This is a genomic window from Arthrobacter sp. NPDC056493 (assembly GCF_042795115.1).
Taxonomy (GTDB): domain Bacteria; phylum Actinomycetota; class Actinomycetes; order Actinomycetales; family Micrococcaceae; genus Arthrobacter.
The window spans coordinates 1-43,565 of record NZ_JBHTSL010000048.1 but is presented as its reverse complement, the minus strand read 5'-3'; the positions used below and the strand labels follow the sequence as shown (position 1 = coordinate 43,565).

The 43,565-nt window shown below is 67.4% G+C and carries 40 protein-coding genes, 1 tRNA gene, 1 pseudogene and 1 riboswitch; of the genes and pseudogenes, 29 read left to right on the top strand and 13 right to left on the bottom strand.

Features of this window, described 5'->3' with window-relative positions:
• The 3 genes and pseudogenes from ACFQ50_RS17750 to ACFQ50_RS17740 all read right to left on the bottom strand — a co-directional run.
• A pseudogene (locus ACFQ50_RS17750) lies at positions 1 to 172 on the bottom strand (hypothetical protein); the annotation flags it as partial.
• A 128-nt stretch (positions 173 to 300) separates the two neighbouring features.
• Complete coding sequence (locus ACFQ50_RS17745) at positions 301 to 1,212, bottom strand: SDR family oxidoreductase (protein WP_377996962.1); 912 nt, start codon at positions 1,210 to 1,212, stop codon at positions 301 to 303.
• A 36-nt stretch (positions 1,213 to 1,248) separates the two neighbouring features.
• Complete coding sequence (locus tag ACFQ50_RS17740) at positions 1,249 to 1,893, bottom strand: VOC family protein (RefSeq protein WP_377996961.1); 645 nt, start codon at positions 1,891 to 1,893, stop codon at positions 1,249 to 1,251.
• Positions 1,894 to 2,027: 134 nt separating this feature from the next.
• Here ACFQ50_RS17740 and ACFQ50_RS17735 point away from each other — a divergent pair, with 134 nt between their 5' ends.
• The 10 genes from ACFQ50_RS17735 (at position 2,028) to ACFQ50_RS17690 (ending at position 12,742) form a co-directional block, all read left to right on the top strand.
• Positions 2,028 to 3,254, top strand: a complete 1,227-nt coding sequence (locus ACFQ50_RS17735; protein WP_377996960.1) for a DUF5074 domain-containing protein — start codon at positions 2,028 to 2,030, stop codon at positions 3,252 to 3,254.
• A gap of 41 nt (positions 3,255 to 3,295) precedes the next feature.
• A complete protein-coding gene (locus ACFQ50_RS17730; protein WP_377996959.1) occupies positions 3,296 to 4,297 on the top strand; it encodes a LacI family DNA-binding transcriptional regulator in 1,002 nt (333 codons plus the stop codon).
• A 182-nt stretch (positions 4,298 to 4,479) separates the two neighbouring features.
• Entirely contained in the window at positions 4,480 to 5,844 is a 1,365-nt protein-coding gene (locus tag ACFQ50_RS17725; RefSeq protein WP_377996958.1) for an extracellular solute-binding protein, read from the top strand.
• 40 nt (positions 5,845 to 5,884) lie between these two features.
• Positions 5,885 to 6,871 (top strand): carbohydrate ABC transporter permease, encoded by a 987-nt coding sequence (locus tag ACFQ50_RS17720; protein ID WP_377996957.1) that lies wholly within the window; start codon positions 5,885 to 5,887, stop codon positions 6,869 to 6,871.
• Positions 6,872 to 6,873: 2 nt separating this feature from the next.
• A complete protein-coding gene (locus tag ACFQ50_RS17715) occupies positions 6,874 to 7,770 on the top strand; it encodes a carbohydrate ABC transporter permease (protein WP_377996956.1) in 897 nt (298 codons plus the stop codon).
• A gap of 64 nt (positions 7,771 to 7,834) precedes the next feature.
• Positions 7,835 to 9,373, top strand: coding sequence for an alpha-N-arabinofuranosidase (locus ACFQ50_RS17710; RefSeq protein WP_377996955.1), 1,539 nt, complete (start codon positions 7,835 to 7,837; stop codon positions 9,371 to 9,373).
• A gap of 83 nt (positions 9,374 to 9,456) precedes the next feature.
• Positions 9,457 to 10,038, top strand: a complete 582-nt coding sequence (locus tag ACFQ50_RS17705) for a sugar O-acetyltransferase (RefSeq protein ID WP_377996964.1) — start codon at positions 9,457 to 9,459, stop codon at positions 10,036 to 10,038.
• Between the two features lie 2 nt (positions 10,039 to 10,040).
• Entirely contained in the window at positions 10,041 to 10,580 is a 540-nt protein-coding gene (locus ACFQ50_RS17700) for a TetR/AcrR family transcriptional regulator (protein ID WP_377996954.1), read from the top strand.
• Complete coding sequence (locus ACFQ50_RS17695) at positions 10,577 to 11,860, top strand: MFS transporter (protein ID WP_377996953.1); 1,284 nt, start codon at positions 10,577 to 10,579, stop codon at positions 11,858 to 11,860. The genes ACFQ50_RS17700 and ACFQ50_RS17695 overlap by 4 nt, the downstream gene beginning before the upstream one ends.
• Positions 11,861 to 11,911: 51 nt before the next feature.
• Positions 11,912 to 12,742 carry a nucleoside hydrolase gene (locus ACFQ50_RS17690; RefSeq protein ID WP_377996963.1) on the top strand — a complete coding sequence of 277 codons (831 nt, stop codon included), beginning with the start codon at positions 11,912 to 11,914 and terminating at the stop codon, positions 12,740 to 12,742.
• Between the two features lie 34 nt (positions 12,743 to 12,776).
• Here ACFQ50_RS17690 and ACFQ50_RS17685 read toward each other — a convergent pair.
• Together ACFQ50_RS17685 and ACFQ50_RS17680 are read right to left on the bottom strand one after the other, a co-directional pair.
• Positions 12,777 to 12,847 (bottom strand) — tRNA-Cys (locus tag ACFQ50_RS17685).
• A gap of 93 nt (positions 12,848 to 12,940) precedes the next feature.
• Positions 12,941 to 13,483, bottom strand: coding sequence for a GNAT family N-acetyltransferase (locus ACFQ50_RS17680; RefSeq protein ID WP_377996952.1), 543 nt, complete (start codon positions 13,481 to 13,483; stop codon positions 12,941 to 12,943).
• Between the two features lie 255 nt (positions 13,484 to 13,738).
• Here ACFQ50_RS17680 and ACFQ50_RS17675 point away from each other — a divergent pair, with 255 nt between their 5' ends.
• Genes ACFQ50_RS17675 through ACFQ50_RS17665 form a run of 3 tightly spaced genes read left to right on the top strand, consistent with a single transcriptional unit; the run spans position 13,739 to position 14,732 of the window.
• Positions 13,739 to 14,254: a flavin reductase family protein gene (locus tag ACFQ50_RS17675; RefSeq protein ID WP_377996951.1), complete on the top strand. Its 516-nt coding sequence runs from the start codon at positions 13,739 to 13,741 to the stop codon at positions 14,252 to 14,254.
• A complete protein-coding gene (locus ACFQ50_RS17670; RefSeq protein WP_377996950.1) occupies positions 14,251 to 14,547 on the top strand; it encodes a hypothetical protein in 297 nt (98 codons plus the stop codon). The genes ACFQ50_RS17675 and ACFQ50_RS17670 overlap by 4 nt, the downstream gene beginning before the upstream one ends.
• Positions 14,544 to 14,732, top strand: a complete 189-nt coding sequence (locus ACFQ50_RS17665; protein WP_377996949.1) for a hypothetical protein — start codon at positions 14,544 to 14,546, stop codon at positions 14,730 to 14,732. The genes ACFQ50_RS17670 and ACFQ50_RS17665 overlap by 4 nt, the downstream gene beginning before the upstream one ends.
• A 33-nt stretch (positions 14,733 to 14,765) precedes the next feature.
• Here ACFQ50_RS17665 and ACFQ50_RS17660 read toward each other — a convergent pair whose 3' ends face one another.
• Complete coding sequence (locus tag ACFQ50_RS17660) at positions 14,766 to 16,190, bottom strand: PLP-dependent cysteine synthase family protein (protein ID WP_377996948.1); 1,425 nt, start codon at positions 16,188 to 16,190, stop codon at positions 14,766 to 14,768.
• Positions 16,191 to 16,401: 211 nt separating this feature from the next.
• On the opposite strand from ACFQ50_RS17660, the gene ACFQ50_RS17655 reads away from it, so the two are divergent.
• The gene (locus ACFQ50_RS17655) at positions 16,402 to 17,943 is read left to right on the top strand and encodes an MFS transporter (RefSeq protein WP_377996947.1); all 1,542 of its coding nucleotides are present in this window, start codon (positions 16,402 to 16,404) and stop codon (positions 17,941 to 17,943) included.
• Here ACFQ50_RS17655 and ACFQ50_RS17650 read toward each other — a convergent pair.
• Positions 17,940 to 18,344: a rhodanese-like domain-containing protein gene (locus ACFQ50_RS17650; protein ID WP_377996946.1), complete on the bottom strand. Its 405-nt coding sequence runs from the start codon at positions 18,342 to 18,344 to the stop codon at positions 17,940 to 17,942. The genes ACFQ50_RS17655 and ACFQ50_RS17650 overlap by 4 nt on opposite strands.
• 40 nt (positions 18,345 to 18,384) lie before the next feature.
• On the bottom strand, positions 18,385 to 19,545 hold the full coding sequence (locus ACFQ50_RS17645; RefSeq protein ID WP_377996945.1) for an LLM class flavin-dependent oxidoreductase: 1,161 nt from the start codon (positions 19,543 to 19,545) through the stop codon (positions 18,385 to 18,387).
• Positions 19,546 to 19,758: 213 nt separating this feature from the next.
• A riboswitch (SAM riboswitch) is annotated at positions 19,759 to 19,867 on the top strand.
• A gap of 36 nt (positions 19,868 to 19,903) precedes the next feature.
• Between ACFQ50_RS17645 and ACFQ50_RS17640 the strand changes: the two genes are divergently transcribed.
• The 6 genes from ACFQ50_RS17640 to ACFQ50_RS17615 are packed head-to-tail and all read left to right on the top strand — an operon-like array spanning position 19,904 to position 27,757.
• Positions 19,904 to 21,010: an LLM class flavin-dependent oxidoreductase gene (locus ACFQ50_RS17640; protein ID WP_377996944.1), complete on the top strand. Its 1,107-nt coding sequence runs from the start codon at positions 19,904 to 19,906 to the stop codon at positions 21,008 to 21,010.
• A gap of 13 nt (positions 21,011 to 21,023) precedes the next feature.
• Positions 21,024 to 22,442: an NtaA/DmoA family FMN-dependent monooxygenase gene (locus ACFQ50_RS17635; RefSeq protein ID WP_377996943.1), complete on the top strand. Its 1,419-nt coding sequence runs from the start codon at positions 21,024 to 21,026 to the stop codon at positions 22,440 to 22,442.
• Positions 22,439 to 24,103 (top strand): ABC transporter substrate-binding protein, encoded by a 1,665-nt coding sequence (locus ACFQ50_RS17630; protein WP_377996942.1) that lies wholly within the window; start codon positions 22,439 to 22,441, stop codon positions 24,101 to 24,103. Before ACFQ50_RS17635 ends, ACFQ50_RS17630 begins: the two co-directional genes overlap by 4 nt.
• Complete coding sequence (locus ACFQ50_RS17625) at positions 24,103 to 25,050, top strand: ABC transporter permease (protein WP_377996941.1); 948 nt, start codon at positions 24,103 to 24,105, stop codon at positions 25,048 to 25,050. The genes ACFQ50_RS17630 and ACFQ50_RS17625 overlap by 1 nt, the downstream gene beginning before the upstream one ends.
• 8 nt (positions 25,051 to 25,058) lie before the next feature.
• Positions 25,059 to 26,048 carry an ABC transporter permease gene (locus ACFQ50_RS17620; RefSeq protein ID WP_377996940.1) on the top strand — a complete coding sequence of 330 codons (990 nt, stop codon included), beginning with the start codon at positions 25,059 to 25,061 and terminating at the stop codon, positions 26,046 to 26,048.
• Positions 26,045 to 27,757 (top strand): dipeptide ABC transporter ATP-binding protein, encoded by a 1,713-nt coding sequence (locus ACFQ50_RS17615; RefSeq protein ID WP_377996939.1) that lies wholly within the window; start codon positions 26,045 to 26,047, stop codon positions 27,755 to 27,757. Before ACFQ50_RS17620 ends, ACFQ50_RS17615 begins: the two co-directional genes overlap by 4 nt.
• A gap of 29 nt (positions 27,758 to 27,786) precedes the next feature.
• Here the strand turns inward: ACFQ50_RS17615 and ACFQ50_RS17610 are convergent, their stop codons facing one another.
• Positions 27,787 to 29,964 carry a glycogen debranching N-terminal domain-containing protein gene (locus ACFQ50_RS17610; protein WP_377996938.1) on the bottom strand — a complete coding sequence of 726 codons (2,178 nt, stop codon included), beginning with the start codon at positions 29,962 to 29,964 and terminating at the stop codon, positions 27,787 to 27,789.
• A gap of 138 nt (positions 29,965 to 30,102) precedes the next feature.
• Positions 30,103 to 30,636 (bottom strand): hypothetical protein, encoded by a 534-nt coding sequence (locus ACFQ50_RS17605; protein ID WP_377996937.1) that lies wholly within the window; start codon positions 30,634 to 30,636, stop codon positions 30,103 to 30,105.
• A 297-nt stretch (positions 30,637 to 30,933) separates the two neighbouring features.
• Between ACFQ50_RS17605 and ACFQ50_RS17600 the strand changes: the two genes are divergently transcribed.
• Complete coding sequence (locus ACFQ50_RS17600; RefSeq protein WP_377996936.1) at positions 30,934 to 32,142, top strand: aspartate transaminase; 1,209 nt, start codon at positions 30,934 to 30,936, stop codon at positions 32,140 to 32,142.
• Between the two features lie 52 nt (positions 32,143 to 32,194).
• The gene (locus ACFQ50_RS17595) at positions 32,195 to 32,872 is read left to right on the top strand and encodes a 4-carboxy-4-hydroxy-2-oxoadipate aldolase/oxaloacetate decarboxylase (protein ID WP_377996935.1); all 678 of its coding nucleotides are present in this window, start codon (positions 32,195 to 32,197) and stop codon (positions 32,870 to 32,872) included.
• Positions 32,873 to 33,042: 170 nt separating this feature from the next.
• Here ACFQ50_RS17595 and ACFQ50_RS17590 read toward each other — a convergent pair whose 3' ends face one another.
• The 3 genes from ACFQ50_RS17590 to nac form a co-directional block, all read right to left on the bottom strand.
• A complete protein-coding gene (locus ACFQ50_RS17590) occupies positions 33,043 to 34,710 on the bottom strand; it encodes an HNH endonuclease (protein WP_377996934.1) in 1,668 nt (555 codons plus the stop codon).
• 330 nt (positions 34,711 to 35,040) lie between these two features.
• Entirely contained in the window at positions 35,041 to 35,274 is a 234-nt protein-coding gene (locus ACFQ50_RS17585) for a hypothetical protein (protein ID WP_377996933.1), read from the bottom strand.
• 135 nt (positions 35,275 to 35,409) lie between these two features.
• Positions 35,410 to 36,330, bottom strand: a complete 921-nt coding sequence (gene nac / locus ACFQ50_RS17580) for a nitrogen assimilation transcriptional regulator NAC (RefSeq protein WP_377996932.1) — start codon at positions 36,328 to 36,330, stop codon at positions 35,410 to 35,412.
• Between the two features lie 546 nt (positions 36,331 to 36,876).
• On the opposite strand from nac, the gene ACFQ50_RS17575 reads away from it, so the two are divergent.
• The 7 genes from ACFQ50_RS17575 (at position 36,877) to ACFQ50_RS17545 (ending at position 43,553) form a co-directional block, all read left to right on the top strand.
• Positions 36,877 to 37,665 carry a LamB/YcsF family protein gene (locus ACFQ50_RS17575; RefSeq protein ID WP_377996931.1) on the top strand — a complete coding sequence of 263 codons (789 nt, stop codon included), beginning with the start codon at positions 36,877 to 36,879 and terminating at the stop codon, positions 37,663 to 37,665.
• Between the two features lies 1 nt (position 37,666).
• Positions 37,667 to 38,392, top strand: a complete 726-nt coding sequence (locus ACFQ50_RS17570; protein ID WP_377996930.1) for an allophanate hydrolase subunit 1 — start codon at positions 37,667 to 37,669, stop codon at positions 38,390 to 38,392.
• Positions 38,389 to 39,402 carry a biotin-dependent carboxyltransferase family protein gene (locus ACFQ50_RS17565; protein WP_377996929.1) on the top strand — a complete coding sequence of 338 codons (1,014 nt, stop codon included), beginning with the start codon at positions 38,389 to 38,391 and terminating at the stop codon, positions 39,400 to 39,402. The genes ACFQ50_RS17570 and ACFQ50_RS17565 overlap by 4 nt, the downstream gene beginning before the upstream one ends.
• Before the next feature lie 48 nt (positions 39,403 to 39,450).
• Positions 39,451 to 40,791: an MFS transporter gene (locus tag ACFQ50_RS17560; RefSeq protein ID WP_377996928.1), complete on the top strand. Its 1,341-nt coding sequence runs from the start codon at positions 39,451 to 39,453 to the stop codon at positions 40,789 to 40,791.
• A 31-nt stretch (positions 40,792 to 40,822) separates the two neighbouring features.
• Complete coding sequence (locus ACFQ50_RS17555) at positions 40,823 to 41,578, top strand: SDR family oxidoreductase (protein ID WP_377996927.1); 756 nt, start codon at positions 40,823 to 40,825, stop codon at positions 41,576 to 41,578.
• A 64-nt stretch (positions 41,579 to 41,642) separates the two neighbouring features.
• Positions 41,643 to 42,584, top strand: coding sequence for a 2-hydroxyacid dehydrogenase (locus ACFQ50_RS17550; RefSeq protein ID WP_377996926.1), 942 nt, complete (start codon positions 41,643 to 41,645; stop codon positions 42,582 to 42,584).
• A 198-nt stretch (positions 42,585 to 42,782) separates the two neighbouring features.
• Positions 42,783 to 43,553 (top strand): SDR family oxidoreductase, encoded by a 771-nt coding sequence (locus ACFQ50_RS17545; RefSeq protein WP_377996925.1) that lies wholly within the window; start codon positions 42,783 to 42,785, stop codon positions 43,551 to 43,553.
• Positions 43,554 to 43,565: the final 12 nt, after the last annotated feature.

Sequence of the window (43,565 nt, the reverse complement as noted above, 5' to 3'; positions counted from 1 at the left end):
CGGGGCCTCCCGCCGTCGTCCGTCCCGTTGTCAGGGCAGCTGCCAGAATGCGCCTGTCAGGCCGCGCCCGTCGAGCAGCGACTGGCTGTGCTCGCGGCTGTGCGGTCTGCGTCCACTGTTCGGCGTGGTTCTGATTGCAGAACATGCGGATCATCGTGCAGGTGCGAACCACGTCATCCCACCATTCCCGGGCCGGCCTGGGAAACCGGACTGCGAGGTCCGACGGGGGCGGACCAGGCGCACCTCACCAGGCACTTCCGGCGCATCCTGGGAACCACACCAGGCGTCTTCGCCGCATAGCTACGGCCGGACTGTGTGTCCGAGCTGTTGCAGGAACCGGGCGACGGCGTCCTCCGCAGTGGGCGGCGGTCCGAAGACCTCACGCTGGCGGGCGGTGTCCGCGACGTACTTTCCGGTCTGGAACCAGTCGATCATGGCACTCATGTCACGGGCCAGCGGAACGGCCCGGCCGAGGATCTTCCCGGCACCGCGCAGGAGACCGGCCGGAATGGAACGGACGCTGATCCGTTCCCCGAGAAGCCGCCCGCTGATATCTGCAATTTGGTGCATGGACACCGGGCGGTCCCAGCCGATGTCGATGCGCGACCCGGGGGCCACGTCCGCGTCGACGGCAGCCGCCAGGTACCCGGCGAGATCGGATGTCAGCACGAACGTCATGGGGACCTGGTCCGAGCCGAACCAGGTCAGCCGGCGCTTCGCGAACGGGTCGCCGCCGAACCGGGCCACCTGGTCCAGGAAGGCACCCGGACGGAGCGCCACGAACGGAACCTGCAGTTCCTCAAGCCGGTCCTCGGCCAGCCTCTTGTGCCAGAAATGCGGCACGCCGGGCGTCTGGTCGCAGGTGAGGATGCTGGTGAGCACGAACCTGCGAACACCGGCACGGGCGGCGGCGTCGGCGAGGTTGGCATTGCCGGTGATGTCAATGTCGGCAGTGTCGCCCTTGCTGTGCCGCGTGTATCCGGCCGCCGAGGTGATGACGGCATCGGCCCCCTCCATGGCGCGGAGCACGGAATCGGGGTCCATCATGTCCCCGCGGACAACCTCCACACCGCCGTCCTGGAGCCCGGTGGCGTCCGAACCGGCCCGCACCAGGGCGCGCACCGGCTTGCCCTTGGCCTGCAGCGCGGCCACTACCTTGCCGCCCAGCATGCCGGTTCCGCCCACCACAAGTACAGGACCGCTGCTGCTCATAGTTCTCTCCTTGCTTTCCGTGCGGGTGCAGGGCCGTCAGTCACGTCCCTGCCACGTGCAAATGTCCACCACATTCCCCTCGGGGTCGATGAGGGAAACCCACGCAGGCGCGAAGCGGTCACCGAGGACGCGGCCACCGGCGGCCACGATGGCGTCGACGCGGGCCTGCGCCTGGTCATGCGGGAGCGAAACGTCCACGTGGATCCGGTTGCGCGGCGTGACAAACTCCTTGTCCTGGAACCAGGCGGGCGGACCGATCAGGTTGGGTTCGATGAGGTCCTCGTCCCCGACGGCGACGTAACCCAGCGCCGCACGCCAGAACTCCATGACGGCGGGGCGGTCGGCGGCGTCGAACGCGAGCTGGACGTGCTGCACGGCCGATGGGTCCGCCTTCAGCCCAAGCAGCGCCGCGGCACCGGAAATCCTGCGGGCAAGCTCGAGGTCGCGGTCGCTCAGCCCCACGCCTGGCGTAATCACCTGGACGGTCACGGTGTCCGGACGCAGGTCCACCAGCGGGGCGTGGCCGAGCGCTTCGGCGGCCTCCGCGATCGCGGCAACAAACTTGGCACCCGTGGCAAAGTCGCCTGTCTCGTAAAGGGTTTTCGCGCCCCAGAAGAGCACCCGCCATTCCGCGACGCCGTCGGCGGATGAGAACTCTGCATCGGAAATCGCTGTTGCCATGCCCTCCACTATTCGGACTCCGTGGGCAGGGGTCAATGGGCGCTGTCAACCCGGCCGTCCTGTCAGCTAGTAGGCTTCTTTCGGTTGGCTTCACGCCGAAGCATTATTTGGGGAATCTCTTGGGGGAAAATTTCATGAAGTACCGCTGGGCCACGTTCGCTGCCGTGGTTGGAACAATCCTGAGCCTGGCGGCAGCGCCGGCCGTGGCAGCGCCCGACCAGGCAATCTCCATCTACGGCACGCCGGTGCGGGTGGCCATTGCGGCCGACGGGACGGCCTATCTCGCCAATTACGGCCAGGGCGGAGGCGTCTTCGTGGTTCCCTCCGGTGCCACCATGTCTTCGCGGACCATCAGCACCGGCGGTCACATCACCACCGGGCTCGCGCTCGGCCCGGACGGCATGCTGTATGTGGCGACGGCGGACGACGCGGGAGATGGCGTCGTCGGGGTTATCCCGCCCGGGGCGGCCAGTGTGGCACGGACCGTTCCGGTGTCCGCCGGGCTGCATCCGCTCGCCGTGGGACCGGACGGAACGGTGTACGTCGCCAATTCCGCGGGCAACACCGTGTCCGTCATTGCGCCCAACGGCACAGCGGTGGACCGGACCGTCAAGGTAGGGGCGGGCCCGGCGGGAATAGCGGTGGGCAAGGACGGAACGGCGTTCGTGACCAATCAGACCGCCGGCACAGTCTCTGTGATCCCGGCCGGGACGGACGCGGTCTCGAAGACCATCGAGCTGGTCTCAGACACCGGAACGTCGGAGCAGCCGCACGGGATCGCTGCCGGACCTGACGGAACCGTCTACGTAGCCAACATCAAGTCCAATGACATCGCCGTCATCAAACCGGGCACCGGCACCGTGGCCGACCGGATCTATGTGGAGGGCGGCCCGCAGGACGTCGCCCTCGCCCCGGACGGCTCGCTTTATGTGACGAGCCTGCTGACCCAGAAGCTGTCCGTGATCCCACCCCACGCCAAGGCGGTGGCAGGCTCCATCCCCACCGACGGCGGCCCCGGTCACCTGGCGGTAGCCCCGGACGGTTCAGTCATCGTGGTCAGCCCCCCGGCTTCACTGCCGGGCGACGGCGCGGTAGGCAGGTACTCCGCGGCGGCCTTGGCCGCGGCGTCGCAAGGTTCGACGGCGGCAACGCCGGCTGCGTCCGGGGCGCCGAAGGCGGCCGCGCCGGCCGCAACCCAGGCCACGGAAGCAGCAGCGCAACCAGCCGCAGGCTCCTCAAACACCCTGCCCGCAGTGGCCGGCGGGGTGGGAGCGCTCGTGGTCGGCGTGGCGGTTTGGCTTCTGGTGAACGGCCGACGCCGGAAGGCCGGCCCGGCTGCCGGCGCCAGCCAGGCCGGGTAGCGGCTGTAACATCGTTCACATCCGTCGGTGAAAGGGGAGCAGTGCGCGCAACGGTCAAGGACGTCGCGCGGCATGCCGGGGTTTCACCCAAGACTGTCTCGAACGTGATGAACGGCGTGGTGCCGGTCAGCGGAGCCACCAGGCTCAAAGTGGAACAGGCCATCCTCGAACTCGACTATGTGCCCAACCTCTCCGCCCGCGGCCTGCGCAACGGCAGATCGGGAGTCATTGCCCTGGCACTGCCGGACCTGGCCACGCCGTACTCCGCTGAAATCGCGCACAACGTGGTGGAGGTGGCCCACGAACAGGGCTGGAGCGTCCAGATCGAGGAAACCGGATCCGATCCCCGGCGCGAATACGAACTGATGTCGCGCGCGCGGTCCAACCTCATCGACGGGCTGATCCTGAACCCCGTGGTGCTGGACGAGACCGCCGTCCAAGTGGGCGTCTCCCTCCCCCCGGTGGTCCTGCTGGGGGAGGTGTCCCAACAGCTGGCGGACCGGGTGTGGGTGGACAGCGTGGCGGCCGCGCGCGATATGACCCTCGCGCTGGCCCGGACGGGCCGCCGCCGTATCGCGGTGCTCGGAACAGCAGAAGGACGGCACTCGGCAGCTGCAGTTCTGCGCACCCGCGGCTACCAGGCGGCGCTCAAGGAACTCGGCATTGACCGGGATGACTCATTGCTCATCCCCTGCGAGAAGTGGACACCCGACACGGCGGCGGGCGCCATGGCCTCGTATCTGGACTCGCACCCGCTTCCGGACGCGCTGTTCTGCTTCACCGACTCCATGGCCATCGGCGCGCTCAGCGTGCTGTGGAAACGGGGAATCAGGGTCCCGGACGACGTTGCTGTGGCCGGCTTCGACGACATCGCCGACGGGCAATTTGCCGTGCCGTCGCTCACCACCGTGTCCTTCGACAAGCGCCGGGTGGCCAGCGAGGCCCTGCGCCTCCTCACCGAGCGGATGGCCGACCGTACCGGCGGGCAGCGCGTGGTCACGGTCGACTACACCATCGTGGAGCGGGACAGCACCCGCAGCTAAACGAGACCGCCACATCATCTTGTTGGCGCTAACAATTTTTCCTTGTGCCGCGTTTTACAACGATGTAATGTGAGGTCTGCGTCACACGCCAGACTGCACCGGACCCGGGATGCAGCGAACCGGAACACCTGGCGCGGTGCCATCAGGATTACTTTCAGCGGACCCATCCAAAGGAGTGACGGGTGAAGCAGTTTGAATTTTTCGGCGGGAAACAGTTGTCCCGCAAGCAGTTGCCCGACAGGCAGGTGTCACGGCGGCAGCTGCTGGCAGGAACCGCAGCCATGGGTAGCCTGTTCGCCGCGGCCGGCCTCACGGGCTGCGGCGGAACCGCCTCGGCGGCGGCCGTGCGGGACATTGCGTTCTGGCACCTGCTGTCCGGCGGCGACGGCATCAAGATGCAGGCCATGATCAGCGCGGCGAACGGGGCCAACCCCGGCTTCAAAGTGCATCCGACCGTCCTTGCCTGGGGTCCGCCCTACTACACAAAGCTGGCAATGGCGTCGGCCGGCGGCCGGCCGCCCGAACTGGCCATCATGCACGCGAGCCGGGTGCCCGGCTACGCGCCCGGCGGACTCATTGACCCCTGGGACATGTCGCTGCTGGCGGAACACGGCGTTACGGCCGGGAGCTTCGCCCCAAGGATCTGGGACAAGAGCCAGCACAACGGCCAGGTGTTCTCCATCGCCCTGGACTCCCACCCATTCGTCATGTTCTACAACACCGATATTGCCGGCAAGGCGGGACTGCTCGCCGCGAACGGCCAGCTGCAGGAGGTGACGTCACCGCAGGACTTCCTCGCCATGGCCCGCGAGATGCAGAAAGTGACGCAGGCGCACGGACTGTCCTTCGGCTACCTCGGCAGCGGATCGCAGATGTGGCGCCTGTTCTACACGCTCTACAAGCAGCACGGCGCTGACATGGAGCTCACCCCGGGCCAGCCGATGAAGGCGGACCGGGATGCCGCCGTCGAGTCCCTGGAATTCATGGCCTCTCTGTTTGATGACACCGTCGCCGCCAAGAGCGGGGACATCGGCACGGGCATCGCCGAATTCGCCCGCGGCGGTTCGGGGATGCTGTTCAGCGGCGTCTGGGAACTACCCACCTTCAAGAAGGCGGAGCTGCCCGTCGACGCCGCCACCATCCCCACGCTCTACGGGACCCCGGCGTCGTACGCGGACTCGCACTCCTTCGTCCTCCCGCGCCAATTGAACGTCGACGACCAGAAGCGGCGCGACGTGTACAAGTTCGTCAGCGACATCCTCAAGGGGTCACTGTCCTGGGCCGAGGCCGGCCACATTCCGGCCTACCAGCCCATTGTCCAGTCGCAGGCCTACCGGGAACTCACACCCCAGATCCACTACGCCAACGCCGCCGACATCATCGCCTACGACCCCGAGGCCTGGTTCAGCGGCTCGGGCTCGGACTGGCAGACCTACTTTGCGGAAAACGTGCAGAACGTACTCCTCGGCCGCGACAAGGCAGCCGACGGCTGGGACGCCTTTGTGCGGCGCACCAACACCCTTCTTTCCCGGCCCAACCCGGTCTGAGGCCACTGAGCTTAAGCACTAAGCGACAAAGGAGTCCCCGATGAGTTCCTTAGCAACATCCCAAGACGCCGGGCAGAAGGCGCCGGCACTGACCGGCCGGCCCCGTCGAAACCAGCCCCGTGGAAACCCTTCCAAAACCGACCCGCCCCAGTCGAGTCCGCGCCGGACCCGGGACAACCTCAACGGCTGGGGCTTCGCCGCCCCGTTCCTGGCGTTCTTTTTGGTGTTCCTCGTCTGGCCGCTGCTTTACGGCCTGTACATGAGCCTCACCGGCAAGTCACTGACGGGAGCCAATGACAGCCTGATCGGCCTGGCCAACTACGCCGAAGCCCTGGCGGACGCCGACATGTGGCATTCCCTGGGCAACACCCTCTACTTCACGGTGATCAGTACCGTTCCGCTGGTGCTCGTGGCCCTCGTCATGGCAGCGCTGGTCAACGTGGGGCTGCCGGCGCAGTGGCTGTGGCGGCTGTCCTACTTTGCGCCGTACCTGCTGGCCTCCACCGTGGTGTCCCTCTTCTTCTCCTGGATGTACAACCCCCAGCTGGGCCTGATTAACGACTCCCTCGCGAAAATCGGACTGCCGAAGGTGGCCTGGCTGAACGACCCGAACGTGGCCATGTGGGCCATCGTCATCGCCACCCTCTGGTGGACGGTGGGCTTCAACTTCCTGCTGTACCTGGCCGCCATGCAGAACATCCCCGCCCAGCACTACGAGGCCGCCTCACTGGACGGGGCCGGAGCCTGGCGGCAGTTCTTCTCCATTACGCTGCCGCAGCTGACCCCGACCACCGTGATGATCGTGCTCCTGCAGATGCTGGCCTCGCTGAAGATCTTCGATCAGGTGTACCAGATGACGGCCGGCGGCCCGGCGGGATCAACCCGGCCGGTGGTGCAGTACATCTTCGAAACCGGGTTCACCGGCTACCGGCTGGGCTACTCCGCAGCCATCTCCTACATCTTCTTCGGGCTGATCGTGGCCGTCTCGGTCATGCAGTTCTTCATCACTCGCCGCAGGAGTGCATAACCATGGCAACCCAGACACTCACCCGACCCGCCCCCCGCAGTACATCAGCCTCAACGCTCCGCCGGCCCCGCAGGAAAATGACGGCCGGCAGGGCCGCCGTCCTGGCGGTCGCCGCGATCCTGGCCGTCCTTTGGCTTATTCCCTTCGCCTGGGCAACGGCCACCGCTTTCAAGAGTGAAACGGATGCCGCGGCGCCGAAAGTAAGCTGGATCCCGCCGTCGGGCTTTACCGCCGACGCCTTCATCAAGGTGTTCCAGGACGGCAACATCCCGCTGTGGACGTGGAACTCCCTCTACACCTCCGCGGCCATCACCGTGATCACGCTGGCCATCTCCGCGCTGGTGGCCTACGCCCTGTCCCGCATCGACTTCCGGGGCAAGAAGGTGCTGATGACGGTGATCATCGCCTCCATCATCATTCCGCCGCCGGTGCTGATCATCCCGCTGTTCTACCAAATGCTGGCGCTGCACATGATCGACACGTCGTGGGCCATCATCCTGCCGCAGGTCATCCACCCCGCCATGGTGTTCGTGCTCAAGAAGTTCTTCGATCAGATCCCGCGTGAACTGGAGGAAGCAGCGGTGATGGACGGCGCAAGCCGGATGCGGATCTTCACCCAGATCATCCTGCCGCTCTCACGGCCCATCCTGGCCGCCGTCGCGATCTTCGTGTTCATCGGCGCGTGGAACAACTTCCTCTGGCCCTTCATCTCCACCAACGACGGCTCCATCCTGACCCTGCCGGTGGGGCTGCAGACCATCAAGAGCGCCTACGGCATCCAGTACGCACAGAACATGGCCTCCGCGCTGCTCGCGGCGCTGCCGCTCATCCTCGTTTTCCTGTTCTTCCAGCGCCAGATCATCAAGGGCGTTGCGACGACGGGACTCGCCGGGACCTGATCCGGCACCTTCGCTTTCAACTGATTTTCAACAGATTAGAACCACGACCAAGGAGATACCCCACATGTCCCGCGCAAGGATCACCCTCGACCGCGACTTCACCATCGGGGAAGTGCCCCGCCGCCTCTTCGGCTCCTTCGTGGAGCACATGGGCCGCTGCGTCTACACCGGCATCTACGAACCCGGTCACCCTGAGGCCGACGACAACGGCTTCCGGCAGGACGTGCTCAAGCTCGTCAAGGAGCTCGGGGCCACCGTCATCCGCTACCCCGGCGGCAACTTCGTCTCCGGCTACAACTGGGAGGACGGCATCGGCCCCCGGGAAAACCGGCCCCGCCGGCTCGACGGCGCCTGGCACACCCTGGAGACCAACGCCTTCGGCCTGCACGAGTTCGTCGACTGGTCCCGGCAGGCCGGCACCGAAATCATGGAAGCCATCAACCTGGGCACCAGGGGAGTGGACGCGGCCCGCGAGATCGTGGAGTACGCCAACCACCCGGGCGGCACCTACCTGTCCGACCTGCGGGCCAGGAACGGGCACAAGGACCCGTTCAACATCAAGCTTTGGTGCCTCGGCAATGAAATGGACGGGCCCTGGCAGATCGGCCACAAAACCGCCGAGGAGTACGGCCGGCTGGCCCAGGAAGCCGCCAAGGCCATGCGGTTCGTGGACCCGGACATCGAACTGGTGGCCTGCGGCAGCTCCAACTCCGGCATGCCCACCTTCGGCGCCTGGGAGCAGACAGTGCTGACCCACGCCTACGAGGAAGTGGACTACGTCTCGCTCCACGCCTACTACCAGGAGCACGACGGCGACGTCGGCAGCTTCCTCGCCAGCGCGGTCGACACCGACTACTTCATCGAATCGGTGATCGCCACCGCCGACGCCGTCCGGGCGAAGGGCAAGCACAAGAAGCACATCAACCTGTCCTTCGACGAGTGGAACGTCTGGTACCAGCGCGGCCTGGACACCGAGGACCAGCCGCACAACGTCTCCAAGGCGGGCTGGCGCGAGCACCCCAGGGTCATCGAGGACAAGTACAACGTGACGGACGCCGTCGTCGTCGGAACGCTGCTCAACTCGCTGCTCCGCCACGGCGACCGGGTCAAGATCGCCAACCAGGCGCAGCTGGTCAACGTGATCGCCCCGATCTTCAGCGAGGAGAACGGCCCGGCCTGGCGCCAGAGCATCTTCCACCCCTTCGCCCGGATGGCCGAACTGGCGAAGGGGCAGATCCTGCGCCTGTCCGTCGACTCGGACAAGTACGGGAACGCCCGGTTTGGCGACACCGACCTTGTGGACGTCAGTGCGACGTGGAACGAGGAAACCGGCCGGGTGGCGCTGTTCTTCGCGAACCGCGGCCTGGAGGAGGCGGCCGACGTCGAGGTGGCACTCCGCGGCTTCGACGCCCGGCAGGTGCTGCGTGCCGAGGTCCTGGAAATCCCTGAAGGCGGGGACCGCTTCACCATCAACACCCAGGGCAGCCCGGACCGCGTGGGCCTCAAGCCCCTCGACGGGGCGAAGGCCACCGGCTCCGAGCTCCGGCTGACCCTCCCGGCCCTGTCCTGGGCCGTCGTTGAGCTGGACGTGGTCAAGAACTGATCCTCCCCGGGCCTGTGGAGGGCGTTATGTACATTCGTACGCAACAAGTGTACGTTTGTACATAACGCCTTCCGGAAGGATCTATTGTGGAGCAGTACTTTGCCGGTGACAGCCGGACGATGCAGGAGCGGATGCTCGCCGGGGACCTGTACATCGCCGACGACCCCAACCTCGCCGCCGACAACGCGCGCGGCATGGAGCTCGCCGACCGCTACGGCCGGACGTGGGCCACGGACCGGGATGGGGCCAAGCGGATCCTGGCCGACCTCCTTGGTGCGATCGGCGAGGACACGGACATCCGGCCGCCGCTGTTCGTGGACTACGGCAAGTACATCCGGATCGGTTCCCGGACCTTCATCAACTTCAACTTCACGGCCCTGGACGTTGCGGCCATCACCATCGGCGACGACGTGCAGATTGGCCCGAACGTCCAGCTGCTCACGCCCACCCACCCGGTGGAGCCCGGACCGCGCCGGGACAAGCTCGAAGCCGCGAAGCCCATCACCATCGGCGACAACGTCTGGATCGGCGGCGGCGCAATCATCCTGCCCGGCGTGACCGTGGGGGAGAACTCCGTGATCGGCGCCGGTGCCGTGGTGACCAGGGACGTGCCGGCGAACGTCGTGGCCGTCGGCAACCCCGCCCGCGTCGTCCGCAGCCTGTGAGCGTGCGGCGCCACGACCCCAACCGCCGGCAGCGGCTCATCGAGGTGGCGCTGGATGTCATCGCCGAACATGGCGTTGCCGCCACCACCCACCGGAAAGTTGCCCAGGCCGCGGACGTGCCCCTCGGCTCGCTGACCTACCACTTCAAGGGCCTGGACGACCTGTTTGCGGCCGCCTTCACGAAGCTTGCCGACGAGACCGCGGACGGATTCGAAGCCGTCCTGTCCGGCGCCGACGGCCCGGACGCTGCGCGGGAAGCGGTGGTGGGGCTCATCACCGGGGAGTTGCTGGGGGAACGCCGGAACATCCTGCTGACCTACGAGCTCTATGCCCTGGCCGCGCGCCGGCCGGACCTGCGCCGGGTAACCGACACGTGGATGGCCAGGAGCCGTGCCGCCCTAGCACGGCACTTCGATCCCGCCACAACGGTGATGCTTGACGCCCTGATCGAGGGCCTCTCCATCCACCGGGCGCTGGCCCTGAACCCCATGTCCGCCGAGACCGTTCGCGACGCCGTGAACAGAATAGTGACCCCGCAGTGAACAACTCTTCGACAAGAGCGCAGACCGCCGCCGTCGTCCTCTCCGCCCCGCCCGGCAGGAACGGCAAGGCCCGCGCCGCGGTGGCCATCCTCTTCCTCACCAACGGCGCGCTCTTCGCCAACCTGCTGCCCCGGTACCCGGCCATCATGGCGGACCTGGGCCTGAGCAACGCGCAATTCGGCCTTGCCGTGGCGGCATTCCCGCTCGGCGCTCTTCTCGCAGGACTCGCCGCCGGAGTGCTGATCCGCCGCTTCCGGTCCTCGCGGGTGGCGGTGGCGGGCACCATCCTGACCAGTGCGGGCATCCTGTGCGCGGGCATGGCGCCGTCCTGGGCGGCGCTCGCCGCGGCGCTCTTCTTCGCCGGAGCCATGGACGCCGTGACGGACGTGGCGCAGAACGCCCACGGGCTGCGCGTCCAGCGGCTGTACCAGCGCTCCATCATCAACTCCCTGCACGCGGTGTGGAGCATTGGCGCGGTGCTGGGCGGCCTGATGGGCGCCGCGGCGGCGGGCCTGAATCTTGCGCCCGGAATCCACCTCTCGATTTCTGCCGCGCTGTTCGCGGCGCTGACGCTATGCTGCTACCGCTTCCTCCTCCCGGGACCGGAAACTGACGACGGCGGTGCTGCCGCCGCTGATGCGGCGAACGGAACAACGGCGAACGGAACAGCGGCACCGGCTTTGGGCCCGGCGTCGGCCGCCCGGGGAGCAGTCGCCAAGTACGGCGTCCTGGCTGCCCTGGTGCTCATCGCCACGGCAGGCGCCCTCGTGGAGGACGCCGGCAGTTCGTGGTCAGCCATCTACCTCAGCGACACCCTCGGGGCGGCCACCACCATCGCCGGCCTGGGCTTTGTGGCGCTGACCGGCGCCCAGTTCATTGGCCGCCTGCTGGGCGACCGGCTCGTTGACCGGTTTGGCCAGCGCACGGTGGCGCGGGCCGGCGGTGTGATCGCCGCCGTCGGGATGGGCACTGCCCTGGCTGTCCCCAGCATCCCCGGGACCATTCTCGGCTTCGCGGCGGCCGGCCTCGGCGTGGCAACCCTCGTGCCCGCGGCCATGCACGCAGCGGACGAGCTCCCCGGGCTGCGGCCCGGGACAGGGCTCACGATGGTGAGCTGGCTGATGCGCGTTGGCTTCCTGGTCTCGCCGCCGCTCGTGGGCGCCATCGCCGATGCCGCCAGCCTGCGCGTCGGCCTCATCGTAGTGCCGCTGGCAGGCATTCTGGTCCTGGCGCTATCTGCGGTGCTGGCCAAACGTAGGCAGTTGGTTTCCAGTCATTGAAATCGCCGGAGGCAAGGCAGGGCCGATCGAGCCACGCTTACTCAGGTGAACATGATCAACGTGGAACCGCGCTGCCGAATCATCCTGGACAACGACTGGGCAGGTGATCCGGACGGACTGATCGGGTTGGCCCATCACGCGTTGTCTCCCGCGAACCGGATCATCGCGATCACGAGCTCGCTGACCAACCCGATGTTCGGGCCGCCTGAAGGCATGGCACAGGCAGGGGCGGGCCTGGCTGAGGACCTGCTTCGGGTCCTGAAGCTCCCGGAGCTGGCAACCGTACACGCGGGCCCGGACACTTCTTTTACCGGGCAACGCCGGGACAATGCGGCAGCACGGGCCATCATTGGCGCCGTCAAGGCCGGCACCTCTGACGACATTCCTCTGATCCTCGTGTGTGCCGGTCCGCTGACGAATGTCGCCGACGCACTCCTCGTGGAACCGGAAATCGCCGCCTTGTTCAGGCTTGCCTGGGTCGGCGGGTCCGCTGCGAACGAGGATGAATACAACTACTACACGGATCCTGCCGCCGCCCGGTTTGTGCTGGACAATCAGCAGCTCGGCGTGTGGCAGTTTCCTTTGGAAACCTACCGCCAGCTTGTCATTTCTGTTGCCGAACTCGACTATTCGCTTAAAACGGCGGGCCCGGGCGGTGCCTGGCTGTGGGAGCGGTTCAACACCGTGCAGGTCCCTGACTTCGTCAAATTCGGTCCGCTGTGGTGTCTGGGGGACAGCGCGCCACTTGTCGTCACCGGGCTCGACGACGTCACGTGCACCTTCGAGGAAACAGACAGCCTGCCCTCCAGGAGGACCTACACGGGCGTGGACTCCAGACTGATCATCGGAGACTTTTTTGCGCGGCTGCGGCTGCACAACTAAACGCACGCCCGGCGCCGTCGTCCTCCCGAACCTGACGTGATGGCGGGATTCGAACCCGCGTCAACGGTTTTGCAGACCGCTCCCTGGCCTCTCGGGCACACCACGTACCGGTAGCCTAGGCAAAGCCCGGGCAAGGTGTCCTCTGTGTGTAGAACTCGGTCGTTACGTTGCGGCTGACTACGCCGGAGCTGGACGGAACTACGCGGCCTGGTAGCCCGCCAGATCCAGCGTGTAGACCACCAGCTGGACTTTCGGGGCGGGCCGCGGCCGTTCCCGTTCCGGCCGCCGGACAAAGCCGAAGCGCCGGTAGAGCTGCTGCGACCGCTCGTTCTCCGCCCCGGTGTCGAGCACCAGGCCGCCGGCGCCGGTGGCCTGCGCGAGGTTTGCCGACTCGGCGAGCAGCCTCCAGCCGATGCCCGAGCGGCGGGCCTGCGGCAGCACCGCCAGCAGCCGCAGCTCCATCTCGCCGTCGAGTGCCTGGCGTGCCAGGGGTGAACCAAAAGGCAACAGGCTCGCGGTACCCGCCAGGCCGCCGTCGGCCGCGTCCTCGGCGACCAGAAGCACACCCTCCCTGGCACGGGCCGCGGCGTCGAGCAGCAGTTCGAGGCGCTCGGAATCAGGCGCCGTGGCGCCCGGGAGGTGGTGCCCGAAGCCCTCGTAGGTCACGCGGCCCACGGCGTCGAGCTCTGATTCCGCAGCCTCGCGGATCCGGTACTGTGTTGCCGTTCCTGACAGTGTCACGCGTGCACTCCTTTGAGGTTGAGGGGCTGGCCGCAGGCCTGCATCACAGGCTAAACGCGCCCCGCGAGCGGCTCCCACACCAGCGACATACCCCGACGTTCTTCGTCACCCAGGGCACGCATTTCGGGCTGTTTTGTTACGCCCCGCTTCGGGCCGTGAAGCTGCGTTTCCATGCGCGTCAGTTCGTTGCGGCCCGGGTTGGGAAGCGGGCCGCAAGGTGCTTGATTGGGTCTACACGCTTCGAAAGGACTCGCCATGACGGAACTCTCAGACCTCAGCCCGCGCCGGATCCGCAACGTGCTGGGCCACTTCGCAACGGGCCTGACCGTGATCACCGCGGCCACCGAGAACGGCCCTGCCGGGTTCACCTGCCAGTCCTTCGCGTCCCTCTCGCTGGAACCGGCGCTGGTGACCTTCAGCCCCGCACGGACCTCCAGCACCTGGCCGCTGCTGCGCGCGGCGGGCCGCTTCACCATCAACATCCTTCCCGCAGACCACCAGCACCTGGCGGCCCAGTTCGCGCGGTCCGGTGCGGACAAGTTCGCGGGCGTCGACCACTCGCCGTCGCCCCTCGGCAACCCCGTCCTCGACGGCGCCCTGGCCTGGGTGGACTGCGAATTGCACCAGGAGTACGACGGCGGTGACCACACCATTGTGGTGGCCGCGGTTCATGCGCTGAGCGCCCGTTCCGAGGTCGATCCCCTCCTCTTCTTCAAGGGCGACTACGTCTCCGTGCAGGCGCGGGCCAAGATCCTGGAGGGCGTCGCATGACACGGGGCGGCGTGGCGAGGGTGAAGGCCACGTCCCGGCGGCGTGGCCGCCGGTCCGCGCAGCCGGAAACCAGCGACGACGTCTGGCAGCCCGCGGAGGACTGGGAAGCCATCACGGTGGGGGCCACGGTTGAAGTCACCCTTCCCGCCGGGCACTCCTACACTGGCCGGGTCGACTCAAAGACGCCGGACTCCGACCTGGTGTGGGTCATCGATTCCGGCGGCCAGGGGCGCCAGATGTACGGCAACCGCGACGGCGTGCGCCTCCGCCCGGCACCGGGGAGGCGGGCATGAGCGTCCTTCTGCTGTCCGCGGCCTTCGTTGCCCTCCTCGCGGCGGGCGGCGTGTGGGCGGCGTTGCCGCTGCTGACCGGTGCGGCTGACGCTTTCCACGGGGCTGAAGCGGACCGGGCCGCAAACCTGGATCCCCCTTCCGCAGACGCCGCCTTCAACGTTTACCCCTACGGCTGGAAGCCGTAGGGGTTTTCGCTTTCAAACTGCCGGCCACGCTAGCTAGCCTGTCACCGCTCCGGCGATCCGGCCGTCAACCAGCACCGCCAGCAGACCACCATCCAGCAGGCCACCATCCAGCAGACCACCGTCCGGCCGGACGCCGCCGGGCCGGACGCCGCCGGGCAGTACATCTGCCAGCAGCTCGCCGGTTCCAAGGGTGGTGAACGCAACCCCGTGCCGTGCCGCGGGTTCCCGTGCCTGCGACGGTCCTGCCGCCAAGGCGGCCTGCAGCGAACCCAGCGTCACCGCCGCCGCGACCTCCCTCGGGTGGACGCTCCCGTACGAGGTCCCGCGGTCCAGGGCCACGAAGGCAGGTTCACCGTCCTCCAGGCCGCGCCGCTGCAGCTCGGTGTGCGCCTCGGCCACGGTGCACGAGACGGGCAGAATGTGCACGCCCGCGGCAGGAGAGGGCAGCAGGCTCCCTGCGGTGCCCTCCTCGGCCGCGGGCTTGAGGAAGCCCGCGGATGTCAGCCAGCCGTCGTCGAAATACGTGGAGAGGTAGTTGCGCCCGGAATCGGGAATGATCACCACGATCGTGTGGGTCTCGTCCAGTTCTTCAGCCAGCCGCAGGGCTGCGGCCAGCGCAGTGCCGGCCGTGCCGCTGATGAGCAGGCCCTCTTCCCGGGCGGCCTTCCGGGCGGTCAGGATGGACTCCCTGTCGCTGACCCGCACGTAGCGGTCCACCAGGGAGGTATCGAAAGCCTGGGGCCAGACGTCCTCGACTGAATCGGGATGGACGGCGTGGCCGGCCCCTTCGACGTATTTGGCGGCCCCGTCGCCGCCGCCGTACGCGGAGTGGTCGGGGTCGGCGGCCACCACCTGGACCGATCCGCCGCTTGCCTGTTTGAGGAACCGGCCCGTCCCGGTGATGGTCCCGCCGGTGCCCACGCTGGCCACCAAATGGGTGACCGCGCCATTGGTGTCGCGCCAGATCTCCGGGCCCGTCGATTCCACGTGGGCGCCGGGGTTGGCCGGGTTGTCGTACTGCTGCGCCAGCCACGCGCCCGGGGTGGCCTCGGCGAACCGGGCCGCGCGGTTGGCCAGGTGGTCCGGGTGGCTGCGCGGAACGAAGTCCGCCACGAGATGCACCTCTGCGCCGTAGGCTCGCAGGAGCCGGATCTTCTCGGCAGCGGTGGCCGCAGGGGCGAACACCACCGCGCGGTAGCCGAGGTGGGCTGCCACGAGGCTCAGGCCGATCCCCGTATTGCCGCTGGTGCCTTCAACCACGGTGCCGCCCGGCGCGAGCAGGCCGTCCCGCTCCGCCGCACGGATCATGGACAGCGCGGCGCGGTCCTTGACACTGCCGCCGATGTTCTGGAACTCCAGCTTGGCGTAGATGCGCGGGCGCAGCCCGTCACTCAGCCGGGTGAGCCTGACCAACGGGGTGTTGCCGATGGCGTCCAGCACCGACTCGTAGATTGTCATGGCTGGAACGGTAGGCCGCCGGGCATCCGGCCGCAAAAGGCCTTAAGCCGTGTTGCCAAGCGTGTCTCTCCATGAGCTTTGATGTCGGTTTTCCGGGTGTTTGGGTCAAATTACGACGGCGGCCGGGCGGGTTCCGTCACCGGCGTTCACGGGGGTTCACCCTCGGACCCGCGATGCAGGGGCGGCCGCCGGCCAGCCGTAGAGTCCGGACATGGGGCGGGGAGCAACAGACACGGATACATCAGCACGCGCCGGCCTGTGGTTGTGCCTCGGCGCCGGCTTCATCACCCTCCTTGACCAGTCGGTTTTTGTCCTCGCCGTTCCGGCGATGACCGCCGGGCTGGATGCGGACGCTGCGCAGGTGCAGTGGATTCTGGCCAGCTATTCGCTGGCGTTCGGAGTGGCGCTGGTTCCGGCGGGACGGCTCGGGGACGTCCTGGGCAGGAGGGCGCTCTTCATCGCGGGCATAACGGTGTTTGGCGCCTTCAGCCTGGTGGGCGGACTGGCCTCCGACCCGGCTCTGGTGGTCGCTGCCCGGCTGCTCCAGGGGCTCGGCGCCGGCACCCTGAATCCGCAGGTCCTGGGTCTCCTCCAGGACCTGTTTTCCGGAACCCGACGGGCCAAGGCACTGGGCTACTACGCCGCCGCCGGGGGCTTCGCCGCCGTGTGCGGCCCCCTTGCCGGCGGCCTGGTCCTGTCCGCGGCCGGGGACTCTGCCGGGTGGCGGGTGCTCTTCCTCATCAACGTCCCGCTGGTGGTGCTGCTGGTGCCGCTGGCGTTCCGGTTTCTGCCGGCACGCCCCGGCCGGGACCGCCACCCCGGCTCCGCGTCCATCGACGGGGTAGGCGCCCTGCTGCTGGGTGCCGTGGTGGTGGCCTTCCTCGTCCCCACGGTCTACGGCACGCCGGAGTCGTCCCCGGCCTGGCTGGCCGCAGGAGCAACGGTGCTCCTGGGTTTTGCGGGCTGGGAGCTGCTGTATCACCGGCGCGGGCGGACGCCATTGCTCAGCGCAGGGCTGGTCCGTTCCGGGGGCTACGTGCTGGGCACGGTGGTGGCGCTGTGCCAGTTCGGCGTGGGCGCTGCGATGTCCGCGGTCACGGCTTTCTACTTTCTGTCCGGAAGCGGCCTCGCCCCGCTCGCCGCGGCAGGCATCCTGGCACCCCAGTCCGCCGGCATGCTGCTGGCCTCCGGGTCCAGCTGGCGGTTCGTCGCCAGGTTCGGCCGGGCCGGCATCGTCGTCGCACTGGCCGCCAGCTTCGCCACCCTCGTCGCCAAGGATGCTGCGGTGCAGCACCTGGACCACTCGGCCGCGGCGCTGGCTGTTGCCGGGGTGGGCCTGGTCCAGGGAGCGGCGACGGGCCTCGTGGTGGCGCCCAACCAGGCCCTGACGCTGGGGCACGCGCCGGCCGGGACCGCCGGGGTGGCTGCCGGCTTCTACCAGCTGAGCCAACGGTTCTCGGCGGCGCTGTGTTCGGCCGCCGTGGCCGGGCTGTTCCTGCACGCAGGATCCGGTTTAGGCAGTGCTGCCGGGTCCGTGGCCGCGGGCAACGGCTACCGCGGCGCCTTCCATGACGGCATCATCCTGTGTTCGGCCCTGACCGCCGTTGCCATCGCCGCCGGCAGCCTCGACTGGATCCGGACCGCGGTGGTGCGCCGCCGGAACGGCAACGCCACCCGCCCCGCTGTAGCGGAACGGACGGCATCGGCGGAAGGGACGGCGTCGGCGGACCAGGCTTTGGCGGACTCCCGCTAGACGGCCGCCGGCTGGGCCGGCTCGTCGATTTCCACCGTCGGCCCGCTGGCGGGAACCCCGGCGTCGCGCAGTGCCGGGAACCCGCCGTCGACATGCACGGCACGGGCGTAGCCGAGCAGCCGGAGTTTTTCGGCCACGGGACGCGAGCCGTTGACCGAGCCGCAGAAGACGACGATCTGCTGGTCCGTTCCGGTCACGCCGGTGAGACGGGCGGGGGAATCCGGCCCAAAGTCCTGTGCCACGTTCTCGCGGTCCACCACGACAGCCGCCGGAACGCTGCCTGTGCTGGCCCTGCCCTTGTCGCTGCGGACGTCGATCAGGAGGGCCCCCGCGCCGATAAGCCGTGCGGCTTCATCGGCGCTGATCAGCTGCGGATCGTTGGTGGTTTGTTCGGTGCTCATTTGGTGCTCCTTCGAATGTTTGTTAATGATGGGAAGGGTGTCAGGACAGTCCCCAGGCCTGCGCGAGCAGCTCCTGGGACCGGATCCGGTCGGACTGGTGGTGGGTGATGGTGGTGACCAGCAGTTCATTGGCTCCGGTGGCGCGCTGCAGGGTGCGCAGCCCCTCCGCCACCTGCACGGGGTCGCCCACGAAGCGGGTGTCCAGCCTGTCCTGGATGAGGTCCGCTTCGGCCGGCTCCAGCTCCGGCCGGCGTTCGGCATCCTCGGGCGCGGGGTAGGGAATGGCGCCGCGGCCGGTCCTGATGCTGTGGACCCAGTCCGCGTACCCGGCTGCGATGGTCCTGGCCCGGGATTCGGTCTCAGCCACCACGACGTCGGCGGAAACGGCTACGTACGGCTCAGCCAGGGTGGCGGACGGTTTGAAATGCGACCGGTATTCGCCGACGGACTCCAGGACCGCGGCCGGGGCCACATGATAGTTCGCCCCGAAGGGCAGGCCGAGCTTTCCGGCGAGCCGGGCACTGGGGCCGGCGCTGGACCCGTGGATCCAGAACCCGGGAGCGTGGCCCTGCGCCGGGTGGACGGTGACTTCCGTGCCCTGCGCTGCGCGGTATTCGCCGGCGAAGAACGCGATGATGTCCTGGACGTCGTTTTCGAAGTTGTCCGCATCACCGGCCACCCGCCCCAGCAGATCGGCCTGGACCTGGAAGCGCTCGGGAAACTTCCTGCCGAACAGCGGCCGCGGGGCCGGGATCACCAGGCCGTCCACCACGCGGTTCCCCGAAGGGCCGGAGGAGGCCGGCGAAGGGGCCAGCGGAGCGGGAGCCCCGGCCTCTTCGGCCGGCACCTTGGGCACCCCGGACCTGCCAAAGCCGAGGTCCACGCGCCCCGGGTACAGGGCGGACAGTGTCCCGATGTTTTCGGCGATCTGCACCGGCCGGTAGTTACCCAGGATGGTGGCCGCCGTTCCCACCCGGATGCTGCTCGTCGCCGCGGCAATGAGGGCGGACAGGACGTGCGGGGCGGAGCCGGCAACGCCCGGACTCAAGTGGTGTTCGGCCAGCCAATAGCGGCTGTACCCCAGCGCCTCTGCCGAGACGGCCAGCGCAATGCTGTTCCGCAGGGCGTCTGCGGCAGTCTGGCCGGCGGAGACGGGGCTGAGATCAAGGACCGAGAGGGGAACCGCGGAAGGCTTGGGCATGGCAGAACACTACGGAGCGTCCGGCGCCGGCCAAACTCCTCCGTCACCGTCCTCAACGTCCGGAAACCGGGGGTAACCGGAGCCCAAAATCCGTCACAAATGAAGGCTGCGCATGACGGAATGCACCGCTGCTTGACGCGGTATTTCCCGAATTGACACCACGAGACCGGCGGTTTGGAAAAGTCCGGCCAGCCCTCCTAGATTCAACGTCTAGGTCCAGAGTCAGCACGCCAAGGACCGGCTCGTGCTGCGGCAACCCTCAGGCATTTGATGGCGGGGTGCTCCGGAAACAGACCTGGCCGCATTGCGGCAAGTGAATGTCGAGACGGCCGTCCGCGGCCCCTAAAAAGAGGGAACCATGCCTTCATTACCCACACCCAAAAACCGTTCCGCCGTGCTCGGCATCGAGCTCGACGGGGACGGCGCACACCCGGCCGCCTGGCGATTCGCCGCGCACGAGCCCGGCGCGTTGCTCACCGGCAGCCGCATCCGGGAAACCGTCCAGGCAGCGGACATCGCCGGCTTTCACCTGGCCACGTTCAGAGACTCACGGACCACGGACACCGGGGCCGCCGGAGTCGCGGGACGGATAGATGCCGTGCAGCGTGCGGCCTTCGCCTCGACGGTAACAAGGTCGATCGGCCTGGTGCCCGAAGCGGGCGTGGTCTACACGGAGCCCTTCCACGTGGCCACCCAGCTGGCGAGCCTGGACTATTCCTCCCGCGGCCGGGCAGGGTGGCTGGTCAGCGCAGAGAACACGCCGCAGGAAGCACGTTCCGTGGGCCGCGACCAACTTCCCGCCGGGGAGGCCGGCGCGGAGGCGGCGGACGTCGTCGAAAGCGCCCGGCGGCTGTGGGATTCGTGGGAAGACGACGCCGTGATCCGGGACGAGGCCACCGGCCGGTTCCTCGACGCGGGCAAGCTGCACTATGCGGATTTCGAGGGAAACCGGTTTTCCGTGAAGGGCCCGTCGATCATTCCGCGCCCCTTCCAGGGGCAACTGCCGGTAATTGCCCCGGCGGCGCTGCTGCCCGCCGTCGAAGCCGACGTGGCGCTGGTAACCGCGGCCAAGCCGGAGGAGCTGGCGCCAGCTGCGGAGGCTGCAAGGAACGCCGGCGCCCCGCGCACACTCCTGGAACTGGACGTGGTCCTCGACGCCCGTGGCCAGCGGGCAGCCGACCGGCTGGCCGAACTGGAAGCGCACGAGCCATGGCAGGGCGGCGCCCGCTACGTGGGAGACGCGGCCGGGCTGGTGGAGCTCCTCGCCGAGCTGTTCCAGCAGGGCGACGGGGTCTGGATCAGCCCCGCGGTGCTGGACACCGACCTTCCGGAGCTGGCCGCCCTGGTGCTCCCGGAACTTCGGCGCAGCGGCCTGCTGTCCAGCCCCCTCCCGGGCAGCACCCTGCGTGAATCCTTCGGCCTGCCCCGTCCCGCCAACCGCTATGCCGCCGCCGCGGCCCTCTAGAGAGGCCAGACCCATGAGCACCCCCTCGCGCACTGCCGGTAACGGCCAGATCCAGTTCGGCGTCTTCTTCCAGGGCGTCAACCACACCACAGTCTGGCGTGATCCAGAGAGCGGATCCCAGACCGACTTCGAATCTTTCCGCCGGGTGGCACAGACCGCAGAACGCGGCCTCTTCACGGCCTTCTTCCTGGGCGAAGGGCTGCGGCTCCGCGAACACCTGGGCCGGATCCACGAGCTCGACGTCGCGGGCCGGCCGGACGCGCAGACGGCCCTCGCGGCCCTGGCTGCAGTGACCACCAACATCGGACTCGTGGCCACGCAGAACACCACCTACAACGATCCCGCCGACCTGGCCCACCGGCTGTCCAGCCTGGACCTTCTCTCGGGCGGCCGGGCGGCGTGGAACATCGTGACCACGGACAACGCCTGGACCGGTGCCAACTTCCGGCGCGGCGGGTTCCTGGCTCACGAGGACCGCTACATCCGGGCCGAAGCATTCGTCCAGACCGCCAAAGCGATCTGGGATTCCTGGGCTGACGGCGCAATCGCCGGGTCCCGGGGCTCCCGCAGATGGCTGGCCGAGGACGGCATCACCTCCGTCCGCCGCAAGGACGCGAGTTTCGACGTCGAAGTCACCGGCCGCCTCCCGCGCTCCGGCCAGCAGCACCCGGTCCTGTTCCAGGCCGGCGACTCCCCGGACGGGCGCGACTTCGCGGTCCGCAACGCCGACGTCATCTTCTCCCGGCACGCCGGGCTGGAGGAGGCCAAGAAGTTCCGGGAGGACATTGTGGCCCGGACGCTAAAGGCAGGCCGGCCGGCGGATGACGTCAAGATCTTCCCGGGACAGGAGTTCATCCTGGCACCCACCGCCAAGGAAGCGGAGGAAAAGCACCAGTGGGTCCGCGAACGGCAGGTGGGTCCGCAGACCGCCATTGCGTTCCTGGAGCAGTTCTGGGGCCGCACCCTCAGCGAATACGACCCCGACGGCCCGCTTCCCGACGTCGACCCCGTCGTAGACGTCACCGACCCCACCCGGGGCAACGCGTTCCATGGAAAGAACGCCCGGGAGCTTGCCGCGGAGTGGCGGGCCGAGGCGAAGGAGAAGGGGCAGTCCATCAGGCAGTTCGTCTCCGGCCGCGCCCAGCTCAACGGCCGGGGCCTGGTCGGTTCCTACGACGACGTCGCCGACCTGCTGGCCGAATACGCCCATTCCGGTGCCGTGGACGGTTTCAACATCACGCCCTGGATCGTCCCCTCCGGACTCGACGACATCGTCAACGAGCTTGTCCCCAGGCTGCAGGACCGAGGGGTCTACCGGACCGGATACGAGGGCACCACGCTCCGCGAAAACCTGGGGCTCCGCGCCCCGCTGTCACACCGCAGCGGCTCCCTGGCATCGGTGGGCACCAACGAAAACGAGGAAGTCGCATGACCACCCGAAACATCCACGCTGCTTCCACCCGTCCTGAACCGGCCAGGGCACGGCGGATCGGCAGGACAGCGGCCGCCGGTGCGCTGCTGGGAACCGTTACGCTGCTGCTCGCCGCGTGCGGCGGAACGTCCGACGCCGGATCCCAGCCGGGTGCCAGCGGCACCCCTGTCCGGGGCGGCAACCTCAATTTCGCGGTTTCCGTGGACCGCGGGTGCATCGATCCGCAGCAGGTGGGCAACAACGACGCGATCGCCGTCGCCCGCCAGACGGTGGCGTCGCTGACCTCCCAGGACCCGGACACCGGCGAGATCGTGCCGTGGCTGGCCGAGAAGTTTGAGGCGAACAAGGACGCCACGAGCTTCACGTTCACGCTCCGGAGCGGGGCCACCTTCGCCGACGGGACACCCATTGACGCCCAGTCGGTCAAGACCAACTTCGAGGCGATCAAGGCCCTCGGCGCCAAAGCCACGCTGGGTTCCACGTACCTGAGCGACGTCAGCGGCATCACGGTCAAGGATCCGAAGACGGTGGTGGTGGATTTCGCGAAGCCGAACGCCCAGTTCCTGCAGGCCACCTCCACCTTCACCCTCGGGCTGCTCTCCCCGGCGTCGGCGAAACTCAGAGCGGCCGACCGGTGCGCCGGCAAATTCGACGGATCGGGCCCGTTCACCGTGAAGAGCTACACGGTGGACAAGGAAGCAGTCCTGCAGCGCCGGGCAGGATATGCGTGGCCGGCCTCCACGAACAGCAACAAGGGTGAGGCCTACCTGGACACCGTCACCTTCAAGATCATCCCGGAAGCAGGCAACCGGACCGGCAGCCTGCAGTCCGGGCAGATCGATGCCACAGCGGCCATCTCCGCTGCGGACATCAAGCTCTTTGACGGCAACGGCTTCTGGAAGGAGACCAGGGCGAACCCGGGCGTGGTCTACAACCTGTACTCCAACGAGTCCACACCGAAGCTCAAGGAGACGGCGGTGCGCCAGGCGATTTCCAAGGCCATCAACCGCGAGGAAATCACCAAGACGCTGCTGACCGAGGCAGACCAGCCCGCCAAGGGAGTGCTGTCCCACACCACCCCGTTCTTCCAGGACTTCAGCGATCTGCTGAAGTTCGATCCCGACGGCGCCAAGAAGCTCCTGGACGACGCCGGATGGAAGCCCGGAGCGGACGGCATCCGCGCCAAGAACGGCCAGAAGCTCTCCTTCTCGGTCACCTACTGGCAGTCGCCGAAGGAAGTGCTGGAACTCGTGCAGCAGCAGCTCAAGGCGGTGGGCATCGACCTTCAGCTGAAGTTCACCACCATCGCTGACGTCACGGCAGCCCAGGCGAACAAGGACTACGACTTCTCCTACGGCAACCTGACCCGCAGCGATCCGGATGTCCTGCGGACCGTCTTCGGCGCCAACACGGCCCGCGGCGGCAGCAACCTCCGCTCTGCTTTGCCGGTGGACACCACCCTTGGCGAGCAGGCAGCCGCACTGGACAAGGGCGCACGGCAGAAGCTCGTGGACCAGGCCCAGGAGACACTCATCAAGGACGCGCACTCCATCCCGCTGTACGAGCTCTCCACCACGATCTCCGCCAGCGAGAAGGTGCACGACCTGAAGTTCGAGGCCTCCAGCCGCCTGGACTTCTACGACGCCTGGCTGGCCAAGTAGTGTTCCGCTACATCGGGCAACGTCTCTTGCAGGGTGCCTTTGTTCTCTGGGCGGCCTACACCGTCTCCTTCTTCATCCTTTACCTGCTCCCGGGCGACGCCGTCAGCATCATGGCCAGCGGGGACGAACAGAATTCCGTGGACCCTGCGCTCGTGGCGAAGCTCCGCAGCGAATACGGGCTGGACCGGCCGCTACACGAGCAGTACCTCATCGCCCTGGGCAGGGCCCTGCAGCTCGACTTCGGCATCTCCATCAAGAACGGCGTGGCTGCCACGCAGTCCGTGGCCGAGGTCCTGCCGGAAACCATCAAACTGGCCGCCGCGGGATTCGCCCTGGCCGTACTGCTCGGCAGCGCCCTGGCCACCGCGGCCACCTTCAGCCGGAACCCCTGGGTGCGGCAGGCCCTCGGCTCGCTGCCCCCGCTCGGGATCGCCGTGCCGACGTTCTGGATCGGGCTGCTGCTCCTGCAGCTGTTCTCCTTCCGGCTACGGATGTTTCCGGCGATCGGCAACGACGGCGCCGCCAGCATCGTCCTGCCGGCACTTACCCTGGCGATCCCGACGGCGGCCGTCATCGCCCAGCTGCTGTCCCGCAGCCTGCGGCAGACCCTCGGCGAGCCGTACATCGAGCAGGTCCGGGCCAAGGGTGCCAGCGAAGCACTCATCAACTTCGGGCACGCCCTCCGCAACGCGGCCATCCCCACCCTGACGATGCTTGGAATCCTGGTGGGGAACCTGCTGGCCGGTGCCGTGGTCAGTGAAACCGTATTTTCGCGCGCCGGCATCGGCCGGCTCACGGTCACGGCCGTCAACAGCCGGGACATTCCCGTGGTGCAGACGCTCGTTGTCCTCGCGGCCGCCATCTTCGTGGTCACCAGCCTCGTGGTGGACCTGATCTACCCTCTCGTGGATCCCCGCATCAACGTCGGCAAGACGGCCAAGGCCTAGGAGGCACCATGTCACAGCAGCTCTTGTCGGAGACCGACACGGATTCCGACACAGCCCGGGCAGGAGACGCAGCCGCCCGTCCGCCGCGCGCAGCGGGTGGAATTGACGCCGCCGCGGCCGCTGAACCGGCCCGTCAGCCGGGCAGGAGAGCGACGGGGCAGGGCCCGGGTCTCCGTTTCCTGAACCGGGCGGCCCGGGGCATCGTCAGCAGCCCGGGCCTGTTCCTCGCCGTCCTGGTGCTGGCTACCACACTGCTCTGGGCCGCCGTCCCGGGCGCCTTCACCCCGTGGCCGCCGGACACCGGGGTCCCTGCGGACCGGCTGCTGCCGCCGTCGCCCACGCACTGGTTCGGCACGGACAGCCTGGGCCGTGACCTGTTCTCCCGTGTGGTGCACGGCTCGGCGACGTCGCTGGCCGCCACTGCCGTCGCCGTGGCCGTTGGCCTCGTGGCCGGTTCGGCCCTTGGGCTGCTGGCCGGGTTTGTGCGCGGCTGGGTTGATGACGCCATCATGCGCCTCATGGATGTCCTGCTCGCCATTCCGAGCCTCCTGCTGTCCCTGGCCCTGATCACGGTGCTGGGCTTCGGCACGGTCAATATCGCCATCGCGGTAGGCGTGGCCAGCGTGGCCAACTTCGCCCGCATCATGAGGTCCGAATCGCTGCGCGTGGGAACGGCGGTGTACGTCGAGGCGGCACGGTCCTCCGGCGTGCGCTGGCACACCATCCTGCTCCGCCATGTGCTGCCCAACGCGGCCGGGCCGGTGCTCGCACTGTCCGCGCTGGAGTTCGGCGCGGCCGTGCTGTCCATCTCGTCGCTCAGCTTCCTGGGCTTCGGCGCCCCGCCGCCCGCCTCGGAATGGGGTTCCCTCGTGGCCGGAGGCCGCGACTACCTCGTGGCCGCGTGGTGGCTGGTGACCCTGCCAGGCGTGGTGATTGCCGCCGTCGTGCTTTCCACCAACCGCATCTCCCACGCTTTCCAGACAAGGACCAGCCGATGACCGCCAATACAGCAGCCCCTGCCGGGCCGCCACTGCTGACCGTGGAGGAACTGAACGTCTCCTACCTGGTGGACGGCGAATCGCAGCCCGCCGTGCGCGGGGTCAGCTTCCAGGTCAATGCGGGCGAGGTGGTGGCCATTGTGGGTGAATCCGGATCGGGCAAGACCACCACCGCGCACTCCATCATTAACCTTCTGCCGGGCAACGCCCACCGCGATTCCGGGACGGTACTGTTCGACGGCGCCGACCTCACCCGATTGACGCGCAAGGAATGGCAGAACGTGCGGGGCAAGGAGATCGGCCTGATTCCGCAGGACCCCACGGCGTCGCTGGACCCGCTGCAGCGCGTGGGGGAGCAGGTGGCCGAGTCGCAGACCATCCACCGGATCCAGCCCAGGAAGGCTGCCCGCGAAGCCGCCGTCCGGCTGCTCGAGGAGAGCGGGATCAGCGACGCCGCGGCGCGCGCCCGGCAGTACCCGCACCAGTTCTCCGGCGGAATGCGGCAGCGGGTCCTCATCGCCGCCGCGCTCGCCGCCAGGCCACGGCTGGTCATAGCCGACGAGCCCACCAGCGCCCTCGACGTGACGGTCCAGCGGCAGATCCTGGACAACATCGCCGCCCTGACCGCGGAGCGTGGAACTGCCGTGCTGCTCATTACGCACGACCTCGGCGTGGCAGCGGACCGGGCGGACCGGATCATCGTAATGCGGCACGGGGTCATCGTGGAGCAAGGCCCCACGGCGTCCGTGCTGGCCAACCCGCAGGACGAGTACACCCGCGCTCTGATCGCGGCAGCACCTGGATTGAGCCCGCGGCGGCTGAGACCGGCTGGTGCTTCGACTGCCGGCGGCGCCCCTTCAGCTTGGGGCGCCCCTCCTGCCGGCGGCCCAGCTCCTGCGGGCGGTGCCCCGGAGTCCCGGCCCCTGGTGGAGGCCGCCGGACTGCGGAAGGTGTTCGGCTTGCCGCGTGCTGCGGGCAGCGCCCGGACTGTCACCGCCGTCGACGATGTTTCCTTTGACATCCGTAAAGGCGAGACTCTGGCACTGGTTGGTGAGTCGGGGTCCGGCAAGAGCACGGTAGCCAGGCTGCTGCTGCGCCTCGAGAAGCCCAGCGCCGGCTCCGTGCTCTTCGACGGGACGGACCTGGCCAGTGCGAGGGGCGAGAACCTCAGGCTGTTGCGCCGCCGGTTCCAGGTGGTGTTTCAGAGCCCCTTCGCTTCGCTGGACCCGCGCTTCAGCGTGGCGGACAGCATCGGTGAGCCGCTCCGCGCCTACGGCGACGGAAGCCCGGGCGAGCAGCGCGGGCGGATCGCGGAGCTCCTCGAGGCCGTGCAGCTGCCTGCGGCCTTCGCGCAGCGGCGCCCTGCGGAGCTGTCGGGCGGGCAGCGCCAGCGCGTTGCCATCGCGCGTGCCCTGGCCCTGCGGCCGGACCTTGTGGTTCTGGACGAGGCGGTGTCGGCCCTGGACGTTTCGGTGCAGGCACAGATCCTGGATCTCCTCGCCGGGCTGCAGGAACGGGACGGACTGAGCTACCTCTTCATTTCCCATGACCTCGCCGTGGTCCAGCAGATCTCGGACCGGGTGGCCGTGATGCGGGCAGGCAAGCTCGTGGAGCTCGGGGCCACCGCGGAGATCCTGGGCAATCCCGCGCACGAGTACACACGGCAGCTGATCAGTGCCATTCCGGGCAGGCAGGCGCTGGCCGTCTGACGGCAGGACTTCCGGGCCCGAGTTGTGGCCTACCGGCCCCAGTTTTCGAGCCGCTCCCTTCTGCGGTGACCGGCCTGCTCAACGAGTTCTATCATCCAGGGCCGGTGCCCCTGGTGGAACGTCATCCCTTCAGGCAGTCCCCGGACGGAAGGGACGGAATCGGCGATGTCGATGGTGATGCGGCCGCCGCCCAGGGGAGCGTTGGTGATATGCAGGTCCCCGAACGACGGAGGAAGAACCGGGTCCATCCAGACGCCGCCCGCTGAAACAACAGGGTCATACCGCATCAGGCTCGTCACCAGCTGGATCGGCGCGGTGGCCGCCCAGGCCTGCGGCGAGCACGCCGTCGGGTACGGGACAGGGGCGGCGAGCTGCTCCCGGCTGAAACCGCAGAACAGCTCCGGGAGCCGTCCCTCGGAGTACTCGGCCGCATCCATCATGCCGGTGGCGATCCGCTGCGCCTCATCGACGAATCCATAGCGGAGGAGCCCGGCCGCGACGATGGCGTTGTCATGCGGCCAGACCGATCCGTTGTGGTAGCTGGCAGGGTTGTAGGCGCCCATGTCGCTGGCCAGGGTACGCACGCCCCAGCCGCTGAACATCTCCGGCGACATCAGGTGTTCGGCCACCTGAGGTGCCTTGTCCTGGTCGATGAGCCCCTGGAGCAGGCAGTGCCCCATGTTCGAAGCGCACGCGTCCACCTGCCGCTTCTTGCCGTCCAGGGCGATGGCGTAGTACCCGCGTTCAGGGATCCAGAACTGCTCGTTGAACTGTTTCTTCAGCCGGGCCGCACGGTCGGTGAGTTCGTTCCCGTAAGCCGTGTCCCCGGCGTCGTACGCCAGCCATGCGCGCGAAAGGTATGCGACGTACACATAGGCCTGGACCTCGCAGAGCGCGATCGGCGGCTCGGCCAATTTGCCGTTGGCAAAGTTGATTCCATCCCAGGAGTCCTTCCAGCCCTGGTTGAGCAGACCCTGGTCGTTGAGGCGCTCGTACTCGACGAAGCCGTCGCCGTCCTTGTCCCCGTATTTCGTGATCCATTCGAGTGCGCGGTCCGCATGGGGCAGCAAAGCGGCTATCGTGTCCGCGGCGAAGCCCCAGCGGCTGACCGCCCCGAGCACCATCAGGAACAGCGGCGTCGCATCGACGCTGCCGTAGTAGTTCGACTTTCCGCCCAGTGACAGCCCGCTGGAAACATCGAGCCGGACCTCATGGAGGATCTTGCCCGGCTCCTCCTCGGTCATGGGATCCACCACGGATCCCTGGCGGTCCGCCAGTGTCTGCAGCGTGCCCAAAGCCAGGGACGGGTCCACCGGCATCGCCATCACCGAAGCCCACAGCGAGTCCCTGCCGAACAGGGTCATGAACCAGGGCGCCCCCGCGGCCACCACGACGCGCTCAGGATGGTCCGGGTCCTCGATCCGAAGGGCGCCCAAGTCGTCGTAGCTGCGGCGCAAGGTCCGTTCAACCGACCGGTTGCCCATATGCAGGACCGGAATCTTGGCCACCCACTCCCGCCGCCGGAGGTCCCGGGGGGACAAGCCGTCCCCCTCGGAATGGACGAATGCCATCGCCGAATCGGATCCCTCGGCGCTGGGCAGCACCGTCAGGACTGTGCTCCAGTGTCCGTGCGCCGGAACCGTTGCCCGGTACATCACCGCGTCGGCCGAAATGTCCGCGCCGGGGGCCTGGACCACCACGCCCTTCCGGACGTCCTGCCACGCCGCACGAATGGTGAGCGTACCGCCGTCGACCTGCCGTTTTTCGTCCCAGCGCCGCAGGATCCGCGCCTCTTTCACCTCGAAGAGGTCCGCGAAGTCCGCCCCGACCTTCAGCGCGATGACACAGTCGACCGGCTCGAGGGAGAAGTTCCGGACGGTGACCTGCTCCTGGATGCCGGCGCCCACTTCCCGCAGGCGCTCCACGATCAGCGGGCTGTCGGCGTAGCCGTCCGAGCGGGGAACCCGCCCCACAAACAGTGCCCGGTACGGCTCCTTCGTCTCGGCCGCCAGCGGCTCCAGCGCCAGGCCGTCAACCGTCAGGCGCCAGCCCGAGAGGATGCGGGCGTCCCGCACAAAGAGGCCATGCGGATGCTCTGCACTGATGTCCCCGTTCGGCAAGGAAATGCAGAAGGACGACCCCTCCACCAAGGTGACTGTCCCGACCCCCAACGGGCCCGCCGCCGTATCAGCATTCCATCCAGCCATCGGGGCCACCTCCGGGCAACTAGCAACAGCGCAACTGGCAACAGCGTGCAGTTCGACGCTACGCTTGCTTGCCCTGCCTAGCTAGGGCTCGACGCGGTCCTTGGCGCTAGGGGTTGGACCACGACGCCGGGTGCAGAATTACGCCGGGATCGCCCCGGATTCCGGCTGGACGCCCCACGTCATCTTCCGGATCGTTTCGCGCTGCAAACCGCTGAGGGCGGCGAGCTCATAGTCGTCCAGAACTCCCCGCCGTCGAGCTGTTGCCAAGAGGTTCAGGCGTCGGCCTTCCAGTGCGGTCTTGGACGCTTCAAGGTCAGCCAGTTCCGACTTGAGCCGGCGGATCCCGGCCAGGTGCTGCTCAGCCGGCAGGCCCGACGGGATCAGGTCGTCGGCCGACAGGCCCACAGTGCGGACCGCCCAGCGGGAGAGCGCCGCGGCTTCGGCGAGTCGGGTGACCTTCATTCCGTCGCAGAGCGCCTGGGCGATCTGCTGGTTCAGCCGGACGGAGAGGGCGCGCATGCTGGTGGCATTGAAGGAAATTCGCTGCCGGCTGTCCCGGAGCAGCTTGCGCGTCTTTTCCGCTTGGACGGCGGTCCTGTCGGGTTTCGCCGTCCCCCGGTAGCGGTAGTAGCCCTCGGGGCCGTCGTCGCGGTGCAGAACAGCCAAGAGCACTCCTCGGTTCGGGTTTACTACATCGGACGGCGCCGCGGCGGCGCTGCCAAGCGGCACCCGCGGAGCGGGCCTGACTTACCTAGAAGGCTAGGCAGAAGGGACGGAGAGGCGGAAATACCTATAGTGCGTGGAGCCATAACCAAAAAGTTTGGCCAGCGTTCGTTTGCAGGACGTTCGACGGCGGTCCATAAGAGACGCTTATCCGTCCACGCAGATTAGGTCTTATCCATACCGGCCGGGATTCCCTAGTGTCGAAGGAACGAGTATCGCTCCGTCCTGACTCCCTAGGAAGAGACCATGTCTGAATTTGAACCTGCATCGCGAGTGTCCCGCATCAAGTCTTCTGCCAGCGTGGCCGCAGCTGCCCGCGTTCGTGAACTCAAGGCAGAAGGGCGCCGGATCCTGGACCTTACGGTCGGTGAGCCGGACTTCGATACCCCCGAGCACATCAAGGCCGCAGCGGTTGAGGCCATCAGCAAGGGCGAGACGAAGTACACCTCGGTCACCGGAACGCCGGCGCTGCAGAAGGCAATCCTCCAGACCATCGAGCTGCGCTCCGGCGTTCACTACACCCCGGCAGAGATCACCATTGGCGGCGGTGCCAAGCAGGTCATCTTCACCGCGTTCATGGCTTCCCTGGATGCCGGCGACGAGGTTGTGGTGCCCGCGCCGTACTGGGTCTCCTACCCGGACATGGTGCTCGCGAACGAGGGCACTCCGGTGGTTGTCACCTGCGGCGAGGAGTCGGGCTTCAAGCTGACCCCCGAAACCCTGGCCGGGGCGCTCAACGAGCGGACCAAGTGGCTAATCCTCAACACCCCGTCGAACCCCACTGGCGCCGTGTACTCCCGGGCCGAACTCCGGGCCCTGGCGGATGTCCTCGCCAACTTCCCGCAGGTCTACGTCCTGACGGACGAGATCTACGACCAGATCTACTTCGGCTCCGGCCGCATCTCGAGCCTGGTAGAAGTTGCGCCGGAGCTGAAGGACCGTGTTCTCGCCGTCAACGGTGTTTCGAAGGCCTACGCCATGACCGGTTGGCGGCTGGGCTACGCAGCCGGACCCGCACCGCTGATCGCAGCGATCAACAAGCTCCAGTCGCAGATCTCCTCCTGCCCGTCCTCCGTGAGCCAGGCCGCCAGCGCCGCCGCGCTCACCGGCGACCAGACCTTTGTCCGGGAGAGCGTCGAGGTTTACCGCAGCCGTCGCGACGCAGCGGTAGCCGCGCTGAACGCCGTCGACGGCCTTTCATGCGCGACGCCGGAAGGCGCCTTCTACGCGTACGTCAACTGCGGCGGTGCCATCGGCAAGACCACCCCGGAGGGGAAAGTCATCGCCAACGACGAGGACTTCACGCTTTACCTTCTCGAGGCAGCCTCCGTCGCCGTCATCCAGGGATCGGCCTACGGCCTGGGTCCGTACTTCCGCATATCCTACGCCACCAGCCTCGACGTCATTGAAGAGTCCATCGCAGCCATCGACAAGGCCGTCCGGGCCCTCAGCTAAACCCCCACCGACCCGGCGCCCAGCTAACTCCCACCAAATGAAGGAAAATTCCGTGATCCACGTCAAGACCAACATCGAACGACCCGACGCCGACGCCGTAGCCCGTCTGGCAAAGTTCTCGTCCGCCACGATCCACGAGGCACAGGGCCGCAAGGGCGCACTGAGCTCCAAGATCAAGCCGATCGACCGCAGCATGTCCTTCTGCGGCCCGGCCACCACCGTCCGCTGTGCCCCGCGGGACAACCTCATGCTGCAGGTGGCCATCCACTACGCCGAGGCCGGGGATGTTGTCCTGGTGGCGGCAGGGGAGTACGAGGAAGCCGGCACCTTCGGCGACGTCCTCGGCAACGCCATGAAGGCCAAGGGCCTGGCGGGCATGGTGACGGACTCCGGCGTCCGCGACACCCAGGACCTCATCGAACTGGGGCTGCCCGTCTTCTCCGGAAGCGTGTCCATCAAGGGCACCGTTAAGGAGACCATCGGCCCCATCAACCACCCGGTGGTCTTTGGCGACGAGATCATCTACCCCGGCGACGTCCTGCGCGGCGACGCCGACGGTGTTGTTGTTGTCCGCAAGGACGAGATCGAGGAAGTCATCCGCCTCTCGCAGGAGCGTGACGACGCCGAGCGCGAACTCATCGAGCTCTACAAGGCGGGTGGAACCACCATCGACCTGTGCAACCTCACTGACGTACTGAAGGCCAAGGGCCTGCTGGTCGAACACGCGTAGTCGCTTATTGGTAGTCACCTAATTTATATGGCGACTGCGGCCATCACCGCACGCCGGCGATCACCTCAGGCGGGGCAGTACTACTGTCCCGCCTGAGGCGTGTTAATGCTGCAGCGCTCTGCCCCCGCACTTTGCTCCGGGGCCGCGGCATGCCAGCCCCAGCCCGCCCGCTACGGCGCTGGGCCTAGCCGTTCGGACTGGAGCGTTTCGCGCGCCCTGGTCCCTGGCAGCGGCGGTGCGGTGGAGTGGTAGGTGTGCCCGGTAGGCGTGGTGATTTCGGTGGTGTGTCGTGGTCCCGGTCTGGGTTTTGCTTTCCAGCCGGGGAGTTCTTTGGTGTGGTTGCAGGCTTCGCAGAGTCCGGCGCCGTTGGCGAGGGATGTTGGGCCGTTGTTGTGCCAGGGGATGATGTGGTCGTGGTGGCGGATGGGTGCGTCGCAGTAGGGGGTTCGGCAGGTGTTGTCGCGGATTTGGATGAAGCGGCGCAGTGGTGGCGGGAAGAGCCGTCGCCGTGAGTCCATGGCCACGAGGTCGCCGGTTTCCGGGGCGGTGTAGAGGCGGCGGACCCAGGTCTTGAGCGCCTCGTCTCCCTCGGTCTGCCCGCCGGTCACGAAAGTCCGTGCCCACTCTGCCGGGACAACGCCGTAGCCGGTGAGGCGTGCGGGTTCGCTGTCGCCTTGGACGAGGGTGCGGTCGGTCATGACGAGGCTGATCTCCACCCCGGTGATGCCGCCGGGGGTGCCGGTGGTCCATTCGACGAGGGTGTCGGCCTTGATCTGCCCCAGGCTGCGGGGGTCGCCGGCGGCGTGGAGGGTGTCGGCGTGCCGGGTCAGGGCCGCATACACGGCGACGCCCTGGTGGGCGGGCAGCAGCGCTGTCAGGTAGGTCATGCAGTCCGGAGCGGGGCGCAGGCTCACAGACCGCTCCGACGCGGCGTGGCTGGCCCGCTGCGTGACCGAGCGGGAGTCCCGCCGGGTGGAGGCGGCCTTGACCGCGGCGATGACGCCGCGGGTCCCGACGCCGTTGAAGGTCCCGGTATCGGCGGCGAGCTCCTCGTCCACGGCGGCCCGGTCTTCCACGGTGAGGCAGGCTGTTTCCTTCACGAAGTGCATGGCGCGTTCTTCGTTGAGCTGGCCGGTGTCCAGGGCGGCCAGGGCGTGGGGCATCTCGGTCACCAGGGCCTTGCCCATGCCCAGCAGCCGGCCGCCGCGATGCGGGGACTCGCCCCGGGCCAGGGCGATCTGCTCCGCCACCCCAAGGTTCTGTTCTTTGGGCCGTTTCTTGCCCAGGTCCTCCGCAGACACGGCGCTGCTGTCAGCCTGTGTCCCGCGTTCGGCTTGTTCCTCGCGGTGCCTGACCTCGAAAGTGACGGCAAGCCGGGCCTGCTGACCAGTGGCCCAGCATTTGAATTTTTCCAGCGCCTGGGTCTGGTCGATCAGTCCGGGACCGTCGGCGGTGAGGTCGGCCGTCAAGATGACCTCTGCCGCCGCCAGCCTTGTGTCGAGACTCAGCCGAGGCGCATCAGCGACGGAGGGCGCACCGCCGGCGAACACCGCGTCGTAAAACAGTGCCTCGGGAAACGGATCCACCGGAAAGGATTCCGGATAGGCGGTGTCGAGGCCATCGTCGTAGGGAGCCCCGTCCTCCAGGAACCCGTCAGCCCGGAAGCCGTCGTCCGCGAACTCATCGAACGGAAAAGCCTCGTCAGAGAACCAACCGTCTGGAATCGCGACGAGGGGAAGGGCCGTGTCTGTAAAAAGGGCGCCGGGAACCGCGGCAGCGTGCAGCGCGGCGCCGTGCGGCGCCGCTCCTGTGACTGCTGAATTCCCGCTACCGTCCATGAACACAGTCTGCCGAGGGGGTACGACATTAAAGAGCCCGTCGGGCACCAGACGCGGGCGTGATCCAAAAATTTTTTTGATTCAACCCGCGAACGGAATCTGGGTAGCAGCTCGCGGCGTTCTCAGCCGTCAGAACGCCCTGATCTGCTACGCAGTTGGGAGAACGGACCCGGGAAACAGCCTGGCAGAAAGCCCAAGCCGCGGCAGCGCCGCCGTCGTACGGGGTTTCAGCCCCATGGGGCGGGGAAAGTAGGTGACAGCTCGCGGCGTTCTCAGCCGTCAGAACGCCCTGAACTGCTACGCAGTTGGGAGGCCGGCGGGTAAGTGCCGTCAGACGCGGTGCGGGACCGCGTAGGCCGGGGCGCCGAAGACGGCGTCCTCCAGATACCAGACCGTCGAACCACCGCCGCTGACCGGCATGATGCTCCCCTCGAAAACGAAGATCGGAGCTGCGGACCGGTCCTCCGGCCGCCAGAAACCGTTGGTGGGGCAGTGGGACCCGGTTTTCGCCATAAGTCCCAGAGCCGGGTCGGTAGTTCTCCTGATGGTGCTGAGCTTTTTCATGGCAGGCTCCCCGTTGATTCTGATTGTGGAAAGTGCTTTTCCGCAATTTCTTGGCTTGCTGCCAATATTAGAATCCCGGAAGGCCGGTTACTAAGACAAATGATGAGTGCCCTAATAAGCGGAACCTATGAACCCCTAGCGGCCATACTTATTGCTGAGCATTTCCTGGAGCATTTCCTTCAGCACGAGGAGTACAGCCGACGCCGCCTCCGAGAGAGGATCGTGGTCGGGCGTGCACAGCGCGATCTTGCACTGCAGTGCAGGATCGACGATCCGCAGGACGTGGAAGTCCTCCTCATGGAACAGGGCGTCAGCAGCGGACTTGGGCAGAATGGTGGCACCAAGGTCGGCACGCAGCAGCCGGGTCAGTGAGGGCACCGACTCCACCTCGCCCACGAGCTGGAGCTTCAGGCCCTTGCTGTCGAAGCCGGCCTCGACCGTCTGGCGAAGGGTATGGATCTTCTCGGGAAGGAAGAGCCCGAGGCGGGCCACCTCCTCCAGCGTGATCTCGCCCTTTCCGGCGTCCACATCCGTTCTGGCGGCGTTGACCACGAGGTGCAGGTCCTCGACGATCATCGTGGTGAAAAGGACGCCGCGGATGGGGCCGGGCTCGTAGATGAGGGCCATGTCCAGCCGGCCGTTCTTGATGGCTTCACTCAGGACACCGCCGTAGATTTCCGTGACGTGCAGGACGATGTCCGGGTACCGCCGGGCTACTTCGCTGATGATCTGCGGGGTCAGGCTCGAGGCCATGCTGTAGGGCGCGATGGCGATGGACACCCGGCCGGACGGCGCGGCCCCGGACTTGGCAACGTCCTGCCGGGCCTGTGCGACGAGCCGCAGGATGGACTGGGCGTGCCGGTACAGCGTGTGCCCGGCCGCCGTGGGCTGCACGCCCTGTTTGCTGCGGATCAGCAGGCGCTGCTTGAGTTCAGTTTCCAGCGCCGAAACCTGCTGGCTCAGGGCCGGCTGGGCCACATGCAGAGCCGCCGCAGCCTTGGTGATGCTCCCCGAGTCCACGATCTGTACGAAGTACGCAAGTTTTCTGGTGTCCACGGCGCCCTCTCTCTTTGCTGCGTCCTGAACCCACAGAAGGTCATAACGGGTGGCTATGAAGGGATACGCAATAGGTCTTTGTGTGATCCACATCGCTGACACTAGGTTGAACCCAGAACGCTATTTCACTAGGCGTACATTCTATCCCCTCCGGTGACATGCAAATTCCTGATGGGGGCAGATGCATTTTGCATGTTATTCGCTTTTACCGAAATCGCCGGTTTCTTTTACATTCCGGAAATAAACGCTCCATATCTTCAAAGCAACGAGGGCGGGCCGCCAAAGGCCGAACCCTCCTCAGTGGAAAGGAGACGGTCATGGGCTCCACTTCGGCGGCGGTCATAACCAGCACCTATCCCGTGACACCGATTACGTCTTTGTGTGAGCCAAATCCCGGTGTCAGACTTTTTTCCAGAAGCCGGTAGCCCGGCGGCGCCGAACCGGGAACCTGCACAGGGCCAGTTCGGACACACTTCATCACCAGCGCAGCTGATCCCATTGCCCATGCGGGCCGGGCCGCAGCTAACCACCCCAGGAAGGCAGATAATGGGACTCACAGTTGATCTCGTCGCAGATCTCGGAGAAGGCTTCGGCGCCTACTCGATGGGCGACGACGCTGCCCTGCTCGAGGTGGTTTCCAGTGCCAATATCGCCTGCGGCTTCCACGCCGGTGACCCGGACATCATGCACGCCACGGTCGCGGAATGTGTCCGCCGCGGGGTCAGCATCGGGGCGCACCCGAGCTTCCCGGACCTGCGTGGGTTTGGCCGGCGCGCCATGGACCTGACGGCGGACGAGGTCCGCAACGACGTCCTCTACCAGTTCGGCGCGCTCAGCGCCTTCGCCGCGTACCACGGCACCGGCGTCGCCCACATTGCGCCGCATGGCCGCCTCGGCAACCTCGTCGCCACCCGCCCCGACTACGCAGCAGCCGTGGCCGACGCCGCCGCACGCCTCAACCCCGGGCTCATCGTCCTGGCACAGGACGGCGAACTGGCCTCCGCTGCCGCCGAACGGCAGCTCCCGGTGGGCATCGTTGGCATCGCCGACCGAGCCTACGAAGCCGACGGCACATTGGTGCCCCGCGGCCGCCCCGGCGCAGTGATCCACGATCCCGCCGCCATCGTGGAGCGCACGGTCCGCATGGTGTGCGAAGGGCTCATCGAGACCGTCGCCGGCACGGACCTGCCGATTATTGCCGATACCGTTCTCCTGCACGGGGACACCCCCGGTGCAGTGCAGCTGGCCCGCCAGGTCCGCGCCGAACTCGAGAACGCCGGCGTGACCATCGCCCCTCTCGCCCAGGTACTGGCCGCCAAAGTGAAGGTCGCCTGACATGACTGCCACCCCAAATCCAACCCCCGTTGAGATCTTCGAGTCCGGGGATTCGGCCCTTCGGGTCGTCGCCTCCTCCGCTGACACGGAGGCCAACTGGAGCACCGTCCATTCCCTCGCGCAGTGGCTTGAGACTGCAGGGGCCGACGGCGTACACGGCGCAGTGCCGACGTACGACTCGCTGCTCGTGGAATTTGACCCCGGTGTCACCTCCGCGCGCCAGGTCCGGGCATTTGTCCTCCTCGGCCTGCGCCAGCTTGAGCATGTCGGCGCACCCGCCCGCACGCCCCGCGAGTTCAGCGTCCCGGTGGTTTACGGCGGCGAGTACGGCCCGGACCTGGAGCGCGTTGCCGAGCACGAGCAGCTCTCCGTGGAGGAGATCATCGCCCTCCACACTGCCAAGTCCTACGTCATCCGTTGCCTGGGCGCCCCGGCGGGCTCACCCATGATGGACGGACCCGATTTTCCGCTCCCTGTTCCGCGGCTGAAGGACCCCCGGCTGTCCGTTCCGGCGGGTGCCGTGGCCGTCGCCGGCCGGCAGGCAGTCATCGCCCCCGCGGTGGCCCCCGGCGGATGGTGCGTCATCGGCCAGACCCCGCTGACCGTCCTTGACGCCGCCAGTGAACCGCTGGTCCCCTACCTGCCCGGCGACCGCCTGAAGTTCCGTCAGATCCAGCCGGAAGAGTTCGCAGACTACGCGGGACGGAAACTGGAGGCAGCACGATGAGCGGGTCACTGATCATCCAGCAGCCCGGAAACTCCGTGGTCACGGACCTGGGCCGCTTCCGTGGACCCCGGTTCGGGCTCCCCGTCAACGGGGCGCTGGACCAGTTCTCGGCACGGGCGGCGAACATCCTCGCCGCCAACGCCGACAACGCCCCGCTGCTGGAAATCACCGCCCTCGACTTCCGGATGCAGGCCACCACGGACCTCCTCATCGCGGTCACCGGCGCACCGCTGACCCTCACGGTCGGCGGCCGCGAATGCCCGCAGTGGGAACCGGTGTCTGTCCGTGCAGGGGAGACTGTGGCGGTACGCCGCATCACCGGCGGCCTCCGCGCCTACCTGGCGGTCCACGGTTCGGTGGAGGCGCCGGCGCTGCTGGGAAGCTGTGCCCCCGATACGGTCATCGGCTTTGGCCTTCGGCTCTCCGAAGGCACTGAGCTGAAGACCTCCACGAGCGTCGGACCCATCCGGCAGCCATACTTTGACCTTCCGCTGTTCCGGCTGGGGCTGACCCGGCCGGAGTTCAGCAGCCGGGCGGTCATTGACGTCACGGACGGTCCGGACGTTGAAGAATTCGGCGAGACAGCGGAGCTGCTGTACAACACCGAATACACCGTCAGCGCCCGGAGCAACCACATCGGGCTGCGCCTCGGCGGGGCGCTTCCCGAACGCCAGTCGTCAGCAGAAGTGCTGTCGCGCGGCGTTCCGGTGGGAGCCATCGAGGTTCCCTCCAGGGAAGAGCTGCTGGTGCTGCACCGGGGACGCGGAGTCACCGCCGGGTACCCCGTTCTGGCAGTGGTCACCAGCCGTTCGCTCGACACCCTCGCCCAGGCCCGGCCCGGGCACACCGTCACCTTCCGCAAGACCACCGTCCCCGAAGCCACAGCAAAGCATCGGGCCGCATTACGGGAACTGGAAAACCTCCGTTCCCGAGTCAGCACCGTCTTCGCCCTCCTTGGCATCGGCAAAGAGCCCGGCTGGCCGGAACTCGTACCGGCAGCCGGCAGCTAAGGATTACCGATGACCTCCCCTCGAACTAAGTCCAAGTTAGGAATGAAAATGTCTACACCAACGCGTGCGAGTGCACCGCAGCACGACCGCCTCGATGCGAGGCAGACCCGGAAAGTCGTCACCGCCGGGTGCGTCGGAATCTTTGTGGAGCTTTACGACAACGGCATTTTCGCCTTCATGGCCGGAACGCTGGCGCTCGTGTTCCTGGCTCCCGGTAACCCGGACAACGCCCTGCTGTTCGTCTTCGCCGGCTACGCCGTGTCCTTCTTCGTTCGCCCCCTGGGCGCCGTCGTCTGCGGCATCCTGGGCGACAAGATCGGGCGCCAGAAACTCCTGGTCTTCGTCATCCTGCTGATCAGCATCGCCACCGCTGGCATCGGGCTCCTGCCCACCTACGCGGCCATCGGCATCGCAGCCCCCGTGCTGCTGGTGCTGCTCCGCCTGCTGCAGGGCTTCTCCGTCGGCGGCGAGGCTGCCGGCGCCATGACCTTCCTCGCCGAGCACGCCCCCGAAGGCAAGCGCGGCATCATCACCTCCTACGCCCAGATCGCCTCCTTCGCGGCTCTCCTCACCGGCACCCTGGTTGCGTTCTCCATGTCGCCTTGGCTCACGCAGGCAGCGATCGACGGCGGCGGCTTCGGCTCGTTCGCATGGCGCATCCCGTTCCTGGTTGCCATCCCCATGGGCGTCATCGGCTGGTACATCCGCAAGGCCATCGCGGACACCCCCAACTTCGTGAAGCTGAAGGAGGAGGGCGGCCTGTCCAAGAACCCCCTCAAGGAAGCCTTCGCCTCCGCCGAACACCGCCGCGCTATGCTTCTGGCCCTGTTCATCCCGCTCATGAACGGCTCCGGCTACTACGTCCTGTTCTCCTACATGCCGACGTTCCTCAAGGGCAAGCAGCTCAACTTCACCATCGGTGAGGCACTCCTCGTCACCGCCTGCAGCCTCGTGGTCATCTGCATCGCCATCCCGTTCATGGGCGCACTCTCCGACCGCATCGGCCGCAAGAAGGTCATCGCCGGCTCGGCAATCGCCATGGCTGTCCTCGGCATCCCTTCCTACGCCCTGATCGCCACCGGCAACATGGCCCTGGCCATCCTGGGCGCCTGCCTCATGGCCGTCGTCTTCGCCGGACACACCGCGGTGATCCACATCCTGATTGTGGAACTGTTCCCCACCCGCGTCCGGTACTCGGCCTACGGCCTGGGCTACAACATCTCCTCGGCACTCTTCGGCGGCACCGCCCCGTTGCTGATGACCTGGCTGATCTCGTCCACCGGCAACATCTACATGCCTGCTTTCTACGCGGTCATCACCGCGCTGGGCACGCTGGCGGCCGTCAGCACCGTCAAGGACCGCGCACACCTTCCGCTGCGCGACGCCTAACACTTACCACTGCACTAACCAGGAGACTTACATGCCGTTTTCAGACTACTCAACCGCCCTCGTCACCGGCGCCTCAACCGGGATGGGTGCCGCGATCGCCGAGCGCCTCACCAAGCGGGGACTCACCGTTCACGCCGTGGCCCGCAACGAGGAACGCCTGAAGGACCTGGCCGACAAGACCGGCGCCATTCCCCACATCGTCGACCTGACCGACACCGCGGCCCTCACAGCCGCCGTCGGACACCTCGAAGTCGACGTCCTGGTGAACTGTGCCGGCGTGTCCCGGCCCGGCAATATCCTGGACTCCTCGGAGAACGACATCGACGAACTCATTGACGTCAACCTCCGCGGCCTCCTGCAGCTCACCCGGCTGGTCCTGCCGGGCATGGTGGAACGCGACCGCGGCCATGTCATCAACATCAGCTCCATCGCCGGCCTGTACAACTTCTACGGCCACACGGTCTACCACGCCACCAAGGCGGCCGTGCACCAGATCTCGCGCCAGCTGCGCAACGACACCGTGGGCAAGCGCATCCGCGTCACCGAGATCTGCCCCGGACGCGTCGAGACCGAGATCTTCGGCCGCAACATGGGCGGCACGCCCGAGGCCATGGAAGAGGCGTGGCAGACGTACTACGAGGGCTACGAATCCCTGACCACCGACGACATCGTCAACGCCATGGATTACGCCATCGAAACACCGCGCCACGTGAATGTTGGAATGCTGGAACTCATGCCCACGTTCCAGGTCCCCGGCGGGCTCACGTTCGACCGGCGCCAGGCCTAAGCTGCCAAAGGTGGGGCCGGCCCCACCCTGTCCACCCCAGATCCACAGAATCGATAGGTTTCCGATGCAACCAGTACGCACCGTCAGCTTCCCCGACCGGCAACTGCTCGCCGATCTCGCACCCCTTCCTGAGGGCCTGCGGGGCGTGGTCTGGGACATGAAATCGGATCCCGAGGACGCGACGCTGGGAGAGATCGACGGCGTCATCCTCCCGTACATCAACGCCGGCGCGGTTCTGGGATCGCTCGCCCAGGTGGACGAACTGAAGTTCGTCCAGACGCAGTCCACCGGATACGACGGCGTGATTGAGGCCGCCGGTCCGGCGGCCGGCGTCGCGACCGCCTCAGGCGTGCATGCGGCGGCGACGGCGGAACTGGCGGTGGGTTTGATCCTCGCCAAACTGCGCGGAATCGACCAGGCCGTCCGCGACCAGCAGTACGGCCTCTGGCGGCCGGAGCGGCGCCTGTCCCTTGCGGACCGCCGCGTGCTCCTGGTGGGCGTCGGCGGGATCGGGCACGAAATTGCCCGCCGCCTGGAGCCCTTCGAGGTCACGGTCACCCGGGTGGGAAGCACGGCGCGGACCGACGAGCACGGAGAGGTCCACGCCTCCGCGGACCTGGCCACGCTTGCCGCAACGCACGACGTCCTGGTCACGGTGCTGCCGCTGAACGACCACACCCACCACCTGATCGGCGAGGAAGTCCTCGCCGCCCTGCCCGACGGCGCCCTCGTGGTGAACGTGGGACGCGGCCCGGTGGTGGACACGGCAGCGCTGACCAAGGAAGTCCTGTCCGGCCGTCTGCAGTGCGCCCTCGACGTCATCGATCCGGAACCGCTGCCGCAGGACCACCCGCTGTGGGCAGCGCCCAACGCCCTCATCACGCCCCACGTGGGCGGCAACACGTCGGCCTTCGAGCCGCGGATCCTGAAACTCCTGCGGCGGCAGCTCGAAGCCCTGGCCGCGGGAGAAGCCCCCGCCAACCTCGTGCAGCGCGGCCCTTTCTAGGCAGAGCCCTTCTAGGACGCAGCCACCTCTACAACAAGCGCGAACGTACACTTGGGCCCCGCACAGGGCCGCAAATGGGGCCACAAGTGTACGTTCGCGCCAAAAGCACGTCCGGCCAGGGTGAACGGCCCCGGCGGACGCCAAGGAACCACCATTTAGCGCACTGCGCAGACCGCGGCGAAGGAGCTGCTTGTTTTCATGACTTCACTTTTTGATTTGACCGGGCGGGTTGCCCTGGTGACGGGTTCGAGTCGGGGGATTGGTAATGCGTTGGCGCGGGGGCTGGCTGATGCGGGTGCGACGGTGGTGTTGAACGGTGTGAATGCGGAGCGGTTGAAGGCGGCTGAGGCTGCGATGGCCGCGGATTATGCGCCGGGGCGGGTGCATAGTGTGGTGTTTGATGTCACGGATGACGCTGCTGCGGCGGCGGGTGTTGCGTGGGTGGAGGAGCAGGTGGGTCCGCTGGAGGTGCTGGTGAACAATGCCGGGATCCAGCACCGGGTGCCGATGCTGGAGTTGGATGTGGCGGATTGGGAGCGGGTGATCTCGACGGATCTGACCAGTGCGTTCCTGGTGGGGCGGGCGGCGGCCCGGCACATGATTCCGCGGGGGCACGGGAAGATCATTAACATCTGTTCGGTGCAGACGGATCTGGCCCGGCCCACGATCGCCCCGTATGTGGCGGCGAAGGGCGGGTTGCGGAACCTGACCCGGGCGATGACTGCTGAGTGGGCGGGTTCGGGGTTGCAGATTAACGGGATCGCGCCGGGGTATATCCATACCGAGATGACGCAGAACCTGGTTGATGATGAGGCGTTTAATGCCTGGATTCTGGGCCGGACGCCGGCGGCGCGGTGGGGGACGGTGCAGGATCTGGCGGGCCCGGCGGTGTGGCTGGCCTCGGCGGGGTCTGATTTTGTGAACGGGCAGACAATCTTTATCGACGGCGGAATGACGGTGGTGGTCTGATGACACACGCAG

Bases quoted from the DNA above. Each gene is read 5' to 3' on its own strand.
- ACFQ50_RS17745 (WP_377996962.1), bottom strand. From the start codon at position 1,212: ATGAGCAGCAGCGGTCCTGTACTTGTGGTGGGCGGAACCGGCATGCTG.
- ACFQ50_RS17740 (WP_377996961.1), bottom strand. From the start codon at position 1,893: ATGGCAACAGCGATTTCCGATGCAGAGTTCTCATCCGCCGACGGCGTC.
- ACFQ50_RS17735 (WP_377996960.1), top strand. From the start codon at position 2,028: ATGAAGTACCGCTGGGCCACGTTCGCTGCCGTGGTTGGAACAATCCTG.
- ACFQ50_RS17720 (WP_377996957.1), top strand. From the start codon at position 5,885: ATGAGTTCCTTAGCAACATCCCAAGACGCCGGGCAGAAGGCGCCGGCA.
- ACFQ50_RS17715 (WP_377996956.1), top strand. From the start codon at position 6,874: ATGGCAACCCAGACACTCACCCGACCCGCCCCCCGCAGTACATCAGCC.
- ACFQ50_RS17710 (WP_377996955.1), top strand. From the start codon at position 7,835: ATGTCCCGCGCAAGGATCACCCTCGACCGCGACTTCACCATCGGGGAA.
- ACFQ50_RS17690 (WP_377996963.1), top strand. From the start codon at position 11,912: ATGATCAACGTGGAACCGCGCTGCCGAATCATCCTGGACAACGACTGG.
- ACFQ50_RS17675 (WP_377996951.1), top strand. From the start codon at position 13,739: ATGACGGAACTCTCAGACCTCAGCCCGCGCCGGATCCGCAACGTGCTG.
- ACFQ50_RS17670 (WP_377996950.1), top strand. From the start codon at position 14,251: ATGACACGGGGCGGCGTGGCGAGGGTGAAGGCCACGTCCCGGCGGCGT.
- ACFQ50_RS17665 (WP_377996949.1), top strand. From the start codon at position 14,544: ATGAGCGTCCTTCTGCTGTCCGCGGCCTTCGTTGCCCTCCTCGCGGCG.
- ACFQ50_RS17660 (WP_377996948.1), bottom strand. From the start codon at position 16,190: ATGACAATCTACGAGTCGGTGCTGGACGCCATCGGCAACACCCCGTTG.
- ACFQ50_RS17655 (WP_377996947.1), top strand. From the start codon at position 16,402: ATGGGGCGGGGAGCAACAGACACGGATACATCAGCACGCGCCGGCCTG.
- ACFQ50_RS17650 (WP_377996946.1), bottom strand. From the start codon at position 18,344: ATGAGCACCGAACAAACCACCAACGATCCGCAGCTGATCAGCGCCGAT.
- ACFQ50_RS17645 (WP_377996945.1), bottom strand. From the start codon at position 19,545: ATGCCCAAGCCTTCCGCGGTTCCCCTCTCGGTCCTTGATCTCAGCCCC.
- ACFQ50_RS17640 (WP_377996944.1), top strand. From the start codon at position 19,904: ATGCCTTCATTACCCACACCCAAAAACCGTTCCGCCGTGCTCGGCATC.
- ACFQ50_RS17635 (WP_377996943.1), top strand. From the start codon at position 21,024: ATGAGCACCCCCTCGCGCACTGCCGGTAACGGCCAGATCCAGTTCGGC.
- ACFQ50_RS17630 (WP_377996942.1), top strand. From the start codon at position 22,439: ATGACCACCCGAAACATCCACGCTGCTTCCACCCGTCCTGAACCGGCC.
- ACFQ50_RS17620 (WP_377996940.1), top strand. From the start codon at position 25,059: ATGTCACAGCAGCTCTTGTCGGAGACCGACACGGATTCCGACACAGCC.
- ACFQ50_RS17615 (WP_377996939.1), top strand. From the start codon at position 26,045: ATGACCGCCAATACAGCAGCCCCTGCCGGGCCGCCACTGCTGACCGTG.
- ACFQ50_RS17610 (WP_377996938.1), bottom strand. From the start codon at position 29,964: ATGGCTGGATGGAATGCTGATACGGCGGCGGGCCCGTTGGGGGTCGGG.
- ACFQ50_RS17600 (WP_377996936.1), top strand. From the start codon at position 30,934: ATGTCTGAATTTGAACCTGCATCGCGAGTGTCCCGCATCAAGTCTTCT.
- ACFQ50_RS17590 (WP_377996934.1), bottom strand. From the start codon at position 34,710: ATGGACGGTAGCGGGAATTCAGCAGTCACAGGAGCGGCGCCGCACGGC.
- ACFQ50_RS17585 (WP_377996933.1), bottom strand. From the start codon at position 35,274: ATGAAAAAGCTCAGCACCATCAGGAGAACTACCGACCCGGCTCTGGGA.
- ACFQ50_RS17575 (WP_377996931.1), top strand. From the start codon at position 36,877: ATGGGACTCACAGTTGATCTCGTCGCAGATCTCGGAGAAGGCTTCGGC.
- ACFQ50_RS17570 (WP_377996930.1), top strand. From the start codon at position 37,667: ATGACTGCCACCCCAAATCCAACCCCCGTTGAGATCTTCGAGTCCGGG.
- ACFQ50_RS17565 (WP_377996929.1), top strand. From the start codon at position 38,389: ATGAGCGGGTCACTGATCATCCAGCAGCCCGGAAACTCCGTGGTCACG.
- ACFQ50_RS17560 (WP_377996928.1), top strand. From the start codon at position 39,451: ATGTCTACACCAACGCGTGCGAGTGCACCGCAGCACGACCGCCTCGAT.
- ACFQ50_RS17555 (WP_377996927.1), top strand. From the start codon at position 40,823: ATGCCGTTTTCAGACTACTCAACCGCCCTCGTCACCGGCGCCTCAACC.
- ACFQ50_RS17550 (WP_377996926.1), top strand. From the start codon at position 41,643: ATGCAACCAGTACGCACCGTCAGCTTCCCCGACCGGCAACTGCTCGCC.
- ACFQ50_RS17545 (WP_377996925.1), top strand. From the start codon at position 42,783: ATGACTTCACTTTTTGATTTGACCGGGCGGGTTGCCCTGGTGACGGGT.